The 52,424-nt window shown below is 24.9% G+C and carries 50 protein-coding genes, 7 tRNA genes and 1 pseudogene (1 of these 58 cut by a window edge); 24 read left to right on the forward strand and 34 right to left on the reverse strand.

The genetic code is table 11. The annotated features are described in order from the left end of the window. Positions 1-597, forward strand: the 3' portion of a protein-coding gene (gene hemW, locus IX46_RS02750) for a radical SAM family heme chaperone HemW (protein WP_053940468.1). The gene continues 534 nt to the left of window position 1, outside the view; 597 of the gene's 1,131 nt are visible here — the last part of the coding sequence; its start codon lies off the left edge, out of view; its stop codon occupies positions 595-597. Between the two features lie 7 nt (positions 598-604). Here the strand turns inward: hemW and trmB are convergent, their stop codons facing one another. Beyond that, the gene (gene trmB / locus IX46_RS02755; RefSeq protein ID WP_053940469.1) at positions 605-1,321 is read right to left on the reverse strand and encodes a tRNA (guanosine(46)-N7)-methyltransferase TrmB; all 717 of its coding nucleotides are present in this window, start codon (positions 1,319-1,321) and stop codon (positions 605-607) included. Positions 1,322-1,448: 127 nt separating this feature from the next. Between trmB and mutY the strand changes: the two genes are divergently transcribed. From mutY to murI, 3 genes are all read left to right on the forward strand, one after another. Further along, on the forward strand, positions 1,449-2,489 hold the full coding sequence (mutY, locus tag IX46_RS02760; protein WP_053940470.1) for an A/G-specific adenine glycosylase: 1,041 nt from the start codon (positions 1,449-1,451) through the stop codon (positions 2,487-2,489). A gap of 28 nt (positions 2,490-2,517) precedes the next feature. Further along, positions 2,518-2,757: an oxidative damage protection protein gene (locus IX46_RS02765; RefSeq protein WP_053940471.1), complete on the forward strand. Its 240-nt coding sequence runs from the start codon at positions 2,518-2,520 to the stop codon at positions 2,755-2,757. A 69-nt stretch (positions 2,758-2,826) separates the two neighbouring features. Beyond that, positions 2,827-3,609: a glutamate racemase gene (gene murI, locus IX46_RS02770; protein WP_053940472.1), complete on the forward strand. Its 783-nt coding sequence runs from the start codon at positions 2,827-2,829 to the stop codon at positions 3,607-3,609. On the opposite strand, the gene sbcB is transcribed toward murI, so the two are convergent. Further along, a complete protein-coding gene (gene sbcB / locus IX46_RS02775; RefSeq protein WP_053940473.1) occupies positions 3,596-5,056 on the reverse strand; it encodes an exodeoxyribonuclease I in 1,461 nt (486 codons plus the stop codon). The two genes, murI and sbcB, sit on opposite strands and share 14 nt — an antisense overlap. 86 nt (positions 5,057-5,142) lie before the next feature. On the opposite strand from sbcB, the gene IX46_RS02780 reads away from it, so the two are divergent. Then, on the forward strand, positions 5,143-5,448 hold the full coding sequence (locus IX46_RS02780; RefSeq protein WP_053940474.1) for a DUF496 family protein: 306 nt from the start codon (positions 5,143-5,145) through the stop codon (positions 5,446-5,448). Between the two features lie 34 nt (positions 5,449-5,482). Here the strand turns inward: IX46_RS02780 and IX46_RS02785 are convergent. Next, positions 5,483-5,555: transfer RNA gene (locus IX46_RS02785), tRNA-Asn, on the reverse strand. Between the two features lie 136 nt (positions 5,556-5,691). On the opposite strand from IX46_RS02785, the gene IX46_RS02790 reads away from it, so the two are divergent. Both IX46_RS02790 and pyrE read left to right on the forward strand, forming a co-directional pair. Further along, positions 5,692-5,764: transfer RNA gene (locus IX46_RS02790), tRNA-Ile, on the forward strand. Between the two features lie 79 nt (positions 5,765-5,843). Beyond that, positions 5,844-6,487 (forward strand): annotated as a pseudogene (gene pyrE, locus IX46_RS02795) (orotate phosphoribosyltransferase). Positions 6,488-6,499: 12 nt separating this feature from the next. On the opposite strand, the gene dut reads toward pyrE, so the two are convergent. The 13 genes from dut to pgi form a co-directional block, all read right to left on the reverse strand. After that, entirely contained in the window at positions 6,500-6,961 is a 462-nt protein-coding gene (gene dut / locus IX46_RS02800; protein WP_053940475.1) for a dUTP diphosphatase, read from the reverse strand. Between the two features lie 24 nt (positions 6,962-6,985). Then, positions 6,986-7,738 carry a 3'(2'),5'-bisphosphate nucleotidase CysQ gene (cysQ, locus tag IX46_RS02805; protein WP_053940476.1) on the reverse strand — a complete coding sequence of 251 codons (753 nt, stop codon included), beginning with the start codon at positions 7,736-7,738 and terminating at the stop codon, positions 6,986-6,988. 22 nt (positions 7,739-7,760) lie between these two features. Then, positions 7,761-8,213 carry a 50S ribosomal protein L9 gene (gene rplI, locus IX46_RS02810; RefSeq protein WP_053940477.1) on the reverse strand — a complete coding sequence of 151 codons (453 nt, stop codon included), beginning with the start codon at positions 8,211-8,213 and terminating at the stop codon, positions 7,761-7,763. A 47-nt stretch (positions 8,214-8,260) separates the two neighbouring features. Further along, positions 8,261-8,488, reverse strand: coding sequence for a 30S ribosomal protein S18 (gene rpsR, locus IX46_RS02815; protein ID WP_053940478.1), 228 nt, complete (start codon positions 8,486-8,488; stop codon positions 8,261-8,263). A gap of 103 nt (positions 8,489-8,591) precedes the next feature. Next, positions 8,592-8,933, reverse strand: coding sequence for a 30S ribosomal protein S6 (gene rpsF, locus IX46_RS02820; protein WP_053940479.1), 342 nt, complete (start codon positions 8,931-8,933; stop codon positions 8,592-8,594). A 182-nt stretch (positions 8,934-9,115) separates the two neighbouring features. After that, on the reverse strand, positions 9,116-11,302 hold the full coding sequence (rnr, locus tag IX46_RS02825; RefSeq protein ID WP_053940480.1) for a ribonuclease R: 2,187 nt from the start codon (positions 11,300-11,302) through the stop codon (positions 9,116-9,118). 77 nt (positions 11,303-11,379) lie between these two features. Then, positions 11,380-12,672, reverse strand: a complete 1,293-nt coding sequence (locus IX46_RS02830) for an adenylosuccinate synthase (protein ID WP_053940481.1) — start codon at positions 12,670-12,672, stop codon at positions 11,380-11,382. Between the two features lie 29 nt (positions 12,673-12,701). Continuing rightward, on the reverse strand, positions 12,702-13,625 hold the full coding sequence (gene hflC / locus IX46_RS02835; protein WP_053940482.1) for a protease modulator HflC: 924 nt from the start codon (positions 13,623-13,625) through the stop codon (positions 12,702-12,704). A gap of 4 nt (positions 13,626-13,629) precedes the next feature. Continuing rightward, on the reverse strand, positions 13,630-14,862 hold the full coding sequence (gene hflK / locus IX46_RS02840) for an FtsH protease activity modulator HflK (RefSeq protein ID WP_053940483.1): 1,233 nt from the start codon (positions 14,860-14,862) through the stop codon (positions 13,630-13,632). Positions 14,863-15,031: 169 nt separating this feature from the next. Next, positions 15,032-15,940 (reverse strand): tRNA (adenosine(37)-N6)-dimethylallyltransferase MiaA, encoded by a 909-nt coding sequence (miaA, locus tag IX46_RS02845; RefSeq protein ID WP_053940550.1) that lies wholly within the window; start codon positions 15,938-15,940, stop codon positions 15,032-15,034. A gap of 795 nt (positions 15,941-16,735) precedes the next feature. Continuing rightward, positions 16,736-17,911, reverse strand: coding sequence for a mannitol-1-phosphate 5-dehydrogenase (locus tag IX46_RS02850; RefSeq protein ID WP_053940484.1), 1,176 nt, complete (start codon positions 17,909-17,911; stop codon positions 16,736-16,738). 19 nt (positions 17,912-17,930) lie between these two features. Next, the gene (locus IX46_RS02855; RefSeq protein ID WP_053940485.1) at positions 17,931-19,817 is read right to left on the reverse strand and encodes a PTS mannitol transporter subunit IICBA; all 1,887 of its coding nucleotides are present in this window, start codon (positions 19,815-19,817) and stop codon (positions 17,931-17,933) included. Between the two features lie 110 nt (positions 19,818-19,927). Further along, a complete protein-coding gene (gene pgi, locus IX46_RS02860; protein ID WP_053940486.1) occupies positions 19,928-21,586 on the reverse strand; it encodes a glucose-6-phosphate isomerase in 1,659 nt (552 codons plus the stop codon). A gap of 164 nt (positions 21,587-21,750) precedes the next feature. Between pgi and orn the strand changes: the two genes are divergently transcribed. From orn to IX46_RS02875, 3 genes are all read left to right on the forward strand, one after another. After that, the gene (gene orn, locus IX46_RS02865) at positions 21,751-22,293 is read left to right on the forward strand and encodes an oligoribonuclease (RefSeq protein ID WP_053940487.1); all 543 of its coding nucleotides are present in this window, start codon (positions 21,751-21,753) and stop codon (positions 22,291-22,293) included. 109 nt (positions 22,294-22,402) lie between these two features. Then, positions 22,403-22,475 (forward strand) — tRNA-Gly (locus IX46_RS02870). A 54-nt stretch (positions 22,476-22,529) separates the two neighbouring features. Next, entirely contained in the window at positions 22,530-23,408 is an 879-nt protein-coding gene (locus IX46_RS02875) for an N-acetylmuramoyl-L-alanine amidase (protein WP_082249200.1), read from the forward strand. A 94-nt stretch (positions 23,409-23,502) separates the two neighbouring features. Here IX46_RS02875 and rpmE read toward each other — a convergent pair whose 3' ends face one another. Next, positions 23,503-23,721 carry a 50S ribosomal protein L31 gene (gene rpmE, locus IX46_RS02880; RefSeq protein WP_053940488.1) on the reverse strand — a complete coding sequence of 73 codons (219 nt, stop codon included), beginning with the start codon at positions 23,719-23,721 and terminating at the stop codon, positions 23,503-23,505. Positions 23,722-24,123: 402 nt separating this feature from the next. On the opposite strand from rpmE, the gene hslV reads away from it, so the two are divergent. The 4 genes from hslV (at position 24,124) to IX46_RS02900 (ending at position 27,500) form a co-directional block, all read left to right on the forward strand. Further along, on the forward strand, positions 24,124-24,654 hold the full coding sequence (gene hslV / locus IX46_RS02885) for an ATP-dependent protease subunit HslV (RefSeq protein WP_053940489.1): 531 nt from the start codon (positions 24,124-24,126) through the stop codon (positions 24,652-24,654). Positions 24,655-24,663: 9 nt separating this feature from the next. Continuing rightward, positions 24,664-25,995 (forward strand): HslU--HslV peptidase ATPase subunit, encoded by a 1,332-nt coding sequence (gene hslU / locus IX46_RS02890; protein ID WP_053940490.1) that lies wholly within the window; start codon positions 24,664-24,666, stop codon positions 25,993-25,995. Positions 25,996-26,172: 177 nt separating this feature from the next. After that, positions 26,173-26,646 carry an Hsp20 family protein gene (locus IX46_RS02895; RefSeq protein ID WP_053940552.1) on the forward strand — a complete coding sequence of 158 codons (474 nt, stop codon included), beginning with the start codon at positions 26,173-26,175 and terminating at the stop codon, positions 26,644-26,646. Between the two features lie 101 nt (positions 26,647-26,747). After that, on the forward strand, positions 26,748-27,500 hold the full coding sequence (locus tag IX46_RS02900; protein WP_053940491.1) for a ferredoxin--NADP(+) reductase: 753 nt from the start codon (positions 26,748-26,750) through the stop codon (positions 27,498-27,500). A 6-nt stretch (positions 27,501-27,506) separates the two neighbouring features. Here the strand turns inward: IX46_RS02900 and epmA are convergent, their stop codons facing one another. After that, positions 27,507-28,484 (reverse strand): elongation factor P--(R)-beta-lysine ligase, encoded by a 978-nt coding sequence (gene epmA, locus IX46_RS02905; protein ID WP_053940492.1) that lies wholly within the window; start codon positions 28,482-28,484, stop codon positions 27,507-27,509. A 94-nt stretch (positions 28,485-28,578) separates the two neighbouring features. Here epmA and coaD point away from each other — a divergent pair, with 94 nt between their 5' ends. Then, the gene (gene coaD / locus IX46_RS02910) at positions 28,579-29,070 is read left to right on the forward strand and encodes a pantetheine-phosphate adenylyltransferase (protein ID WP_053940493.1); all 492 of its coding nucleotides are present in this window, start codon (positions 28,579-28,581) and stop codon (positions 29,068-29,070) included. A gap of 68 nt (positions 29,071-29,138) precedes the next feature. On the opposite strand, the gene IX46_RS02915 is transcribed toward coaD, so the two are convergent. Continuing rightward, complete coding sequence (locus IX46_RS02915; RefSeq protein ID WP_053940494.1) at positions 29,139-30,224, reverse strand: hypothetical protein; 1,086 nt, start codon at positions 30,222-30,224, stop codon at positions 29,139-29,141. A 26-nt stretch (positions 30,225-30,250) separates the two neighbouring features. Continuing rightward, positions 30,251-30,664, reverse strand: a complete 414-nt coding sequence (locus IX46_RS02920) for a hypothetical protein (RefSeq protein WP_053940495.1) — start codon at positions 30,662-30,664, stop codon at positions 30,251-30,253. A 225-nt stretch (positions 30,665-30,889) separates the two neighbouring features. Between IX46_RS02920 and IX46_RS02925 the strand changes: the two genes are divergently transcribed. Beyond that, a complete protein-coding gene (locus tag IX46_RS02925; RefSeq protein WP_053940496.1) occupies positions 30,890-31,654 on the forward strand; it encodes a class I SAM-dependent methyltransferase in 765 nt (254 codons plus the stop codon). Between the two features lie 39 nt (positions 31,655-31,693). Here IX46_RS02925 and IX46_RS02930 read toward each other — a convergent pair whose 3' ends face one another. The 3 genes from IX46_RS02930 to dapF all read right to left on the reverse strand — a co-directional run bounded on the left by IX46_RS02930 (position 31,694) and on the right by dapF (position 35,334). Beyond that, on the reverse strand, positions 31,694-33,148 hold the full coding sequence (locus IX46_RS02930) for an inorganic phosphate transporter (RefSeq protein WP_053940497.1): 1,455 nt from the start codon (positions 33,146-33,148) through the stop codon (positions 31,694-31,696). Between the two features lie 96 nt (positions 33,149-33,244). Further along, on the reverse strand, positions 33,245-34,453 hold the full coding sequence (locus IX46_RS02935) for an MFS transporter (RefSeq protein ID WP_082249201.1): 1,209 nt from the start codon (positions 34,451-34,453) through the stop codon (positions 33,245-33,247). Positions 34,454-34,479: 26 nt separating this feature from the next. Next, entirely contained in the window at positions 34,480-35,334 is an 855-nt protein-coding gene (gene dapF / locus IX46_RS02940) for a diaminopimelate epimerase (RefSeq protein WP_053940499.1), read from the reverse strand. A gap of 109 nt (positions 35,335-35,443) precedes the next feature. Here dapF and cyaY point away from each other — a divergent pair, with 109 nt between their 5' ends. From cyaY to IX46_RS02955, 3 genes are all read left to right on the forward strand, one after another. After that, positions 35,444-35,791: an iron donor protein CyaY gene (gene cyaY / locus IX46_RS02945; RefSeq protein ID WP_053940500.1), complete on the forward strand. Its 348-nt coding sequence runs from the start codon at positions 35,444-35,446 to the stop codon at positions 35,789-35,791. 104 nt (positions 35,792-35,895) lie between these two features. Continuing rightward, positions 35,896-36,837 (forward strand): hydroxymethylbilane synthase, encoded by a 942-nt coding sequence (gene hemC / locus IX46_RS02950; RefSeq protein ID WP_053940501.1) that lies wholly within the window; start codon positions 35,896-35,898, stop codon positions 36,835-36,837. Between the two features lies 1 nt (position 36,838). Then, complete coding sequence (locus IX46_RS02955) at positions 36,839-37,585, forward strand: uroporphyrinogen-III synthase (RefSeq protein ID WP_082249202.1); 747 nt, start codon at positions 36,839-36,841, stop codon at positions 37,583-37,585. 7 nt (positions 37,586-37,592) lie between these two features. On the opposite strand, the gene IX46_RS02960 is transcribed toward IX46_RS02955, so the two are convergent. From IX46_RS02960 to IX46_RS03000, 9 genes are all read right to left on the reverse strand, one after another. Continuing rightward, positions 37,593-37,666: transfer RNA gene (locus IX46_RS02960), tRNA-Pro, on the reverse strand. A 17-nt stretch (positions 37,667-37,683) separates the two neighbouring features. Beyond that, positions 37,684-37,756, reverse strand: a tRNA-His gene (locus tag IX46_RS02965). 34 nt (positions 37,757-37,790) lie between these two features. Then, positions 37,791-37,864 (reverse strand) — tRNA-Arg (locus tag IX46_RS02970). Positions 37,865-37,931: 67 nt separating this feature from the next. Next, on the reverse strand, positions 37,932-39,191 hold the full coding sequence (gene rho / locus IX46_RS02975; RefSeq protein ID WP_053940503.1) for a transcription termination factor Rho: 1,260 nt from the start codon (positions 39,189-39,191) through the stop codon (positions 37,932-37,934). 116 nt (positions 39,192-39,307) lie between these two features. Beyond that, on the reverse strand, positions 39,308-39,634 hold the full coding sequence (trxA, locus tag IX46_RS02980) for a thioredoxin TrxA (RefSeq protein ID WP_053940504.1): 327 nt from the start codon (positions 39,632-39,634) through the stop codon (positions 39,308-39,310). A gap of 186 nt (positions 39,635-39,820) precedes the next feature. Further along, the gene (locus IX46_RS02985) at positions 39,821-41,758 is read right to left on the reverse strand and encodes a UvrD-helicase domain-containing protein (protein ID WP_053940505.1); all 1,938 of its coding nucleotides are present in this window, start codon (positions 41,756-41,758) and stop codon (positions 39,821-39,823) included. A gap of 50 nt (positions 41,759-41,808) precedes the next feature. After that, complete coding sequence (gene ilvC / locus IX46_RS02990; protein WP_053940506.1) at positions 41,809-43,281, reverse strand: ketol-acid reductoisomerase; 1,473 nt, start codon at positions 43,279-43,281, stop codon at positions 41,809-41,811. Between the two features lie 49 nt (positions 43,282-43,330). Beyond that, on the reverse strand, positions 43,331-45,184 hold the full coding sequence (ilvD, locus tag IX46_RS02995) for a dihydroxy-acid dehydratase (RefSeq protein WP_053940507.1): 1,854 nt from the start codon (positions 45,182-45,184) through the stop codon (positions 43,331-43,333). Between the two features lie 139 nt (positions 45,185-45,323). Next, positions 45,324-45,399, reverse strand: a tRNA-Trp gene (locus IX46_RS03000). A 179-nt stretch (positions 45,400-45,578) separates the two neighbouring features. On the opposite strand from IX46_RS03000, the gene IX46_RS03005 reads away from it, so the two are divergent. From IX46_RS03005 to fdx, 5 genes are all read left to right on the forward strand, one after another. After that, positions 45,579-46,793 (forward strand): IscS subfamily cysteine desulfurase, encoded by a 1,215-nt coding sequence (locus IX46_RS03005; RefSeq protein ID WP_053940508.1) that lies wholly within the window; start codon positions 45,579-45,581, stop codon positions 46,791-46,793. Positions 46,794-46,823: 30 nt separating this feature from the next. Next, positions 46,824-47,210, forward strand: coding sequence for a Fe-S cluster assembly scaffold IscU (iscU, locus tag IX46_RS03010; RefSeq protein WP_053940509.1), 387 nt, complete (start codon positions 46,824-46,826; stop codon positions 47,208-47,210). Positions 47,211-47,294: 84 nt separating this feature from the next. Beyond that, positions 47,295-47,792 carry a Fe-S protein assembly co-chaperone HscB gene (gene hscB, locus IX46_RS03015; RefSeq protein WP_053940510.1) on the forward strand — a complete coding sequence of 166 codons (498 nt, stop codon included), beginning with the start codon at positions 47,295-47,297 and terminating at the stop codon, positions 47,790-47,792. A 40-nt stretch (positions 47,793-47,832) separates the two neighbouring features. Then, positions 47,833-49,659 (forward strand): Fe-S protein assembly chaperone HscA, encoded by a 1,827-nt coding sequence (gene hscA, locus IX46_RS03020; protein ID WP_053940511.1) that lies wholly within the window; start codon positions 47,833-47,835, stop codon positions 49,657-49,659. Then, positions 49,659-49,994 (forward strand): ISC system 2Fe-2S type ferredoxin, encoded by a 336-nt coding sequence (gene fdx, locus IX46_RS03025; RefSeq protein ID WP_053940512.1) that lies wholly within the window; start codon positions 49,659-49,661, stop codon positions 49,992-49,994. Before hscA ends, fdx begins: the two co-directional genes overlap by 1 nt. Before the next feature lie 7 nt (positions 49,995-50,001). Here fdx and der read toward each other — a convergent pair whose 3' ends face one another. Both der and IX46_RS03035 read right to left on the reverse strand, forming a co-directional pair. Next, positions 50,002-51,360: a ribosome biogenesis GTPase Der gene (gene der / locus IX46_RS03030; RefSeq protein ID WP_053940513.1), complete on the reverse strand. Its 1,359-nt coding sequence runs from the start codon at positions 51,358-51,360 to the stop codon at positions 50,002-50,004. A 25-nt stretch (positions 51,361-51,385) separates the two neighbouring features. Then, complete coding sequence (locus IX46_RS03035) at positions 51,386-51,991, reverse strand: YfgM family protein (protein ID WP_343029817.1); 606 nt, start codon at positions 51,989-51,991, stop codon at positions 51,386-51,388. Positions 51,992-52,424 lie beyond the last annotated feature (433 nt).

Genomic DNA, 52,424 nt, shown 5'->3' on the forward strand with positions numbered 1-52,424 from the left:
TTAAAATACGCTGTTAAATACAATCCAACACATATATCATGGTATCAATTGACAATAGAACCTAACACTTCTTTTTATAAAAAAAATCTATGTTTGCCTGATGAAAAAATAATATTTAAAATGTTTAATCAAGGAGAAAAATTTTTACGTAAATCTGGTTATATAAAATATGAAATATCTTCATATATGAAATCAAGATTTAAATGTCGTCATAATCTTAATTATTGGAACTTTGGGGATTACCTTGGTATAGGATGTGGTGCTCATGGAAAAATTACTAAAATAAATGGAGAAATTATTCGAACTATTAAAAATAAAAATATTAATGATTTTATGAATGGAAAATATTTAGCAACTAAAACTTTAATTCCAGAAAAAGATAAACCTTTTGAATATTTCATGAATACTTTTAGATTATATCAACCTATTTATAAAAAAAATTTTCAAGAACGTACTAATCTGAATATATCGAATATAAAAAATAAAATCAAAAAAGCACTACGCAATAAATATATTATAGAAAATAAAAACTCTTGGGAAACAACAAAAAAAGGAAGAATATTTCTAAATTCATTACTAAAAATTTTTCTGAATTAAAAAATATTTAAAATTTCGACTGAAATATCAAATTAAAAATTTTATTTCCTAATATATTTGCTTTTTTTTCAAATTTTGTTTCTATATAAGTCAAAGAATTTTCAATATAATTATTAGTATCAGACAAATTTAAATATTGATGAATTTTTTGTATCGTATCTGATATATGAGCAGCATATTCTTCTGAATCAGTTTTAATATGTAAAATACCATTAAAAATTAATTTTTTTAGAATTTTTTTTAAAAAATTATATTGTATGATTCTTCTTTTATGGTGTCTTTTTTTAGGCCATGGATCAGGGAAAAAAATTTGTATTTTTGATACAGTATGATTTTTAATCATATTTTCAATTACTTCCACTGCGTCATAACGAATAATTTTTAAATTTTTTACATTAGAAATATACGCAAGACGTAAACAAGAACCTATTCCAGGTGAATACACTTCAATACCTAAAAAATTTTTATCATAGGAACTAATTGCTGTTTGAATTAACGAATCGCCTGATCCAAAACCAATATCTACAATTACTGGATAATTATTTTTGAAAATTAATTCAAAATTTATATTGTTTAATTGATAATCAATACCAAATAAAGGCCAATATTTTTGAATTGATTTTAACTGCGATTGAGTGATTCGATGATTTCGACATACAAAGCTTTGATTCTTTCTTAAGAATATTCCATTTTTATATTGAGGAGTGATAATGTTATTTTTCATATTTTATTAAATTTTTAATTATAAAATGTTTTATAAATGTTATAAATTAAAATATTTATATTTTAACTCTTTTTTTTAAAAAAATACATCTAACTATATTTTAACTAAAAAATAATTAATTATTAAAATGATATTTCATAATTTTTCAAGATTAGTACTGAATTGGTATCATATACATGGAAGAAAAAATCTTCCTTGGCAAAAAGATAAAACATTGTATAAAGTTTGGATATCTGAAATAATGTTACAACAAACTCAAGTAAAAACTGTTATTCCATATTTTAAAAAATTTATATTAAAATTTCCAAATTTAAATATTTTAAATCAAGCTAATTTAAACGATATTTTACATTTATGGAGTGGATTAGGATATTATACAAGAGCAGAAAATATTTATAAAACAGCTAAAATTATAAAACAAAAGTTTAACGGAAAATTTCCAGACAATATTGTAGATTTAGTTCAATTACCAGGTATAGGAAAATCTACTGCTGGAGCTATTCTATCTTTTACATTAAATTATTTTTATTCTATTTTAGATGGTAATGTACAAAGAATTTTAATACGACACTATGGCATTACTAAATGTTCGAAAAATTCTGAAACTCGTAAAAAACTATGGAATCTAATAGAAAATATAACTCCGCTTCATCATGCTGGTGGTTTTAATCAAGGAATAATAGATATAGGAGCATTAATTTGTACACATCGAATTCCTAAATGTGATTTTTGCCCATTAAATTTAACATGCATTGCTTATAAAGAAAAAGAATGGAAAAAATATTCCTTTCAAAGTAGTAAAAAAATAAAATCAACAAAAAAATACTGGTTTATTATAATTTATTTTGAAAATAAAATTTGGATGCAAAAAAATACTATAAAAAGAATTTGGAATAATTTATTTTGTTTCCCGATGTTTAATAATAAAAAACAAGCTATTCAATGGATGAAAGAACATCATATAAATGTTAAAAAGTATAAAAAAATTAACTCTTTTCATCATGAGTTTAGTCATTTTACAATGCAAGCAAATCCCATTTTAATTAAATTATTTTTCCAAAATAATTTTTTTAACATTAACAAACAAGGAATTTGGTATGATTTAAAAAAACCTCAAAAAATAGGAGTACCTACAATAGTAAAAAAAATTTTAAAATTATTAATATAGTTTTTAAATAAAAGGATAATTAAAATCAATGTATCGTAAAATTTTTTGCATATTTTTACAAAAAGAATCCGAAGGTCATGAATTTCCACCATATCCAGGAAAATTAGGAGAAAAAATATATAATAAAATATCTAAAGCAGCTTGGAAACAATGGATGATAGAACAAACTAAATTTATTAATGAAGAAAAATTAAATATGAAAAAAGAGATAGATCGAAAAAAAATAGAAAAATATATGAAATCATTTTTGTTTAAAAACATTATTTAAAATAATAATATATTTATTTTCAATACAAATTTATATTAATTTAATTGTATATCCCAATCGACTAAAAAAGTGCTTATATTTGATTCTGGTATAGGTGGAATTTCTATCTTAGAAAATATTAAAAAGAAACTGCCTAAAAAAAATTATATATATCTATTAGATAATAAAGGATTTCCTTATGGAGAAAAAAAAGAATCTTTTATTATACAAAGAAGTATTAAGATAATTAATACAATTAAAAATCTTTATCCAATTCAAATAGTTGTTATTGCTTGTAATACTGTAAGTACAATATCGCTACACATATTGAAAAAGAAATTTAACATTCCTATTGTAGGGGTACTTCCTTCATTAGATCAAGCGATTAAAATTACAAAAAATAATAACATTGGAATTATAGCAACTAAAGCTACAATAAAAAGTTTATACACTAAAAATCTTATATCTAAATATACTAATTCTATGAATATCAAGGTCATAGCCACAAATGAATTAGCGAGGATTGCTGAAAACAAAATTAGAAAAATATCCGTTTCTAATTTTGAACTAAAAAAAATTTTTTATCCTTGGATAATACTTGCAGTGCAGCCTGATACTATATATCTTGGATGTACTCATTTTTCTTTTTTAAAAAATGAAATTCAAAAAATTTTTCATAAACCAATTAACTTTTTAGATTCTTATACTAATACTACTGAAATAGTTAAAAAATATTTTTTAAATACAAAAAATAATCAAAATATTAAAAAAAATATTTTTTTATATTCTAAATACAGCAAAAATATAAATAAATTATTATATATTTTAGAAAAATATGAATTTAACGATATTTCAAAAGTTAATTTGAATTAATTTTTTGATAAAATAAAGTCTTATATTTTTGGTATACATATTTTAATAACTTATTTAATAAATCTACTTTTTCTATATCAAAAGAAAATTCTTCTAAAAGGTTTTCAACCTTATTGATGTATTGTTTTAAATCAAATCGATTAAAAACTTTTAAACAATGATTTAACCAAATTTTTTTTTCATCAGCATTTAATATAAATGAAAAATTACGAGCTTTATATCGAAAAAATAGTTCTTTCAAACGTATATCTCGAAAATCTAATATAAGATTTTTTAAATCTATCGGTTTAGTATTACTAATTTGTTTAATTAATTTTTTGTCATGTAAACCAAAAAAACTATGATAAATTTGCAAATCTACATTTGAATTTTCTTGAAATGTATTTTTTTGAGAAAAAATTTTTTTTATATTATTTATTATAAAATAATTCAATTTAATTATATTAACTTTTTTATTAATACAAAAACTTTTTATCTGCAATCTTTGAGCATCTTCTAATCGAATCAATTTTATAGGAACTAGTACAGGACAACGGTTAAAATATACTAATATTATTCCTAAATCAAATAAGTTTTTGATCTGAATGTCTTCATGATTGTTATGTTTTAAAAAATTAATTAATTTTTTTACATCTTGAAATAAATCTATTGCAATTAATATATTATTATTGTTTTCATCCCAAAATAAAGGTAATATAAAACTCATATTATTGCGTGCAGAGCTGAAAACACTAGAAATATAAAGTATAGGATCCAAACTTTCTAAGTTAATTAATTCAAACAATTTATTCTTCTTTCGATATTTGAAAAAAAAATTAAATAATTTTGGTTGTTGTTTTTTTATTAGTCGTGCTAATTTAATAGTAGCATAAACATCAGAAGCAGCATCATGTGCATTTTCATGGAATATATTGTTTTCTCGAGTCAAGTTAGATAATTTAAAATTAGGTATTCCAAGATGATCTTTAGGCCATATAATTCCATCAGGCCTTAAAAGATAACACACTCTCATGATATTTAATAAATCCCAACGTGAATTATTATGTTTCCAACTCCATTCATATGGATCTAAAAAATTGCGATAAAATATGTTTCTTGTAATTTCATCATCAAAAAAAATATTATTATAACCTACTATACAACTATTAGGTCGCATTATAATTTTATATATTTTTTTAGCAAATTCATATTCATTCACGCCATGTTTAAGTGTATACTGTGGAGTAATTTTAGTAATTAAAATAGAATACGGTTCTGGTAAATAATCATCTGATGGAAAACAATAAAAACATTTCGGTTTTTCAATAATTTCTAAATTTTTATCGGTTCTAATAGATGCAAATTGCGCTGGTTTATCTAATGACGTATGCGTTCCAAAAGTTTCATAATCATAAAATAAAAAAGTCAACTGATTTTTTTGAGAAGAAAATACTTTATTTTTTTCCATTATATAATCTTAATGATTTAAACAAATTAAATTGAAAAAGATTCTTTTAAATCTTAAAAGAAAATTTTATAAAGGCTTTAAACGCTATGAACACAAAAAAAACATTTAAAAGTGTATTGGAATTTGTACATAAATTTAGAAGAAAAAACAAAATACAACGTGAAATATCTGAAATTGAAAAAAAAATTAGAAATCATGAAACAAGAATATTATTACTTGACAATCTAAATGATTATATTAGACCAGAAATGAGTTATGAAGAAATTAAAAAAATAATTTTTATGATGAAAAATGACTACGAAGATAGAATTGATGATTATATTGTAAAAAATGCAGAACTTTCTAAAGAAAAAAGACATTTATCAAAAGAACTCAAAAGCATTATAGATTAATATTAATATTATTCAAATATTCAATGAACTTTTGCTCCCCTGACTGGGCTCGAACCAGTGACATACGGATTAACAGTCCGCCGTTCTACCAACTGAACTACAGAGGAATATTAATATATATATCAAAAATTTATATATCTGTCAAATATATATATAAAATTAAAAATTAACTATAAAATTTTTAAAAGAAATATAGATTATTATTTAAAATTCATTTATAGTAAAAGGTATAAAAATTATTACGGCCCTTTAGCTCAGTGGTTAGAGCAGGCGACTCATAATCGCTTGGTCGCTGGTTCAAATCCAGCAAGGGCCATAAAAACAAAAAAATTAACAAGTTTTATATATCTAAAAATACTATTTAAATTTTTCATCATTAATTAGGACTCAATTTGATGGAATGGAAAAAAGAATTTATTGAATTTCTTTTAAAAAAAAAGTCTTAAATTTTGGAACATTTATACTGAAATCTGGTCGAAAAAGCCCTTATTTTTTTAATTCTGGATTATTATCTACAGGTAAAGATACGGCTAAAATTGGATTGTTTTATGCACGTGCGATAATGGATTTAAACATCAAATTTGATGTTTTATTTGGACCTTCTTATAAAGGCATTCCTATTGTAGTTTCTACTTCTATCGCATTAAAAAATCAACATAACTTAAACATTTCGTATTCTTTTAATAGAAAAGAAAAAAAAACATATGGCGAGCAAGGACAGTTAATTGGGAGTGATATAAAAAATAAAAAAATTATTATTTTAGACGATGTAATCACCTCAGGTATGTCAATCAATCATTCAATTAAAATAATTGAAAAAGAAAATTCTAAAATATCTTCAATATTCGTTCTGCTTGATCGAAAAGAAAGACGAAAAAATAATCTAAAAAAAATTAATTGTTTAAAGAAACATAAAAATTATCAAATCAACTCTATTATAACAATAGATGATTTAATTATGTATCTTTCTGAAGAAAAAAAATTAAGAAAATATGCTTCTAAATTAGTCAAATACTATACAGAACATGGTGATTTTTAGATACAAAATTGTTTATACTCCAGAATGGCCAAATCCGCTCTGGAAACGAATAGTTTTTTTAAATCTTTTCACTACATGAAATTCAGGTCGAATAATAGGTACAAATACTATTTGCGCAATTCTATTATTAGGGCTGATACAAAAATTTTTTTTACCTCTATTCCACAAGGAAACCATTAATTCACCTTGATAATCTGAATCAATTAAACCTACTAAATTACCTAAAACAATACCATTCTTATGGCCTAATCCAGAACGCGGTAAAATTAAAGCAGTAATATAAGGATTTTCAATATATATAGAAATTCCAGTAGGTATCAATATAACTTCCTTGGCGGGTAAGATTATTTTTTTATTTATACATGCTTTAAGGTCTAGTGCAGAAGATCCAGGAGTAGCATATTCTGGAAAAGAAATATTACTATTTACATTGCTAGAATTTAAGAATTTAATTTGAATTTTATTGGTATTCATAATATTTTAATTTATTATATTAAATCATGATAAAACTAGAAAATCTGGATTGATTAGAGATCTTTTAGAAACTAAGGAATAGTTTAAACTTTTTTTTGTTTGATATGAAACTACACTCCCTCCAGCAGCTTGAACAATGGCATGTCCCGCTGCAGTATCCCAGATATATGTTTTTCCAAATCTCGGGTAAAATTGCGCTTTTCCTTCTGCTACATAACAAAATTTTAAAGACGAACCTAAGTTTTTAATTATATATTTCTTTTTTTCTTTTTTTATAAAATTGTATAATTTTGTATTTGAATGTGATCGACTAACAACATATATCGGGATATTAGATTGAACTACAGAAATTTTTTTTTTATATCCTAATGCATTTATTTTCCAAGCTTGTTTCGCAAAAGCAAAATATAAAATATTGAAGTAAGGGGCGTAAACAACTCCTAATATAGGTATACCATGTTCAATTAAACTAATATTTACTGTAAATTCACCGTTTTTATTTAAAAATTCTTTAGTTCCATCTAATGGATCAACTAACCAATAAGTATTCCAAAATTTATCATATGTAACATTATTTAAATCTTCTTCAGATAATACTAAAATATTAGGAGAAATGGAAAAAAGCCCGTCTTTAATAATTTTATTTGAAACTGTATCTGCATTAGTTACTGGGCTTTCATCTAATTTATAAGAAATATCTAATAGTTTATTAGAATGATAAATGTCCATAATAGCAGCTCCGGCCTCGCGAGCTAGATTGCAAATTTTATTAATCATTTCACACCATTTTAAGAACAAATTATTTTTTTTCGACAATATTTACTATAAAATGTTCACATATTTCGATATGTGGTTGAAACACTACTTGATGCTCTCCTATATAACGTAATACTCCGCGAGGAAGTTTGATTTCTTTTTTATTAATTTTTATTCCGATTTGAGACATTTCTTTAATAATATCTCTTATACCGATAGAACCAAATATTTTGTTTTCTTTTCCAACTTTTGAAAAAATTGTTATAGATTTAATTTGTTTTACTTTTTCGGCTCGAGATTTCGCAATAATTAATTTGCTAATATTTTCTTCTTTTAATTTAACTTGCTGAGCTTTAAAAGATTCAATATTTTTTTTATCAGCTAAAATAGCTTTTCCTTTAGGAATTAAATAATTTCTAGCATAACCTGATTTAACTTTTATAATTTTACCGGATTCACCTAATTTGTTTACTTTGAACAAAAGAATTACTTCCATTATTTATTCTCTTTTAAGTTTTAAAATATAATATAATTCATTTAGTATTAATGATGTTGATCAGTATATGGAAGTAAAGCAAGATATCTTGCTTTTTTAATAGCTCTAGATAACTGACGTTGATATTTAGCTCGAGTTCCAGTAATTCGGCTCGGAACAATTTTACCATTTTCTGTAATATAGTTTTTTAAAATAGAAATATCTTTATAATCTATTTCTTGAATATTTTCCGCAGTAAAGCGGCAAAATTTTCTTCGACGAAAGTAACGTGCCAAAATAAAATACCTTTTCAAATAAAAAATAAAATGATTTTTAAATTTTTTACATTTTAGTAAAAATTATATAAAAATAGCATAAACAAATCGTTTTTAAAAAAAATTATTTTTTTTCTTTTTTATCTTCTTTTGATTTCATTATAGGAGACACTTCATTAATTGATTTTTTCACTGACATAATCATATTTCTAATAATTGCAGTATTATAACGAAAATCTGTTGCAAGCAAATTAATAAATTTAGGATTCACTTCTACATTTATAAGAACATAATGCGCTTTATGTAATTTATTAATAGAATAAGATAATTGTCTTCTTCCCCAATCTTCTAAACGATGTATAATGCCTAAATTATCAAGAATCATTTTTTTATATTTTTCAATTATTGTAGTAATTTTATCACTATAATCAGGATGAACCATAAAAATTATTTCGTAATGACGCACAAATCTGCTCCTTTTGGGTTTTTTATTTTCCTATATTTTAAATAAAAATAAATTTTTTTAAGGAAATAAGGAACTATTATGTAAAAAAACATTTTAAATCTATAATATTTTAATTTGATAATAAAATCAATTAAATTTCATTGTTGTAACCAAAAAAATAAGATGGTTAAAAATAAACTATATTATGTGCACAAAGATAATTCTATTTTTTTTTGATATAAGTTTACAGAAATAACTTTAACTTTTAAAATATCACCAAGACAAAAAGTATTCTTAGTTGTTTTTCCAATAAATTTTAACGAAATAGAGTCAAAATAATAATAATCATCATTTAAATATTCTACACGTACTAATCCGTCAATAAAATATTCATTTAAACGCACAAAAAAACCAAAAGCAGTCACACTTGAAACAACACCAGTAAAAATATCGCCAATTTTTTTTTGCATAAAATCACATTTTAACCAATCCATAACATCTCTAGTCGCTTCATCTGCACGTCTTTCAGACATCGAGCAATGTAATCCAATTTTTTTTATATTATTTTTATTACGCATATTGAAAAACTTATTTTTTTTATTTTTATGTAATTTAAATAATGCATATTTAATTGCTCTATGTAAAAGAATATCAGGATATCTTCTAATAGGCGAAGTAAAATGCACATAACTAGATAAAGATAAACCAAAATGCCCACGATTATCTGGAGAATAAACAGCTTGTTTCATGGATCTTAATAATATAGTTTGAATCATTTCATAATCTGATCGATTTTTAATTTTTTTTAACAAATCTGAATAATGATTAGATTTCGGTATTTCACCACCAGTTAAAGATAGTCCTAATCTATTTAAAATGCGTCGCAAATTTATAACACTATCTTTAGTGGGATAATCATGGTTTCGAAATAGAATTGGATATTGATATTTTTGAATAAATTTAGCTGAAGATATATTTGCTAAAATCATACATGATTCAATAAATTTATGAGCATCATTTCTGACATGTTGATAAATTTTTTTAATTTTCAAATTAGAATCTAAAGTAAATTTAGTTTCAATATTTTCAAAATAAACACCTTGTTCAGACACATTATTTTTTTTTAATATTTTTTGTAACAATAATAAATTTTTAATCTGTTTTAATGATTGATTATATTTTAAACAAAGTTGAACATCATCATTCCAAATTTTAAATATTTCATCATATGTAAAACGACCTTGTGAACATATAACTGCTTCATAATATTTATATGTAATTAATTGTCCTGTATTTGATAAGCTCATTTCACATATTAAACATAGTCGTTCTACATTCGGATTTAAAGAACATAAATCTGTAGATATTTTTTCTGGTAACATAGGCACTACTAATGAAGGAAAATATACAGAATTCCCCCTTTTTAACGCTTCTTGATCTATAGCAGTCCCAGGTTTTATATAGTAACTAACATCTGAAATAGCTACCCATAAATTCCATCCTCCTTCTTTACTATTTTTTTTTTTGCAAAAAATAGCGTCATCAAAGTCACGAGCATCTTCTTCATCAATAGTAAAAAAAGGGAGATTTCTTAAATCTACACGACGTTTTAATTCTTTTTGATCAATTGTATTATTTATATGATGCAATTGATCTTTAACTTTATCAGACCATAGATAAGGAATGGAATAAGTTCGTATTGCAATATCTGTAGCAAGAGCAGTTCCCATCTTTTTATTGCTAAGAATTTCTACTATTGTTCCTTGAACTTTATTTTTTTTATTTAAAAAATTTTTATTTAATTTAACTACAACAATAGATCCTATAGAAAGATGTTTTGTTGAAATCGATGAAACAATAAATATTTTAAAGTTGAATCGGTTATCCTCTGGAATAACAAACTGTATTTTTTTTTCAATGTGATAACGTCCCACAATTAAAACATTGTTTGGTTTTAATATTTTTAATACTTTTGCCGTATTTCTTTTTTTCTTTTCAGGTTGTATAATACGAGCTAAAATAATATCACCATGAATACATAGTTTCATTTGTTCGATGGATAAAAAAAGATCTTCTTTGCACATTTCGCTTCTAAGAAAACCATAACCATCTCTATGACCAATTACTTTTCCTATGACCATATTAATATTTTCTAGCACAACATAATAATGATCGTATGCATATATGATTTGTTTATCTTGTTCCATAGCTTTTAATCTGCGACGAAGTGCTTTTTTATCGTCTTTATTATTAATACTAAATTTTTTTTCTATTTTTTTTCGCTTAATTACATTTTTGCAATTTTTTAAAAAAGATAAAATACGCTCTCGACTAGGAATAGTGTTAATATATTTTTTATAATTATTTTTTTGGTAGGTATCTACTACCATATTTACTTCTCCAATAACATTATTTAAATGCAATATCTATCAAACATTTTATTTCAAATTTATTTTTAAATACACAGTTATAAAAAAGGATGTTTTATTATAATAGTATCATTTCGATCTGGCCCAGTAGAAATTATGTCAATTGGAATTCCAGCGATTTTTTCAATAGATTTTATATAATTTTTAGCAGCAATAGGTAAGTTTTCTATCTTTTTTATGCCTAAAGTTTTTTTCATCCAACCCGGATACTTTTTATATATTGGTTTCATATTTTCTAGTTCATCAAAAGATGCACTAGTATATATTTCCGACGTTTTAATATCTTGATACGCTATACAAATTTTAACTTCTTTTAAATTATCGAACACATCTAATTTTGTTATGCATAACGCAGATAAAGAGTTGATTTTTACAGAATGACGTAAGGCTACAGCGTCTAACCAACCGGTACGTCTTTTCCGACCAGTAGTAGATCCAAATTCATTTCCTTTTTTTGAAAGATACATATCTATATCATCATGAAGTTCAGTAGGAAAAGGACCATTACCTACTCGTGTAGAATAACACTTGGTTACTCCTAAAATATAATCTAAATTTTTTGGACCTATACCTGTTCCAGTAATCACTCCGCCTATAGTACTGTTAGATGAAGTAACATAAGGATAGGTGCCGTGATCAATATCTAATAGACTACCTTGCGCGCCTTCAAAAATAATAATTTTTTTATTTTTAATAGCACTGTTTAATATCATTGTAGTATCTTTAATCATATCATTAATAACATTTTTGGATTTTAACAAATCTTGTAAAATAATCTTATAATCAAATGGTTGAGACTGATAAATAGAAACTAATTGATTATTATAGTAGTCAACTATTTTTTCTAATTTTATAGATAAAGTTTTTTCATTTCTTAAATCACCTACGCGTATAGAACGACGAGCAATTTTATCTTCATATGCAGGTCCAATCCCTCGCCCTGTAGTACCGATTGAATTAGATCCTAATTTTTTTTCACGTGCTATATCTATAGCTATATGAAATGGTAAAATTAAAGAAGCAGAATTAGAAATAAACAGACGTTTTTTAACAAAAAAACGATTTTCTTCTAACATCTTTATTTCTTCAACTAAGTTAGAAAGAGAGATTACAACTCCATTGGAAATTATTCCAATAACATTAGCATGTAATACACCTGATGGCACTAAATGAAGAACAATTTTTTTTTGATTCACTACTAAAGTATGACCAGCATTATGTCCTCCATGATATCTAACTACATAATCACTATTTCTAGATAAATAATCAACTATTTTTCCTTTCCCTTCATCACCCCATTGAGTCCCTAATATTACAATATTTTTTTTCATTTATTTAAAATACCTATTTTGAAATATTTTTAATTAGAAATAATTTGATTCATATATTGAAAAAATTTATTATCAGAACTAATTAAAATTATGTTGTTTTTATTTTTAAAACTGTTTTCATAAGCATGCAGACTACGAATAAATAAATAAAAAGATGAATCTTGTTGAAAATTATCTGAAAATAATTTTGCTACTTTAGCTTCTCCTTCGCCTTTTAATATTAAAGCATTTTTTCTTGCTTCCGATAATATCATAGATACTTTATAATCGGCGGTTGCTCGTAACTTTTCTGCTTTTTCCTGCCCTTGTGAACGTTGACTTCTAGCAACAGCTTCTCGCTCTGCTCGCATTCTGTTATATATAGCTTCAGATACTTCAGCAGGCAAATTAATTTGCTTGATACGAACATCAACAACTTCAATTCCTAAAGCATTCATACTATTAATATTTATTTCAGATATATTTTTTGGATTAACTGTCCCCTTATTTAGAGATTTTAATACATCTAATGTTAGTTTTCCTCTAGAATCAGTGACAATTTCTTTTACATTTAAACATCCTATTTCAGAGCGTAATCGATCGCTAAACTTTCTTTTAAGTAACACTTCAGCTTGAAAAGTATCTCCGTTTCCAGTAGCCAAGTAATAACGACTAAAATCGTTAATACGCCATTTTATATACGAATCTACAATAAGATCTTTTTTTTCTTTTGTGACAAAACGATCTGCTTGATTATCCATAGTATGAATACGAGCATCTAACATTTTAACAGTTTCTAAAAATGGAATTTTAAAATGCAACCCAGGATTGTACACTAATGCTTTTTGATTATTATTTTTTAAAACTTTTCCAAATTGTAATACGATGCCACGTTCCCCTTCCTTAACAATAAACAATGCAGAAGAAAATAAAAGAAGAAAAACGCTTGATAAACAAATTAGTAATTTATTCATACAATCATTCTCTCTCTGTATTTTTGATATCGTTTAGTATTGAACTAGCACGTGGTTGTTTTAAAAAATTACTAGAAGATAATAAAGACAAATCATTAATATCTTGGTCTTTTTTTGAAAAATTATATTTATTTTTTATGGGTTTAGTAGTATTTAAAAATGGTTTATTATTATCTTGTTTATTATTGATAAAATTGTTTAAAGACAGAAACAATGTTGCATCACTACTTTTATCAATGAAAATTTTTTTAGTATGACCTAATATTTTTTCCATAGATTCTATATAAATCCTTTTAAGAGTAATTTCTTTAGCTTTTTTATACTCTGGTAAAATTTTTAAAAATCGAATAATTTCACCCTGAGCTTCTAAAATTATACGTGAAGAATATGCTTTCGCTTCTTCTAAAATACGCTGAGCTTTTCCATGAGCTTTCGGTTGAACTTCGTTTGCATACGATTCAGCTTCACGCACATATTGTTCTCGATTTTCACGAGCTGCAATTGCATCATCAAAAGCAGATTTTACTTCTTCAGGAGGCCTTGCTGTTTGAAAATTAACATCTAATACAGTTAATCCCATGTGATACGGTTGAATAGTTTCTTCAATTTCTTTTTGTGTATCATACCTGACTAAAGTTCGTCCTTCAGTTAAAATACGGTCCATAGTAGAACGTCCGACAACGCCACGTAAAGCACTATCAGTTGCCTGTCTTAAACTATCATCTGGGTATGCAACAGAAAAAAGATAATTCGAAGGGTTAGTAATTTTATATTGCACGTTCATTTCGACACGTACTACATTTTCATCTGAAGTTAACATTGTACCTGACGTAGCTAATTCACGGACTGTTTCGACATTTACTGTTTGTACATTATTAATAAAAACTGGTCTCCAATTTAACCCTGGTTCAACTAAATGACTAAATTTCCCAAAATGAGTCACTACTCCACGTTCAGCTTCTTTAATAGTATAAAATCCACTAGCAAACCAGACAAAAAAAGCTATAAGGATCAATATTAAAACAGGATGAATTTTCTTTTTTAATAAATTTTTAGAATTGTTTGTATGATGAATTATATTATTAAAATTACATAAAAATTTTTTAAAATTGATTGAAATTTTTTTTTCATGAATTTTCTTTTGATCTTTTTTTTCAGAACAATCTCTTTCTGAATTATTTTTTTTTCCCCATGGATCTAGTTTAAGTTGATAATTATTTTTTTTATTCCAGGCCATTTTATGCCTCATTTATTAGTTTTAATACCATATCATATACTTTGAAAAAATTAAAAATAATATATCTTATATTTTAAGATATGAAAACTGTATTTTTTTACAATTTTTTAAGAATTAATTAATATAAAATGCTTTAATAAAGTAGAAAACAAAATTTTACATTTTAAAATTAGATATCTAGCTTATATTTTTTAAAAATTTTTAACATTTGTTTCAAAATAATATCTGGTTGAGAACTAATCAAAAAATAAATATTTTTCCATTTTTTTAGCCAAGTTAATTGATTTTTAGCTAATTTTCTGGTTGAAAAAACAATTTTTGAAAACATTTCTTCATAATTAGTTTTATGTTCAAGATATTCCCACATTTGCCTATATCCTATACATCGTATAGATGGTAACTCTTTATTTAAATCACCTCTAAAAAATAAGCTTTCTACTTCTTTTTGAAAACCCAAAACAAACATTTTTTTTACACGGATCTCAATTTTTTTATACAACCATTCTTTACTTTTAGGTAAGATCGAAAATTGAATTATATTATATGGTAATTTGTTTAATCTGTTATTTTTCAAAGATGTTAGTGTTTTTCCAGAAATATAAAATATCTCTAATGCTCTTAACAATCTTTGATAATCATTTTTATGAATATTATTGGCAGATATAGGATCTATTATATTTAACTGTTCATACAAGAAATATTGATTATATTTTACTTTATTCAATAAATATTTGCGAATTTCAAAATTAGCAGGAGGAAGGTTAGATAAACCATATAGTAATACATGATAATAGAGCATTGTTCCACCAACAAGCAACGGTATTCTTCCTAATCCTAAAATATTTTCAATCTCCTGATAAGCATCTTTTCTAAATTCAGCAACTGAATAAACTTCAGCAGGATCTTTAATGTTTAACAAACGATGTGGATGCATCTGTAAGTCTAAATGATTTGGTTTATCTGTTCCAATATCCATATCACGATAAATTAAAGCAGAATCTACACTAATTATTTCTATTGGCAAATATTTTCTAAGATATATAGCAATTTTACTTTTTCCACATCCAGTCAAACCCATTAAAAACAAAATAATTGGTTTTTTTGGTGTCAAAATTTTTATATTTCTAATACACATAATATTTTATCAATATTTATTCTATCTAATAATTATAAAATAGGTTTTATATTTATAAAAAATTTTATTTGTTTAAATAAAAATTTATATAAAATTTATTTACTCTTATTATTGAGTTGATTTGAAAATTTTTTTAATATCTAATTAATTTAAAAAAATGAATAACATTTAATTTACATGAAAAAAACCTAATTTTAAAACTATAAAAAATTTTTAAATTTAAAAAAAATCATTAAAAAATTAAAAATCTCAATTTAAAAATTATATTGATTTATTAAAAATGGTTTTAAAAGATTAACTTGTCAATATAATTTTTGATTTTTTTAGGCATTATAATTAATTTGTAAAATAAAATATTTAAATTAAAACTAAATTAATGCATTTATTAAATTGTATTGGATTAATATCACAAAACTGGTTGATTTTAAAAATATTCAAAAACAACGATATATTACAAATTAAATATTTTATTATAAATTTAATTTGTATAAAATAAAGCATAAATTGTAGCAATCTTTGCATGTAATTCTTTATTAAGTATCTTCTATGTAATATTTTTAAAAGAGAAATTGCACTTACATTAAAAAACACTTGGTCGTCAAAAATTTTGATATTCAATCACGAAATACTAGTATTGAAAAATGTAAATAAGAAAATCTTTTTCGAATTTTTTTAATAAGAAACAAATAAGATAACTTTTTTATTTGATCACAAAATAATCAAAATGATAAAATTGCATTATATAACTCTTTTCAAAAAGAAATCATGCATTACAACATATTCAGCAGCAATCAAATTCATTTCTGGGCTATCTACTTTTAAATTAGAAATTTGACTTAATGTTTTTTTTATTCCATAATTTCTTATTAAATTACTAATTTGAATTGATTCTACATCATTTTTATTTCTATAATATAAAGCCGATACAATACCTTTGATTAGATTATCATATAAAAAATTGTATTGTTTTGCTAATAAAAAAGGTTTTATTAAACGTTCATCTTGTCGTAATTTTTGTAACGGATTTCTAGCAATACGTTCAATTTTATCTAATAAAAAAGGATTTTGGAAACGAATTAAAATTTTATCAATATAAGAAAAATGACTGTTTCTATTGAAGCTATATTTTTTAATTAACGCTAACCCACTTTCTTTCATTGCGCCTTTTACAATTTTTTGTATATCATTATCTTGAATGCTTTCGTATATAGTTTTATATTTTCTCATCCAACCTAAATATGCTGTTATAACATGTCCTGTATTCAATGTTAATATTTTTCTATCTATAAAAGATTGTAAATCATCACTAACTGTCATGTTAATAATTTTAGGTATAATGCCTTTAAATTGCTTTTTACAAACAATCCATTCTTGAAAATCTTCAGCGATTAAAGATAAGATATTTTTTTCAAAAGAAAATGTTGATGGTATAATCGTATCAATACTGCAGTCAACAAAGCCGACGTATTTATTTAAATATGTATGATATTTGATAGAAATTTTTTTAAAAATAATCGATTTTAAATGAGAGCTCGCTTGAGTTTTATTTTCGCAAGCAATAATGTTTAATGGAATTTTAGATTTTAACTTAATTTTTAGAAGAATTCCTTGAGCTAAAATAATTGCAATATTATCGAGAGAAGATGCTCCAACAGCAGTTGTAATTAAATTCGCATCAGATATAATATTCAATAAATTAGGATGTTTTAAATGAATTGCATGAAAATTATTAATGCTAATTATTTCTTCGTAATTATATCCAACTAATTTAACTGTATATTTTTTATAATGATTTAGTGCGTCTATTATATTCTGATTAATATCAGTAAATGTAAGATGAAAACCAGACTGAAATATTGATTTACCAATAAATCCCCGACCAATGTTACCAGCTCCAATATGTAAAACGTTCATACAAAATCCTAATTGATTTTTAAATATTTAAATACGATAAAACATCTTGAATATTTTTTGTTTTAGATAATTTCATAATAATATTTCGGTCATCTAATGCATTTGTAATTTGACTCACTACCATAATATGTTCATTATTTTTAGCTGCGACTCCAATTACAAGATAAGCTATATCATCAAAATTCTCTCCAAAACGTACGCCATCTGGAAATTGGCAAAAAACTATTCCAGTTTTTAAAATAGTGTCTTTCGCTTCTACAGTCCCATGGGGCAAGGCAACATGTTCGCCTAACCAAGTTGATGTCATTTGTTCTCGTTTTAACATTGAGTTAATATAATCATTTTTTACGTAACCTTGGTCTACTAAATGCTTGCCAACTATTTTAATCGCTTGTTCTTTATTGGAAGCAAATTGATTAAGAAAAATATTTTTCTCATTTAATTGAAATAATTTTTGAGGCTGATCTTGTTTATTCAAAATATTTATTTTATTTATATCTATTTGATGATGAAAATTTTTATTCTTAATCAATTGATGTATTAAAGAATCATAAAAAACATTGTCAAGAAAATTAATTAAAGATATATGTTTAGCATTAGGAGCATATTTTTTAGCGCGAGAAGTTAAATTTTTATGTGTAATAACCATATCAGCATTATTCGGTATACAATGAACAGATGTATTAGATATAGATATGTGCATTAAATTTTTTTCTGTTATTTTTTTTCGAAGTATACTTGCACCTATTGCGCTAGATCCCATACCAGCATCACAAGCCACTACAATAGTCTTAATATTTTGAAAAAAACAATCTGATTTATCACTTCGATTACTTAATACTTTTTCATTAACTGTTTGATTAGATAAATGAACAAATTTTTTCTTTTTATTATCAATAAATTTCAATAATACAATAGAAGTTAAAAAAGAAACAACAAAAGAAGAAAAAACAGAAAACATATTAATAGAATAAAAATTTTTTTTTGTCATTGCTAAAATCGATAAAATAGATCCTGGTGAAACAGCTCCAATTAATCCGCCATGAAAAAAAACAAGTATAAAAATATTCGTCATACTTCCTAAAATAAGAGATAGTAAAAATTTTGGATTAGTCAAAACATAAGGAAAATAAACTTCATGAACACCTCCGAAAAAGTGAATGATAGAGGCTCCTCCAGCTGATTTATAAAACTTTCCTTTTCCAAGAAAAAAGCATGCTAGTAACACTCCTAATCCTGGTCCAGGATTAGTTTCTATTAAAAAAAATATAGAATTTTTGTTTTCGAGTATATCTTGAAAACCCAATGGAGAAAAAACTCCATGATTAATTGCATTATTTAAAAAAAATATTTTAGCGGGTTCAATTATAATAGCTACAAGAGGCAATAAATGGTAACGTATGATAGTTTTTAACAAATAACCTATAGAATTCGACATATATTCTATACAAGGTCCAATAAAAAAAAATGAAACAATTGTTAAAAGTATTCCAATTACTGCAATAGAAAAATTGTTAACTAACATTTCAAATCCATTTTTTATTTTATCTTTTATTAAAATATCAAAATGTTTAACAATCCATCCACTGAATATCCCTGAAACCATTCCACCTAGTAACATAGGTATTTTTGTACTAATAATCATACCAATAATCGCAACACTTCCAACTATACCTCCTCTCTCTCCGCCGATTAATCGGCCTCCTGTATATCCAATAAGAATAGGTAATAAATAAAATATCATAGGTGAAATTAATTCTGCCAAAATTTTATTTGGGCACCAACCTAACGGCATAAAAAAAACATTCATAATACCCCATATAATAAAAACGCTTATATTAGGCATCATGATATTACTCAAAAATTGACCAAAACTTTGAATTTTAAATTTAATTAATTGAAACATATTTATTGCTCGTAATCTAGAAAACACATTAGTGTTAAATAATAATAAAAATCAAATAATGCACTATTATTTAGTCAAAACCTTCAATTCTTTTAAATACTAAAAATATTCTATTTATAAAAAAATTTATAAAAATTTATTAAACCTTTCGTAGAAGAATCGAAACATTTACTGTTTTCTATAGTAGAAAAATTTTTATAAATATTTTTAGCTAAATTTTTTCCTAATTCCACACCCCATTGATCGAAACTAAAAATATTTAACAAATGACCTTGAACAAAAATTTTATGTTCATATAGAGCAATTAAAAAACCTAAATTATAAGGTGTAATTTTGCGTATTAAAATAGAATTTGTTGGTTGATTTCCTACGCATTGCTTGAATAAAGATTTTTTGTCTGTTTTATTTAAATCTTTTTTATTCTCTTTAAAAAAATATGAATCTTGCAAAAAAGATATTTCCGAATTTCCAAAAGCTAGTGCTTTAGTTTGAGCAAGAAAATTAGATATTAATTTAATATGATGTTCTTTTAGATGAGTATGTGAAATAACAGGAGCAATAAAATCACTTGGAATTAATTTAGTACCTTGATGTATTAATTGAAAAAAAGCATGTTGTCCATTAGTTCCTGGCTCCCCCCAAATAATAGGACCTGTCTGATAAGATATTTTTTTACCGTTTTTATCAACTGATTTACCATTAGATTCCATATTAACCTGCTGAAAATAAGCCGCAAATCGATGCATGTATTGGTCATATGAAAATATCGCTTCTGTTTGAGTATTAAAAAAATTTGTATACCAAATACTAATCAGCGCTAATATTATTGGTATGTTTTTTTCATATTCTGCATTATAAAAGTGATTATCCATAGCATAAGCACCATTTAAAAACTTTTCAAAATTACTAAATCCAATAGATAAAATAATAGATAATCCTGCAGAAGACCATAATGAAAAACGACCGCCAACCCAATCCCAAAACTGAAAAATATTTTCAATATTAATACCAAAATCTAATGCATTTTGTATATTAGCTGACAATGCAAAAAAATGCTTATCTAAAGCAGATTTTTTTTTTATGTTTTTTAAAAACCATATTTTTACACTATTTGCATTGGTGATTGTTTCGTCTGTAGTAAATGTTTTAGAAGCTATCAAAAAAATTGTAGTTTCAGGATTAATTTTTTTTAAAACTTCAAATAAATGAGTACCATCTATATTTGAAACATAATGTATCTTTAAATGATTTTTATATGGACGTAAGGCTTCTGTAACCATATAAGGACCCAAATCGGAACCTCCAATTCCTATGTTGACAACATCTGAAATAGATTTTCCAGTATATCCTTTCCATTCTCCAGTAATAACTTGTTCTGAAAAATCTTTCATTTTTTTCAATACGTGATTTATTTCAAGCATAACATTCGTGTTATCTACAAAAATCGGTGAATTACGTCTGTTTCGCAAAGCAACATGTAATACAGGACGATTTTCTGTTTCATTGATTTTTTTTCCGGAAAACATCAATTGAATTGCTTTTTTAATATCCATTTCTTTTGCTAAATTTAATAGATATTTTAAAGTATTTTGAGTAATAAAATTCTTTGAAAAATCAACTAACATTTCGTTTTCAAAAAAAATAGAAAATTTTTTAAATCGATTATTATCTGATAGAAAAAGATCTTTCAAATTTACATTTTTCATTATATGAAAATGATTTTTTAAAATTTTCCAAGATCTAGTTTGAATCGGATTAATATATTTCATTAAACTTTAACCTCTTGATAATTTTATATTAAAATAATTATAAATAATATTTTTAATTTTTAATATCTATTAAAAACAAAAATATTAGATTTTAAAAAAATTCATATTTTCACATTAAAAATATTATATAATATAATATATTAAACACATCAAATAAAAAAATTATGAAATTAAATAATAAAAATTTGATTTGGATTGATTTAGAAATGACAGGTTTAAATTCTAAAATCCATCGCATTATTGAAATAGCAACTCTGATTACAGACATACAACTTAATATCCTTGCACAAGGACCAGTTATTGCTATTAATCAAAAAGAAAAATATATGTCACTTATGAATGAATGGAATAAACAAAATCATATCAACACTGGTTTAGTTGAAAAAGTAAAAAAAAGCACTTATAATGAATCTCAAGCAGAACTCAAAACTATATCTTTTTTAGAGAAATGGGTTTCTTCAAAATCATCTCCGATGTGTGGAAACAGTATTTATCAAGATCGAATATTTTTAAATCAGCACATGCCAAAATTAGAAAAATATTTTCATTATCGCTCTATAGACGTTAGCACTGTTAAGGAATTAGTATCTCGGTGGTACCCTAAAATAAAAAAGTTTAAAAAGAAAAAACATCACAATGCATTAGATGATATAAAAGAATCAGTTTTAGAGTTACGTTTTTATAAAAATATTTGTTTTAACGCTTAAACTAAGTAGTTAAATAAAAAACATATAAATTAATTTTTTAAAAGTAAAGCTTGATTAATAATTTTTATCTATATAAAATATACAGAATATTAAATAATTATTTTACTCTGCGGGAATAGCTCAGTTGGTAGAGCACAACCTTGCCAAGGTTGGGGTCGCGAGTTCAAATCTCGTTTCCCGCTAAAAAACATACAAAAAGTAAAAATAATAAATAGCTAAAGAATTAAGGAAAGTTTATGATTTTTTATTGTTCTTTCAAATGGATAATTTTAGCTTTTTTATTAATTATTTCTCAAATAAAATTCAAAAAAAATATTGAAAAAAAAAATATTAATCAAATAATATTTGCAAAAGAAATAAATCATTATCAAAAAAAAAAAAACGTCAATAAACAAAAAAAAATTGTCATATTAATAGACCCAGGACATGGTGGGCAAGATCCAGGATCAATTGGGCATAAAGGCCTTAAAGAAAAAGAAATCACCTTAAAAATTGCTATCAAGCTCAAAGAGTTATTGGACAGCAATAAATTTTTTCAAGCGGTTTTAACTCGTAATAACGACTCTTATTTGTCTTTAAAAAAACGAAAAAATTTTTTAAAAAATCGAGAAGTAAGTTTATTACTATCTATTCATGTAGATTCTGCACAACAATCATACGTATCAGGAACATCGATTTGGATTGTCTCAAACAACCGAATACATCGTGAAATTAACAGCTTTATAAATAATAAAGAAGAAAACATTTATTTTTCCAAAAATATTGAAAATACCTTTAAGAGCAATCAAAACGATATATATTTAAAAAAAACTATTCTTGATTTACAATGTCATTGTTTTCAATCTATAGGAACTGATTTATCAAAATATATATTTCAAGAATTTAAAAAAATCGTTAAAGTTAAAAAAATACAACCAAACTATGCTAGTCTAGGGATATTAAGCTCTATTAACACACCATCTATTTTAATTGAAACTGGATTCATTACAAATTTCGAAGAAGAAAGAAAATTAAAAACTATTTCCTATCAAAAAAAAGTTGCTAATGCTATTTATATTTCATTAAAAAATTATTTCCAAAATAAATATATATCGAATTTTAAAAATATTGATTAAAATTTTTTCAATTTAATGTTTTTAAGCATCAAAATACCATTTAAGATGCTTAAAATTAAAAATTTTTTTAAATTAAAAATAAAAAATGATCATGTTATGATGTTTCTGATTTAGTCATTTTAAAACGCTTTTTAAATCTTTCAACACGTCCTCCAGTATCGATGATTCTTTGTTTTCCAGTATAAAATGGGTGACATTTAGAGCATATATCTAAATTTAGATTGTGATTAATAGTTGAAAAAAATTCAATTGTATTACCACATGAACAAATAGCTTTTATTTGAGAATAATAAGGATGTATTTTTTTTTTCATAAGAAATTTTCCTTAAATCATTAAAAATGTTTTATTCTATTATACAATTATTATTACATTAATTATCAATTTTTCAGAAAAAAATAAAAATGTATCAAAATCAAAATAAAATTAGTTCAATGTATTTTAAAAAAAAAAAAAATTAAATTTAATAAATATAATTTGTTTACTATCTTATTAATCATAATTATTTTTTTAACTTTATTTAATATATTTTCAAAGAAAAAAAATGAAACACATAAACAAGCGTTCATTCAAAAAAAAGAAGATGAAAACATACTACCTGCTAAACCAAAAGAAAGATGGAAATATATTAAAAAATTAGAGAACTTATAAAATCAATGCTTTTAAAATATATTTATTTATTTTCAAATAAAAACGTTACTTTTAAGAGGCTTTCTTGTGACCACAATATTAAGTGTAAGATTAAAAAATAAGGTAGTAATCGGAGGTGATGGGCAGGCAACTTTAGGCAATACTATTATGAAAAGTAATGTCAAAAAAATTAGAACTCTATATCATGAAAAAGTAATTGCTGGTTTCGCAGGAGGTACCGCAGATGCTTTTACGCTATTTGATATGTTCGAAAAAAAATTATCTATGTATCAAGGTCAATTGCAGCGATCAGCTATTGAATTAGCAAGAGACTGGAGATCTGATAAAATGCTTAGAAAATTAGAAGCATTATTAGCGGTTGCTGATAAAAGTAGTTCATTAATTATTACTGGAAATGGAGATGTAATACAACCTGAAGATGATTTAATTGCCATCGGATCGGGAGGATCTTATGCTCAATCAGCTGCTCGTGCATTAATAGAAAATACTAATCTTAATGCTAAAAAAATTGTAGAAAAGTCACTAAAAATTGCTGCAAATATTTGCATATATACAAATCACATTTTTACTATAAAAGAATTAGTTTCAGAAAAATAAGGACTGTATATGCCTGAAATGACTCCTCTTCAAATTGTTTCTGAACTTGACAAATTTATTATAGGTCAAGAAAAAGCCAAAAAAGCTGTATCTATTGCATTGAGAAATCGTTGGCGCAGAATGCAATTAAGTGATGAACTAAGACAAGAAATCACACCTAAAAACATTTTAATGATCGGACCTACTGGAGTTGGAAAAACAGAAATTGCTAGAAGATTGGCAAAGTTAGCTAATTCTCCATTTATCAAAGTAGAAGCGACTAAATTTACAGAAGTAGGATATGTAGGAAAAGAAGTAGATTCAATTATTCGAGACTTAACAGATGCAGCTATAAAAATAATTAAAATTAAAAATATTGAAAAAAATAAAGCTAAAGTAGAAGAAATCGTCGAAGAAAGAATACTTGACATTTTAGTTCCAAGACCAAAAAGTAATTGGAAAGAAAACGAAAATAATGAAAGTCTCATAAACACTCTACAAATATTTCGAAAAAAATTAAGAGAAGGTGTTCTTGATGATAAAGAAATTGAAATTAATTTATTATCCAGCAATATGGGTGTTGAAATCATGGCCCCCCCGGGCATGGAAGAATTAACAAGTCAATTACAATCTTTATTTCAAAATTTAAGTGGTCATAAAAAAAACACAAGAAGATTAAAAATTAAAGATGCGATTCTATTGTTAAAAGAAGAGGAGGCTTCAAAATTAGTTAATTTAGAAGATATTAAAAAAGAAGCTATTAACGCAGTAGAGCAAAATGGAATAGTATTTATCGATGAAATTGATAAAATATGTAGACGTAGCGATATATCTGGACCAGATGTTTCAAGAGAAGGAGTTCAAAGAGATTTACTTCCATTAATTGAAGGCTGTACTGTATCCACTAAATACGGAATGGTAAAAACAGATCATATTTTGTTTATTACATCTGGCGCTTTTCAAACATCAACACCTTCTGATTTAATACCGGAGCTGCAAGGTAGGCTGCCGATTAAAGTAGAACTAAATGCATTAACAATAGATGATTTTGAAAAAATACTTACTGAACCAACTGCTTCAATTACAACTCAATATAAAGCTTTAATGAAAACAGAAGGAGTATATATAAATTTTACAAAATCAGGTATTAGACATATTGCAGAAGCAGCGTGGCGAGTTAATGAGTCAATGGAAAATATAGGAGCCCGAAGATTACATACTATCTTAGAAAAGTTAATGGAAGATATTTCTTTTAATGCTAATAATATTAGCGGTCAAACAATTGCAATAGATGAAAAATATGTTGGTAAGCACTTAAATAAATTAATATCTAATGAAGATATTAGCCGTTTTATTTTATAAAAAAATTAAAATATTTATCCATTAAACAATTATTTAAAATGGATGAATATTTTTTTTATTGCAATACTGTTGAAAAAGAAAAAAAAGATCATATATAAAAATTAAGAAACTTTTTACATGTTAAAAATATTATTTAAAACCATTAAAATATATTTTATAAATAAAAAGGAGTTTTTTATGTCTTATCGTTCATTTTCTTTCTTACCAAATGTAAACCATAATAGTGTTTTTTCAAATAGATTTAATCAAATTGATAAAATGTTCAGCACTTTAACTGGAGAAAAACCACTATCTGACACTCCACTATACAATCTTATAGAAGTTAACGAAAAAAAATATATATTAACATTAAACATTGCTGGATATGAAGAAAAAGATTTAGATATATCTGTTCATAAAAATCAATTAATAATTCAAGGAAAAAAAGAAAAACAAAATCAAAAAAATGAAAAAATAGAAAAATATTTACATAAAGATATTACATTTAGTAATTTTTCTTTGAATTTTAATTTTTATCATAAAATAAAAGTAAATAAAGCAGATCTATCTTTAGGTTTGCTAGAATTACATTTTGAATGCCAAATTCCGGACGAAGAAAAACCTAAAAAAATATCCATTAACAATAATAGTATTCAAATTCAAAACAAGTAAAATATAAAAATGTTTAAAACATTTTAATAATCATTATACTTTTTTGAAATTCAGTATAATGATTATTAAAAACAATTTTAACTAATCTGTAAGAAAATAAAATGAATCCATGGATTAATGCTCAAGTTTTAGAAATAAAAAAATGGACTAAAAATTTATTTAGTCTGTTTCTAAAAGCGTCGATATCAAATTTTCAAGCCGGTCAATTTACTAAACTAGCTTTATGTGAAACTAATAAAATAAAAAAAATTCAGAGAGCATACTCTTTTGTTAATGCTCCAAGTAATAAAAATTTAGAAATTTATATCACTCGTATTCCAAATGGAAAGTTAAGTAATCTTTTATATAATTTAAAAACTGGCGATAATGTATTCATTAAAAAAAATGCATTTGGATTTTTTGTTTTAAAAGAAATACCCAATTGTGAAACATTATGGATGTTTGCTACTGGAACTGCAATTGGACCTTATTGTTCTATTTTACAAGAAGGTCAAGATATTGAGCGATTTAAAAACATTGTTTTGTTACATGCTGTGAGATATACAAATGAGTTAGTTTATCTTCCTTTAATGAAAAAATTATGTGAAAAATACGATGGAAAATTAAGAATTCAAACTATAATCAGTAGAGAAAAAAATAACAATTCTTTATTAGGAAGAATTCCTTTTTTAATCAAAAACAGAGTAATAGAGAAAAAAATTGGATTAGAAATTAACTGTAAAAATTCACATGTTATGTTATGTGGAAATCCTTCGATGGTAAAAGAAACATATCTTTTACTCAACCAAGAAAGAAATATGACTAAACATTTAAGAAAAAGAAAAGGAAATATCACCATGGAAAATTACTGGTAAATTTATTTAACAACGATCAAATGAAAACGAAATAACTTCATTAATGCTTTTTTTATTTAATGCGATCATTATTAATCGATCTATACCAATTGCTACTCCTGAGCACAAAGGTAATCCATGTTTGATTGCGCTTAAAAAATTATTATCTATTTTTCTTATAGGTAAATTCATTTTTTGTCTATTTTTATTATCATTAATTAAACGTTTTTTGTGTTCTAAATAATCTGTAAGTTCATAAAATCCATTTCCTATTTCTATTCCTTTAAAAAATATCTCAAATCTTTCTGCAATACGATTATCTTTATAATTTTGAGCGGCCAGAGAAGCTTGTTCTATAGGAAAATGATATATAAATATTGGTTGATCTTCTTTTGCTAAAAGAGGTTCTATTACTAGAGTGAATAACATTTCTATTAATATATGTAAATTTTTTTCTAATTCTGTTAAATATTGTAAATTAAACTTCTTTGAAATTTTATGCAATTCAGAAACATTGGTAGAAAAGGGATCTATATTTAAATATTTTATAAATACTTCTTGATAAGAAATTTTTTTTGATTTTTTAGATTTTAATATTTTTTGAAGAAATAAATCTATTTGTTTAATGAATGTTTCCATAGAACATGAAATTTGATACCATTCAAGCATAGTAAATTCTGGGTTATGATGTGTTCCATACTCTTGATTTCTAAAACTATGACATATTTGATATATCGGTCCACTTTTAGCCGCTAACAATCGCTTCATATGATATTCTGGACTAGTTATTAACCATAATTTTAATTTATTTGATGTATTTTCTGAAAAAAAATAATTAGTTTCAAATGGTGTTAAATTTATATCTGTAACTGTTGATTGAGATAATATTGGAGTTTCTACTTCTAAAATTTTTTTTTCTAAAAAAAATAATCGAATATCATTAATAATTTCTGCTCTTTTTATTAAGTTTTTTATAGAAGCGCTCGGTTTCCAATGACGTTCCATATAGATTCCTTGTAAATTTTTATATAAAATAAAATATAATGTTTTTTTTAATTACAACTAAAATACAAACTATTTATAAATAAAAGCAATAAAAATGAAAAAAACAGCAATTTATCCAGGTACATTTGATCCGATTACATATGGACATTTAGATATTATAACTCGTGCAATAAAAATTTTTGATAATATAATTATCGCTGTTTCTTCGAGTAATTTAAACAAAAAAACTATTTTCAGTTTAAAAGAACGTATTCAATTAACTAAGTTAGCTACATTACATTTTGATAATATAAAAAAAATAATTGGTTTTAATGACTTATTAGCTAATTTAGCTAAAAAAGAAAATACTAATATTTTAATTAGAGGAGTTCGTACGATATTTGATTTTGATTATGAAATTAAATTAGCTACAATAAACAAACAGATATACCCCGAACTAGATAGTATTTTTTTTCTTTCATCTAAAGAAACTTCATTCATATCATCATCCTTTGTAAAAGAAATCGCAAAATATAAAGGAGATGTCAAACCATATCTACCAAAAGAAATACATATTGCATTTTTAAAAAAAATTAACAATTTATAATGCAATTATTATAAAAAATAATAGGGCTTATCGCCCTATTATTTTTTAAAGTAAAAATTTTTCAAGAATTAATTGATAAAATATGAATTCTTGATGATTGGTGCATCTGAGTATGAAAAAATTACAGTGGCCTTCACACCAAAAGAATGATGTTCTGTTACATCATTTGCATTGACAAAATAAAAATCAGACAAGTTGGTAGCTACAATTCTAATTGTACCATCTTCTAAATGAGTAATCTCATAATAATTATTTGCACGTACGATATGAGAACCATCTAATGCTGGATTTTCCGAAATTAATTTTAAATAAGATGGTTTTAGTAATGTTGGGTTAGCATATTGAGAAATAAACTTTTGTTCTATATCGTTAGTGATCAATTTTTTAAAACTTTCAATCATTCCCTCTTTTGTTGAAGAAGAAATTAAATGTCCATCGATTAAAAAAACAGCAGAATTAAAATCTATCATGAAATATTCATTAAAATCTTTAGGAATCTCTAAATCTTTAGGTATATCTTTGTAATAAGAAACTGTATTATTTGATTGCGGACGTAATGGGGGCTCTTTAAAAACTGTCCATGTATGTTGGTCTTTTTCAACATGATTATCATGAGCTTGTTTAATACTTCTGTTAATTGCATCTGTCAATGATTGATTAATATTTAAATTTTTTTGTTGTACTATTGTATTAAAATTTTCATCTAAATCATTTGGATACTGTATTTGAAAATTTTCTTCTTTTGGAATTTCAACATCTAAATCAGGAAATGAACTTTCGTATTCAGGATGTTTAGGGTTATGATTTAATTTGTTAACTACCCTCAATCTCCCCTGTTCTCTTATTTTTTCGATCAAAGCATGTATAAATTTTTTTGAAGATTTAATTGTTTTTTTTAATTTTTTAACATATTCAATTAAACTATCAATTTTATCATTTACTTTTTTAGTGGACTCATCCATTGATGATCCCATGATCCATCTATATCCTGCATCAAAAATTTTTTTTAATGTAGTACCATTAAATAAATCAATAAATTCATTTTTAATTGCTCGGTACGCTTCGCATATTTTTTCTTTTAATAAATTAATTATGTTTTTACCTAACTCTACAATATTTATTTTTTCAAGTACATCTTTAATGAGATTTATCAAATAGTTAAAAGAATTTGGAAAAAAATCTAAAATAGATTGAATAATGGATTCAGAAGAGGTTTCAGGAGGGATGTCAACAGCAGTTTTTTTTTCATAGAACTTATATTTTTTAATTTATCAACATTATTATTAACATCAATTTCATTATTTTCTGTTGATTTTTTTCTTATATTTTCTACTTTATCTAATTCAGATAAAAGCCTTTCGTATAAATTTTCTAATTTAATTAGATTTAATTCAGTTTCATTTGAAGATTTTGTAATTTTAACATCTTTAGAAATTGTAGAGTTATTAGAATTTTTATTTAATCTTGTACGATAATCTTCAATTTTTTTACTAATATGTTCAAAATCGTTAGGATTTATTTTAATTTTTAAATTATTATTTTTTTCGAAAGATATTGGATTTAATTTATCAACTAGATTAATATTAGATGACATAATTTTTTTTCCTTGTTTAAACTATTTAAAACTATAAACCTGTTTAATAAATATATTTTTATTTAATTTTTAAATTTTTTTAAAAGTTAATATAAAATAAGTTAGCGCTTTTAGTGTATTAATTTTTATTTTTTAAGCAATATAAAAAATAAAAAGTTTTACTTTATATATTTTAAATCTATTTTTAGAAAAGTCAATTATTAATAAATAAAAAATAAAAATATTATGAATATATATCTAATTATAAAAAATACTAATGTCAGATTACAAAAAATAATCAAAGAACATAATATAAAGCATGACGAAAATTCTTCTTTTGCATTAATAATTAATAATAATGTATTAGAGTTATATGATCGCTCAAAAATATACAAAAAAAGTATTAAAGTTGATTTTATATCTAAACAAAATAATTACAGATGTATAAACTTTAAAAAAAAAAATGAAGCTTTGTATAAAGCATTAGGGATTAAATCAAACTATTTCCCTTCTGTTGTCGATGCCACAGCTGGATTTGGAAGAGACGCATTTTTAATTTCTTTTTGGGGATGCTATGTTATTATGATTGAACGTCATCCAGTAATTGCTGCTTTATTAAAAGATGGTTTGCAAAGAGCATGTAAAAACAAAAATATTGGATATTGGTTAAAAAAAAGACTACATTTTATTTTTTATGATAGTTGCAAAATGCTTGAAATGTCTATTGTTCAACCAGATATTGTTTATTTAGATCCTATGTATCCAATTAACAAAAAAACATCATTACCTAAAAAAAACATGCAGTGTTTACGAAAAATAATAAAAAATAATAATGATTATAAAGAATTATTAAACATTTCTAGAAAATTTGCAAGAAAAAGAATTGTTGTTAAAAGACCTATTCATGCTGAACCTTTGTCTAATGAAAAATTTACATTTTCGATTGGTAATAAAAATCATCGTTTTGATATATATTTACCTTTTAAAAAAAATAGAAGTACAATTAAATAAATATGTACTCCTATCTTACAGAATTATAATTAATATTATTTATGCTATCAAAGATAATGCTATCCAATATAAAATTCCAGAAAGTAGAATCGAAATAGGTAAAGTTAATACCCAAGCAATAATAATATTTTTCATAGTAGTTTTTTGAATTCTATCGCCATCAGCTAACATTGAACCTGCTACTGAAGATGAAAGAATATGTGTTGTGGAAACGGGAATACCTGTATAACTAGCTATTCCGATAGAAAAACTAGCAGTTATTTGAGCAGACATAGCTTGTGCATATGTCATTCTTTTTTTGCCTATTTTTTCACCAATAGTCACAACTATACGTTTCCATCCAAACATTGTACCTATCGACAAAGATAGCGCGATAATTGTTATTATCCAAATTGGTGCATATTCTATAGTTTTCAGTATATCTTGCTTCATCTTATATAAAAAAAATTTTTCATCTTTATTAATATTAAAACTAGTAATTTGATCAATATTATTAGAAATACAAAGTAAAAAATGACGTAATTGAAATCTTTTTTGTACATTTAAAAGATTATAGTTATCAATGTTATTTAGTAAAATATTCGTTTGTTTAACATTTTTTATTATTTCAGAAAAATTAAGATATAATTTTTTATTATCATTTTTATTTATTATATGTACGTGTTTATTTGAATAATACTTATATAAATGATTAAGTGCGCTTTTTGTGTAAGTGATCTCATTTTTTGAAGCATTTAAATTGATTAAAAAGCTAGATGGTACGATACTAATAAGTACGAGCATAATTAATCCTATTCCTTTTTGACCATCATTCGCTCCATGTGCATAACTAACTCCAATAGATGATAAAATTAATGCGATTTTAATTGAAAGTGGAGGATTTTTTTTTCCTTCTTTTTCTTCGTATTCGAATGGAGTCATATGAATTTGATTAAATTTATTATGTTTACTTGTAATATAACGTAATAAAAATATTAAACTTCCAGCAATAACTAATCCTATAATAGGAGATAAAATTAAAGATAGAAAAACATTTAAAATTTTAGATATGTTTAATGCATTAACTAAAGAAGAACCTGTGATAATTGCGTTAGTTAAACCGACGCCAATAATTGCTCCAATAAGAGCATGTGAGCTAGACGCAGGTAAACAAAAATACCAAGTAGATAAATTCCATAATATAGCAGAACATAAAATAGAAAAAACTGTTATAAGTGCATGTTCAGAATTTTTATTTAACAACAAGTCATTAGGTAATAAATGAACAATAGCGTATGCTACTGTTAAACCTCCAAGTAAAACTCCTAAAAAATTAAATATACCAGACATTATAACTGCAAGATTGGCAGGCATGGATCTAGTGTAAATTAAAGTCGATACAGCATTTGCTGTATCATGAAAACCATTAATAGCTTCATAAAATAAAACAAAAAATAAAGCTAAAAAAATAAATAAACTATGATTCAAGTCAGAATAAGAAAATAAATATAGCATAATATTTTAGCCATTTGATGAATTGAACGAAGTTTATTATCCTTGAGAAACTATCTTTTAGGAAAGTAAAATGTCATGTTTTTTAAAAAACATTTTTTAATTAAATTTTTTTAATTTTAAAGATAAAAATATTCCGTAAATTAAAAAAATTATCATAAAAATTGAAATTCCTAACCATTTTGAATAAAACCAAAAAAATCCACTAAACGTTCCAAATATACTTGAACCTAAATAATAAAAAAATAAATATAAAGAAGTAGCTTGTACTTTTGCGGATTTTGCGTATGCGCTAACCCAACTGCTAGCAATGGAATGAGAAGCAAAAAATCCTCCTGAAAAGATTATTAATCCTAAAATAATGATTATAATTTGATTTAACTGAGTAATTAACAAACCTAGAATCATGAATAAAAGAGATATTATTAATATGTTTGTTTTATTGTATTTATTTATTAAAATTCCAGCTTTAGGAGAAGTATATACCCCAGTTAAATAAATAATAGATAATAAACCTATACTTGATGTGTTGAGGTAAAATGGTTTTGATATCAATCGATATCCGATATAATTAAAAATAGTAACAAAACTTCCCATTAATATAAAACCTATCATAAATAGAGTAAATAATATTCGATTTTTTAAATGTAAATAAAAGTTATTTAAAAACATTTTATAATCTACAGGAATTGGATAAAAATTTTTCGAAGATGGTAAAAGAAATAGAAATAAAAAAGATAATATTAATGAAAAGACACCAATGGTAAATAATGAAACATTCCATGAAAAATGTTCGGCTATAATACTACTAAGAATTCTCCCAGAACATCCACCTATAGTATTTCCACTAATATATAATCCAATACAAAATGACAATGAACTAGAATGAATTTCTTCAACTATATATGTAATAGCAATAGCAACAACTCCGCTTAAAGATAATCCTATTAAAGCACGAAGTATAATAATCATGTGCCAGTTATTTATACAAGAACAAATAATTGTTAAAATTGATGCACTTAACAAAGAAGCAGACATAATTAATTTTCGACCAATTATATCTGATATAATACCAGTCAATAATGTACCTACAGCCATAGTTGCAGTTGTTGCAGATAAAGATAAACTACTTTGCGAAGCAGTTAAACAAAACTGCTTCGAAAATATAGGTAAAATTGATTGCACACAATATAAAATAGAAAAACTAGAAAATCCCCCCAAAAAAAGACATAAAATAATTTCATTAAATTTTTTTTTATTTTGTTTAATGCATATTTTTTTTTCAATAATATTTTGATTTTTCAAGATTCTTAAAAACCTCTATAATTGATATATTATATATATATATAACCTTCATAAACATACTTTGCTGGTCCTGTCATATATAAAGAATTTCCAAAACCTTTCCATTTCACTGATAAAATTCCACCTAATAATTCCACTTTAACATGATGACAAAGCATTTTTTTTACAATTCCTACTGCAACTGCAGCGCATGCACCGCTACCGCAGGATTGAGTTTCGCCTTCATTACGTTCATAAACTCTTAATTTAATATGATTTTTATTTAAAATTTGCATAAAACCTACATTTATCCCATCGGGAAAAATAGATTCTTTTTCGATTATTTTACCAATATTTTTGACAGGTGCGTTTTTTATCGATTCTACTTGAAAAACACAATGCGGGTTACCAATAGAAACCAGACTACATAATAAATGATTATTAAATATTTTTACTGAGAAGTTATGTTTCCGAAATTTTTCCGAATTTGTTATTGATTTTACTTCAAAAACAGGTTCATTCATATCGACTTCAATAATATCTTCAGAAATAAAATTAATGATTATGTTTTTTTTATTAGTACTAAGGTTAATGATTTTTTTATTTGTAAAACCTTTTAAAATAAGAAATAATCCAACACATCTAGCTCCATTTCCACATTGTTCTACTTCATTTCCATTTGAGTTAAAAATACGATAATGAAAATCGAATTTAGTATTATTTGATTTTTCAATTAATAATAATTGATCAAACCCTATTCCTGTATTACGATTTGATAATTTTTTTATTTTGGATGAGGATAAAACAAAATCTTGTGTAATTGATTCAATAACCATAAAATCATTACCTAAACCATGCATTTTATAAAAGTTAATTTTTTTTTTATTGTTAATATTTAAATACATTTAACATTCCAATAGTTTTTCATTATTTACATAAGTTTTTATAATTGAGTAAAATTATACAGATTTTGTTTATTTTTTAAATAAGTTAAAAAAATTTTAGGGAATATTAATGAAAAGAAAAATAATTTATAATCAAAAAAACAATTTTCACGAGTTGGTAAATAAACTATTTCTTAAGATTGAAGATAATTTAAATTTATATGTTAATAAAATTGATTTTGATTATGAAATACAAGATTATATGATAAGTATTACTTTTTTAAATAAAAGCATGATCATTATTAATAAACAAGAGTTTTTAAAGCAAATTTGGCTAGCTACTAAATTAAATGGATATCATTTTGATTATAATATAGAGCAATGGATTTGTAATCGTAGTAATAAAAATTTTTGGGAAATATTTCAAGAATCTTTTTCAATACAATCTAATAACAATGTAATATTTTATAATATTTGAAGTATTTTGATAATTTTAAAGAGATTACAACAAATCACATATTTAGTTATGGTTTCATAATGATTGAAAAACATATTTTATATTAAATATAAATAACAAGTAACATGAAAAAAAAAATATTAAGAATTGCTACTAGAAAAAGTCCTTTAGCTTTAGAACAAACCAAGTATGTTAAAAAGAAAATATTATCTTTATATCCTAATTTGAATATAAAATTAGTCCCGATAGTAACACACGGAGATAATATTTTAAATAAGTCGCTTTCTAAAATTGGAGGAAAAGGGCTTTTTATTAAAGAATTAGAATTTGCTCTTCTTGATAATAGAGCTGATATCGCAATACATTCAATGAAAGATCTCCCTGTTCATATTACTAAAGAATTATGTTTAGTTAGTATATGTCAAAGAGGAAATCCATTAGATTCATTGGTGTCTAATCATTATAAATCTATTAATCAATTACCTAAAGGTGCAATAATTGGAACATCAAGTTTAAGAAGACAATGCCAATTAATAACTTATCGTCCTGACTTAATTGTTTCTCCCTTAAGAGGAAATATAGAAACAAGAATCGCTAAATTAGATCAAGGCCAATATGATGCAATAATTCTGGCGACCGAAGGATTAAATAGATTACATTTAAAACATCGAATTACTCAAATTATACCTGCAGAATTATCTCTTCCCTCATGCGGACAAGGAGCTATTGGAATACAATCTAGATTACATGATAAAAAAATATTATTTTTTTTATCTCGCTTAAATCATATCAATACTTTTATTGAAATTAGTACAGAACGTGCATTTTGTCAAAATTTAGAAGCAGGGTGCCAGATTCCCATTGGAAGTTATGCTATTCTCAAACACAATAAAATATGGCTACGAGGGTTAATAGGCTCGCCTGATGGCGCTATTATATTGAAAGGAGAAAGGTTCGGTTGGTATGAAACTGCTCAAGAAATGGCTTGCTCTTTAGCTAATGAATTACTTAGAAATGGCGCTCAGAAAATTCTTGATGATATCTATTTAACTAAAAAATTAAATTAAAATGAAAATACTAGTTATGAGACCTTCTCCTGAAGGTGAAAAATTAGTAAATATACTAAATAAAATAGGAATTCTATCCTGGCATTTTTCTTTATTTAATTTTTCACCTAGCTCCAGTTTAATCAGCATATCAAAAAAAAAACATGAATTATATACTGCAGATATAATGATTATTTTTTCTAAAAGATCTGTTTATTATACAAATTTATATTTAAATAAAAATAATTTAAACTGGCCTCTTAATCCAGATTATTATGCAATTGGAAAAGGTACAGCTATTTTTCTTGAAAAATACATCGAAAAAAAAATTTTATTTCCAAATGATGAAGAAAGTAGCGAAGCTTTATTAGATCTTTTATATGAAAAAAATATTAGTAAAGCTAAAATAATTTTATTAAAAGGAGAAAATGGAAGAAAATTGGTAGAAAAAAAATTATTAAAAAATCACTTTAATATATCTATTATAGAATGTTATAAAAAATCTTTTAAAACAATCGATAGTTTATTAATAGAAAAGTGGCGTTCTTATAAAATTAATACATTAATAATAACTAGCGGTGATATTTTAAATAAATTAAATGACACAATTGATTGTTTTAATAAAAATGAATGGCTATTTAGATGTAAAATATTTGTTGTAGGTAGTAGATTAGGTAATATAGCTAGAAAAATAGGATGGAAAGATATTGTTATATCTAATTATGCGAATAATGAAAATTTATTAAAAATTATACAAAAACATAATTAAACTTTATTCGGCGAAAGAGGATTTGAACCTCTGACCTACTGGTCCCAAACCAGTTGCGCTACCAAGCTGCGCTATTCGCCGTATTTTATAAAATTTTGGGTGGCTAATGGGATTTGAACCCATGACCACTGGAATCACAATCCAGCACTCTACCAACTGAGCTATAGCCACCAAATAAAATATAAAGATATCTTATTTTAATAATTGCGCTCGACAGGATTTGAACCTGGTACCTCTACCTTCGGAAGATAGTGCTCTATCCAAATGAGCTACGAGCGCATTTATAAAATATGAATTAAATTCTATGACTAATTGTTGTTGTTGTCCAGCTTTTTTTATAAAATTTTTAAGAGCGTTTCATCATGTCAAAAAATTCGTCATTAGTTTTAGTCATAGATAATTTATTTAATAAAAACTCCATCGCATCTATTTCACTCATTGGGTGAATAATTTTTCTTAATATCCACATTTTTTGAAGTTCATCTGGTAAAGTTAATAATTCTTCTTTTCTTGTTCCAGATCTATTATAATCAATAGCTGGAAAAACGCGTTTTTCTGCTATTTTTCTGGATAATGGTAATTCCATATTACCTGTTCCTTTGAACTCTTCATAAATAACTTCATCCATTTTTGAACCTGTATCAACTAATGCGGTGGCAATTATCGTTAAACTCCCACCTTCTTCTACATTACGAGCAGCACCAAAAAATCTTTTAGGTCTATGTAATGCATTAGCATCCACTCCTCCTGTTAAAACTTTTCCTGAAGCTGGTACAACAGTATTATAAGCACGTGCTAGACGAGTAATAGAGTCGAGTAATATAATTACATCTTTTTTATGCTCTACTAATCTTTTAGCCTTTTCAATGACCATTTCTGCTACTTGTACATGTCTTGATGCAGGTTCATCAAAAGTAGAAGCAACAACTTCTCCTTTTACTAATCTTTGCATTTCAGTAACTTCTTCTGGTCTTTCATCAATTAATAATACCATTAAAACACAATCTGGATGATTATAAGCTATGCTTTGTGCAATATTTTGAAGTAATATTGTTTTACCTGCTTTCGGAGGTGCTACAATTAAACCTCTTTGACCTCTTCCTATGGGTGAAGCTAAATCTAAAACTCTTGCAGTTAAATCTTCTGTTGAACCATTTCCTCTTTCCATTCTCAAGCGAGAATTAGCATGCAAAGGTGTTAAGTTTTCAAATAAAATTTTACTTCTTGCATTTTCCGGTTTATCATAATTAACTTCATTAACTTTTAATAAAGCAAAATATCTCTCACCCTCTTTAGGTGGTCGTATTTTCCCAGAAATAGTATCACCAGTTCTTAAATTAAACCTACGAATTTGACTAGGTGATACATATATATCATCAGGACCAGCTAAATAAGAACTATCAGAGGAACGAAGAAATCCAAATCCATCTTGTAATATTTCTAAAACTCCATCTCCAAATATATCTTCTCCACTTTTTGCGTGTTGTTTAAGGATTGCAAAAATAATATCTTGTTTACGCATACGCGCTAAATTTTCCAACCCCATTTTTTCACCAAGAATAATTAATTCGGAAACTGGCATATTTTTAAGTGCGGTAAGATTCATAATGGTGGGTTCTTAGTAAAATCGGGGTAAATCTTGAAATGATAATTTTGACATAATGTATATTGTATTAATAAATTTTATATAAAATTTAATTTATAAATAAAAAATTAGTAAATTTATTTAATATTCTCATCTAAAAATTTTTGGAGTTGCAACTTAGAAATTGCTCCAATTTTAGTAGCAAGAACCTGACTGTTGTGAAATAATAATAATGCAGGAATCCCTCGAATAGAATACATTGGTGCTGTTTTTGGATTGATTTCTATATTTAATTTTCCAACTTCTATTTTATTGACGTATTCATTAGCTATTTCCTCTAAGATAGGTGCTAATATTTTACATGGATTGCACCATTCAGCCCAAAAATCAACTAATATAAAACCTGTTTTTTTTAAAACTTTTTCTTCAAAATTTTGATCTGTTAATTCGATAATATTGTTCATTTTTTACTTTTCTCTATTTTTATTTAATTTGTAAAGAAAAATTGGAAATAAATTTAATTTTTTAATTAAAGTTATATATGATGTTATCATTTTTGAAAGTTGATTTAAACTAAAATTATAGAATTTTTACATTTTAATATTTTTTAAGTTATTTATTTTTATTGACGTTTTAATTTTCATGTTGACCTAAAAAAAATTTTTGTCCCAATGTAAATCTTCTTCAGGTAATTCGAATAAAAATCTACTAGGTATTGTATACAATTTTTGCCCATACTGCATTCGTGTTTGACAATACGTTAAAAATAATTGTTTTTTTGCTCGAGTAATTCCTACATAAGCTAATCTTCTCTCTTCTTCTATATTATTTTCATTGATACTTTTTGAATTCGGTAGAATACCTTCACTCATACCAACAATAAAAACGTAAGAAAATTCTAATCCTTTAGATGAGTGTAGTGTCATTAACTGGACTTGGTTTAAATCTTTAGATTTTTTTTCACTATTAATTATATCACGCAGTGTCATTTTTGTGATAATATCTAACAAATTCATAGGTTTTTCAATGTTATTTCCTTTTATTAAGCTTTTTATCCACTTAGATAAGGTATATATGTTATTTATACTTTGATTTATTTTATCAGGTTCCTTTAATTTTTTTGATAACCATGATTCATATTGAATATCGTGAATAATGATATCTAAAATATCATGAGGTTTCGCAATAGATAGTGAATAAATTCTATCTATCCAAGAAACAAATTTTTTTATTTTTTCTAATGTTGATTTATTTAAAAAATTTTTTATTTCTGGATCACTACTGGCTTGAAAAAAACTTATATTTTTTTTGATAGAAAATGTTTCTATTTTATTAAGTGTAGAATTTCCTATTCGACGACATGGAAGATTTAAAACTTTTGAAAAAGCGTAATTATCATTTCGATTGATTATTAATCTTAGATAACTTAATAAATTTTTAATTTCAGGACGCGAAAAAAATGATGAATTATTAGAAATTCTGTAAGGAATGTTTCTTTTTAGAAAAATTTTTTCAAGAATTTGAGATTGATGATTTCCTCTATATAATATTGCATAATCTTTGTATTGTATTTTATTTTTAGAATATGCGCAAAGTATTTTTTGTGCTATTTTTTCTGCTTCAATTTCCTCGTTTTGACCAATTAAAATGTTTATTTTACTTCCATATTTTAACTTAGAAAATAATTTTTTTTTAAAATAATTTGGATTATATGATATAAGTTTATTTGCAGCTTTTAATATTCTTCCATAAGAACGATAGTTTTGTTCCATTTTTATAATTTTTAAAGTGGGAAAATCTTTTTTTAGTAAAAAAATATTTTGAGTAGTAGCACCTCTCCATGAATATATTGATTGGTCGTCATCTCCAACTAAAGTAAAATTAGAATTTATTCTAGTTAACATTTTAATTAATTCATATTGACTGTGACTAGTATCTTGATATTCATCTACTAATAAATAAGTGATTTTTTTTTGCCAACGATGTTTTATGTTCTTATTTTTCCTAAACATTAATGTTGGCAGGCAAATTAAATCATCAAAATCTAATATATTTGATTCGCGTAAATAAATAGTATATTTCTCATAAAAATATGCGAAATTTTTTTCTTGAATAGATTGTGATAATAATTTTGCATCTGAAGGTGTATAAAACTTATTTTTCCAATAAGATATCGTAAAAATCAAATTTTTTAGTAATTTTGTATCGTTTTTAATATTTTTATTAGTAATTTTTTTTAACAATGAAACTTGATCTTTTTCATCCAATAAAGAAAAATTAGAATTTAATTCTAGAAAATCTGTTTCTTCTTGAATAATTTTTAGTCCAAATGAATGAAATGTAGAAATAGTGATTTGTTTTATTTCAAATATATTTAAACATTTTAGAAGGCGAAGTTTTATTTCATGAGCGGCTTTATTAGTAAATGTTAAAGCAATAATATTTTTCGGTTCATATTGACAATTTTTTATCAAATAGATAATTTTATTGATAATAACTTTTGTTTTGCCAGAACCAGCCCCTGCTAATATTAGACAGGGACCATTTATAAATTCTACAGCATTTTTTTGAATATAATTAAGAGACATAATAAAATATTAATCAGTGAAGTTTTTAAAAAAATTGTATAACATATATATTATTCACCTACTGTAATTTTTTTCATTTTTTTCATATAATTTCTTAGTTTTAATCCAACAATTTCAATTGGATGATTTCGTATTTTTTCGTTGATTTGATATAATTCAATATTATCTATTGTAGTTGTATTTAATGATTGTTCCCAATCAGATTTTTTGAGATTCATTATAAACTTGTTTAAAATAGGGTAAGCTGATTCAGCAAATAGATAACTACCATATTCAGCAGTATCTGAAATTACCATATTCATTTCATATAATTTTTTTCTTGCAATTGTATTTGCAATTAATGGTAGTTCATGCAAAGATTCATAGTAAGCTGATTCATTTTTAATACCTGATTGTAACATTGTTTCAAAAGCTAATTCAATACCTGCTTTGATTATTGCAACCATTATTATACCATGATCATAGTATTCTTGTTCAGATATTTTTTGTGAACAAATAGGAGCTTGTTCAAAATTTGTTTTTTTTGTATTATTACGCCAATTTAATAATTTTTCATCGTTGTTTTTCCAATCATTCATCATGTTACGAGAAAATTCACCTGAAATAATATTATCCATATGTTTTTCGAACAATGGTTTTAGTATTTTTTTTATTTTTTGAGATAATTTAAAAGCTTTTATTTTAGATTGATTTTCAAGTCGATCCATCATCAATGTAATACCTCCATGTTTTAATGATTCAGTAATTGTTTCCCATCCATATTGTATCAGTTTGCCTGAATAATCAGCTTGATAACCATTTTCAATTAATTTTTCATAACATATTAATGATGCTGTTTGCAACATTCCACATAAAATTGTTTGTTCTCCCATTAAATCTGATTTTACTTCAGCTACAAATGATGATTCTAAAACTCCAGCACGATGACCACCTGTTGAAAAAGCCCATGCTTTAGCAATATCTAAACCAATATTTTTAGGATCGTTATCAGAATGGACGGCAATTAATGTAGGAACTCCAAATCCCCTTTTAAATTCTTCTCGAACTTCTGTTCCAGGGCATTTCGGTGCCACCATAACAACTGTGATATCTTTTCTTACTTTTTCATTGCACTCTACAATATTAAAACCATGTGAATAACCTAAACATGAATATGGTTTCATTAATTTCTGAACTTCTTGAACTACATTTTGATGTTGTTTATCAGGTGTTAAATTAATTACAAGATCAGCGTTGGGAATTAATTTTTCATAATTATTTACTTGAAAATTATTTTTTTTAGCGTTCAACCAAGATTTATTTTTTTTTAAAATACTATCACTTTTTAATGCAAAAGATATATTTAATCCTGAGTCTCTCATATTTAAACCTTGGTTTAAACCTTGAGATCCACAACCTATAATAACGATATTTTTATCTTTTAAAATATTGTTTTTGTTTTCGAACTCTTTTCTTTTCATAAAACGACATTTTTTAATTTCTTTGATTTTTTCACGAAAAGATAGTGTATTAAAATAATTCATTTGATTATTTCCGAATGTAAAATTAATCTATTATTAAATATCTGATTTCTTAAAGATTAAATAATTTTTTTTTATCTCTTATTGCGCCAGTATCGGCACTAGTTGCGCAAGAAGCATAATATTGCAATGCTAATGAAATTTTTCTGTTTCTATTTAATGGTTTAAATGCTTTATCACCTTTTAATTCCTCTTTTTTCATTCGATTTTCAATTTCTTTTTCAGTAACATTTAAATGAATTTTTTTTTCATAAATATTGATTTGAATATTATCTCCATTCTGAACCAACGCTATCACTCCTTTGTTTGCAGCTTCAGGAGAAATATGTCCTATTGATAATCCCGATGTTCCTCCAGAAAATCTACCATCAGTAATTAACGCACATGTTTTATCTAATTTCATAGATTTTAAATATGTTGTTGGGTACAACATTTCTTGCATTCCAGGACCTCCCTTGGGTCCTTCATATCTAATAACTATTACATCTCCCGAATGAACTTGATTTTCTAGTATTGATTTAACTGCTTCTTCTTGACTTTCATATACTTTTGCAATGCCAGAAAAAATATAATTTTCTTTTTCTACGCTAGCGGTTTTTATTATACAGCCATTTTTTGCCAAATTACCATATAAAACAGATAAACCACCCTCTTTACTATAGGCGTTTTCACAAGATCGAATACAACCCGTGACACGATTCATATCTAATGTATTCCATCTGAAATTTTGTGAAAATGGTTTAACTGTTCGTTCACCACCAGGTCCTGCATGAAACATTTTTATTACATCGCTTTTTTTTGTAGATAAAATATCATAATTTTCTATTGTTTCTTTTAAATTTAATCCTAATATGTTTTTAGTTTTGTTATTTAATAAATGAAAACGATTTAATTCTCCTAATATACCTATAACACCACCTGCTCGGTGCACATCTTCCACATGATATAATTTCGTGCTGGGAGAAACTTTACAAATATGTGGAGTATTTTTTGAAAGTTTATCGATATTAGATATTTTAAAATTAATATTCCCTTCATTCGATGCAGCTAATAAATGCAATATGGTATTAGTAGATCCACCCATAGCAATATCTAACATCATTGCGTTTTCAAAAGAGTCTTTATTTGCAATATTTCTAGGTAAAAATTGTGTTTTATCGTTTTCATAATAATCTTTTGTAATTTTTACTATTATTTGAGCTGATTTTTGAAATAATTTTTTTCTATCAACGTGAGTAGCTAACAATGTTCCGTTTCCAGGTAATGATAAACCTATTGCTTCCATTAAACAATTCATAGAATTTGCAGTAAACATACCTGAACAAGATCCACATGTAGGACAGGAAGACAATTCAATATTTTTTATAAAATCATCTGAATTATTAGGATCACCTCCGTGAATAATTGCGTCAACTAAATCAATTTTTTCTATTTTCTCTTTAATCTTTGTTTTACCTGCTTCCATTGGACCACCTGAGACAAAAACTGAAGGTATATTTAAACGCATTGCCGCCATAAACATTCCAGGTGTGATTTTATCGCAATTAGAAACGCATATCATCGCATCTACACAATGTGCATTAATAACATATTCTATAGAATCTGCGATTAATTCGCGAGAAGGTAAAGAATATAACATTCCAGAGTGACCCATTGCTATTCCATCATCTATAGCAATAGTGTTAAATTCTTTAGGAACACCACCTGATTTTGAAATTTCTTTCGAAATAATTTGAGCTACTTCGTGTAAATGAATATGACCTGGAACAAATTGAGAAAAAGAATTAACTATTGCTATAATTGGTTTTTTAAAATCTTCATCATTCATTCCGGTAGCTCGCCATAAAGATCTAGCTCCGGACATATTTCTTCCTTGCGTTGTTGTAAAAGAACGGTATTTAGGCATTTGAAGATAACCTCATAAGAATATTATTTGATTTAATATTTTTTTGAAAATATATATATTTATTTGTTTAGTAGGAATAATCATTTCATATGATTTGATTTTAAAGGAAATTATTATATAGATTTGATGAGTGAAATTTTGGCAGGGGTGGAAGGATTTGAACCTACAACTTTCGGTTTTGGAGACCGATGCTCTACCAATTGAACTACACCCCTAGTGATATTTAGGATTTTAATTATATCTTTAAAAAATTAATTATATTCTCAATTAATAAAAAAGTCTAGTTTGTATTTGATAAAATTTGATTGTAAAAGCGCATTAATTTTAGATCTAATTTTTTTTTTAAATGATAGAATATTAATGTTTCTCAAAATTTAAATAAGGTAATGATTTTATGAAAACTCCAATTTATTTAGATTATGCAGCTACTACTCCAGTAGATTATCAAGTTGCTAAAAAAATGATGAATTATTTAACGATTGATGGAATGTTTGGAAATCCGGCTTCTCGATCACATAAATTCGGTTGGGAAGCTGAAGAGGTGGTTGATATTGCTCGTAATCAAATATCTGATTTGATTGGAGCAGATTCACGTGAAATTATATTTACTTCTGGTGCTACTGAAGCAAATAATTTAGCTATTAAAGGGATTGCTTTATTTCACAAAAATAGAGGAAATCATATTATTACAAGTAAAACAGAACATAAATCAGTATTAGATACATGTAGGTATCTAGAAAGAGAAGGTTTTTCTGTGACTTATTTAACTCCTAAAAACAATGGGGTTATTGATTTAAATGATCTAAAAAAAAATATAAAAAAAGATACTATACTAGTTTCTATTATGCATGTAAATAATGAAATTGGAATTATACAAGATATAAAAAGTATATCTGAAATTTGTAGATCTCACGATGTTTTTTTTCATGTAGACGCAACTCAAAGTATAGGAAAAATTGATATTAATATGAAAAATTTGTTTATAGACTTGATGTCTTTTTCATCGCATAAATTATATGGTCCAAAGGGTATTGGAGGGTTATATGTTCGTCGCAAACCTCGAGTGCGTTTATTAGCATCTTTACACGGTGGCGGTCATGAAAGAGGAATAAGAGCGGGAACCTTACCAGTTCATCAAATTGTTGGAATGGGAGAAGCTTTTGAATTAGCAAGAAAAAAAATAAAAGATGATTTTGAACATTTAAATAATTTAAGAAATGATTTGTGGAATGGGATTAAAAATATTGAAGAAGTTTATTTAAATAGTGATTTAAAACAAGGAGCTCCTCATATATTAAATGTTAGCTTTAATTATGTTGAGGGTGAATCATTGATTATGTCGTTAAAAGACTTAGCTATTTCTTCTGGTTCAGCGTGTACTTCATCTAGTTTAGAACCTTCTTATGTACTAAGAGCTTTAGGAATAAAAGATGAATTAGCGCATAGCTCAATTCGTTTTTCTATTGGAAGATTTACAACAAAAGAAGAAATTCAATATACAATACAATTGGTTCACAAATCTATCTCTAAACTTCGCGAACTTTCGCCGTTATGGGAAATGTTTAAATCAGGAGTTGATTTAAATAGTATAGAATGGGATCATAGTTAGAAAAAATATTTTAAATTAAAGGTGTTAGAAATGGCATATAGTAAAAAAGTTATGGATCATTATGAAAATCCTCGCAATGTTGGTTCTTTTTCTAATGCAGATATTAATGTTGGGAGTGGTTTGGTAGGGGCGCCTGCTTGTGGTGATGTTATGAAATTACAAATTAAAGTTAATTCGAAAGGTATCATTGAAGATGCTTGTTTTAAAACATATGGTTGTGGTTCCGCAATTGCTTCTAGTTCACTTGTAACAGAATGGATCAAAGGAAAATCAATAAAAGAAGCGGAATCTATTAAAAATACAAGTATAGTCGAAGAATTAGAACTACCTCCAGTTAAAATTCATTGTTCAATTTTAGCAGAAGATGCTATTAAGGCAGCAATTGCAGATTATAAAAATAAAAAAAACAAAGATTGATTTTTTTATATTTAATGTTGAAAAATTTTTTTCAACATTAAATTTCAATTTAATGTTTTAACATTAGTGTAATTTAGGTGTTTTATGAATTATTTTACATTATTTAAATTGCCAAAAAAATTTCAGATTAACAAAGATTTGTTAAATCAAAATTTTCATAAATTACAATTGAAATTTCATCCTGATTTATTTTTAAATGACTCTGATTCTAAAAAAAAATGGGTTTTAAAAAAATCCATTCAAATTAATAAAGGATACACAATTTTAAAAGATTCATTCAATCGATCAATGTATTTACTTTTATTACATGGTATTAAAGTAGATCAGGAAAAATTATTGTCTGATAATCCATGTGTTTTAAAAAAATATTTTTTTTTGCATGAAGAGTTGGAAACTTTAAAAAAAAAGAATAATTTAGATACAATGTGTTTTAATGATTTTTTAAGAAGAATCGAATATGAAATAACAGATTGTGAAAATATAATTAATAACGAATTTCGAAATAAAAATTGGAACGAAATTATCAATTCGACATCTCAATTATTGTTTTTAAAGAAAATAAAAAGAAAATTAAAAAAATAAAAATTTTTTTACTTAAATGACATAAATTAGGATGTTTTATATGATTTTTTTAAAAGACAAATTTAATCAAAAATTAATTTTAGGAATTGATTTTGGTACTACTTACTCTCTTATATCTACCATAGAAAATAATCATGCTGTGTTGTTATCCGATGACAAAAAACGTTATTTGTTGCCATCTATTGTACATTGTGGACAAGATAATTTTACTATAGGTTGGGATGCGACTAATCAAGTTCTTAAAGATCCAAAAAATACAGTTGTTTCAGTGAAACGCTTAATTGGTCGATCTATTGATTTTATTAAAAAAGAATTTCCAATTCTACCTTATGTGATAGAACAGAACAAAAAAGGAGATCTTGTTTTTTATACTGATGCAGGACAAGTTTCTTCTACTCAAGTCGTGAGTAAAATATTGAGGCACTTAAAGAAAAGAGCTTGCGCTTTCTATAAAAAAAAAATAGATACTACAGTTATAACTGTGCCGGCATATTTTGATAATGTTCAACGTTCTTTAATAAAAGAGGCAGCTATAACTGGAGGTATTAATTTAATTAGATTATTAAATGAACCAACATCTGCAGCAGTTGCATATGGTTTAGAGAAGAATAAAAAAGGAATTGTTATTGTATATGATCTTGGTGGAGGTACTTTTGATATTTCTGTATTAAATTTAAATAAAGGATTATTCGAAGTATTAGCTACAAGTGGTGATTCTCATTTAGGTGGTGATGATTTTGATGTAATTTTAGCAAATTATATATATAAGAAAGCTAATTTATCAAATCATCAATACAATGATTCCTTCCACGCTTTATTATTAGAAGTTGCAAAAGCAACTAAAATAAAATTAACCTATCACGAAACTGTATCAGTTAGAGTGTTAAATTGGCATGGAATTATTACTCGTAATGAGTTTGATTTAATTATTAAACATTTAGTTAAAAAGACTTTATTAATTTGTATGAAAATATTTAAAGAAATAAATTTAAACATTAAAAAAATTAAAGAAGTTATTATGGTAGGAGGTTCTACGCGTGTTCCATTAGTTTATAATGAAGTTAAAAAATTTTTTTTAATAAATCCATTAATTTCAATCAATCCAGATCAAGTTGTTGCAATCGGTGCCGCATTGCAATGTAATATGCTCGTATCAAGAAGCAAAAAAAATCAAACAATATTGTTAGATGTTGTTCCTCTTTCATTAGGAATTGAAGTGATGGGAGGGTTTGTAGAAAAAATTATTTTTCGTAATAGTCATATACCTATTTCTCAAACAAAAGAATTTACAACTTCTAAAGATAATCAAACAGGGATTATTGTTCATATCTTACAAGGAGAAAGTGAATTGGTAAAAAATTGTTCTTCACTTTCTCGTTTTGTTTTAAAAGATATTTCACCTAGAAAAGCTGGAACAATTAGGATTTTGGTTACGTTTCAAATTGATACTGATGGTTTGATTAGTATAATAGCTCATGAAAAAAGTACTAATACACAAAAAATAGTTAAAATTGATCGTGTTTTATTAGATTATAAAAACGATTTTAAAAACATTAAAAATAATTTTAATTATTTTAAAAATGATTATTATTTCAGGGTTCAAGAAGAAAAGAAAATTGAATCTAAAAATGTTTTAGATTTATTAGAATCAGCTTTAAGACAAGATAGGTTTTTAATCAGCTCAAAAGAATTGAAAAAAATAAAATTAAATCAAGAAAAATTACAAAGATCAATCGATGAAGATGATTTTTATTCCATTAAATTAAATTTAAAAAAATTAGATGAAGTGACTAAAAATTTTTTTTCATTGCGACTAAAGAATGCAATTAATAATTCAATAAATAAAAAAATAGATGAGACTAAATAATGCCTAAAATTTTTTTCCTACCGCATAAATTTATATTACCTAAAGGTGCTATTTGTATTTGTAAAAAAGGCGAAACTATCTTAAATGTTGCATTATTAAACAATATTAAGTTAGAACATGCATGTGAAAAATCATGTGCTTGTAGTACTTGCCATTGTATTATACGAAAAGGTTTTCTTTCTCTTTCGGGATGGACTGAAAAAGAAGAAGATGTCCTAGATAAAGCATGGGGACTCGAATCCACAAGTCGATTAAGTTGTCAAGCTATCATCGGAGATAGCGACATAGAAGTAGAAATTCCTTTATATAATGCTAATCATGTTTCTGATAACTAAACAATAATTAAATGTATGGATTTTTTATATCTTTGAACTTAATCCTCATTGGTATTCCATCTATTTTAAGAGAGTTATAAATAAAATTTTTTAAATATTTTTTGTAAGTTAATGATAATTGTTTTGTTTGATTTCCATGTATAATAATTTGAATTGGATTAGAACTTCCTAGATGTATATATTTTAATTTTATTCGACGACCTTTTATTATTGGAGGTTGATGTTTTTTTGTTGCATCTTGCATAGTTTTCATAAGTTTTGAAGTATTTATTTTTGTTTCATAAGATTTACAAATTTTTTCAATTAATTGAAATATTTCAAAAACTTTTCTAGCTTTAAGTGCTGATACAAAATGTATTTTAAAAAAAAATAAGTTTTTTAATTTATAATTTATTAATTTTTTAAATTTATTTTGTTCTGACAAATTTAATAGATCCCATTTGTTAACTATTATAATAAGTGGTTTTCCAAATTTTTCAGTAATATTTGTTAGTAGTAAATTTTGATTACATATTTTTTTTTGTTCTTGTTTTGCATCTATAATTAATAATATTATATTTGTTTTTTCAATAGCTTCTAAAGTTTTAATCATGGATATTTTTTCAATTTTATTTTTTTTTCTTTTCTTTTTTGATGTTCCTGCGGTATCAATTAAAATATAATTTTTATCATTATATTTCATAGATACAGATATAGTATCTAATGTTGTGCCTGGTATATTAGAAGTAATAATTCTATTTTGCATTGTAAGTCTGTTAATTAATGTTGATTTGCCAACATTAGGTTTGCCTATAAATGTAATTTTTATCGGGATATTTTCTAATTTTATTTCTTTATTTGTGATTTTTTTTGATTCTTGTTTAAATGTAAGTTCTATCCAAGGAATTAAATGTTTATTGATAAAGCTATTAATTCCTTGTTTATGACTTGCTGAAATTTTTATAGTTTTTTTACATCCTAAAGAATAAAATTCATTAATTTTTTCTATTTCCTTTATTCCGTCTATTTTATTAATAAGTAAAAATAATTTTTTTTGATTTTTTCTTATTATTTTTAATATTTCATATTCTTCTGGTAGTATTCCTTCTCGAGCATTTACCATAAATAAGATTAGATCAGCTTCTTTAATAGCTATTAATGTTTGCGTATAAGCTTTTGTTTTTATTGGTTTCCATTCAAAATTAAAACCAGCAGTATCTACTAAGATAAATTTTTTATTTTTTTCTTGATAATAAAAGTCATAGTTTCTATCTCGAGTCAGTCCTGAGTGATTGGAAACTAATGCGTTTCTTTTTTTAGTTAGAACATTGAATAAAGTAGATTTTCCTACATTTGTACGGCCAATTAATGCAATAATAGGTAACATTTTAGTATGAGCTCTGTTGTATTTTTTATTTGATTTGAACTTCGTTTATTTTCATATTAATGATTTTTTTTAATGTTTGGGATTCTTCAAGAAATTTACTCTTTTCCCAACATTTGATTGCTAGTTTTTTATTTCCATCATTCATAAAAATATCTCCTTTTATATTTTCTACTATACTGCTCCAAGAATCGTCTTTAATTTCTTCGATAATTTGTATTGCATCTTTGTTTTTATTTTGTTGCATTTTTATTTTTGACATTCTTAATCGTAAAATGTTTTTCAAGTTTTCTTCTGTTGTATATTTTAGACTGTTTTTTAATTGAATGAATGCTTTTTCTAGATGGTTTTTTAAAATATATTTTTTCGCTAATGATAAAGAAATCAAAGTACCATAAACATTTTTATTATCTATGATAAATTTTTCTGCATTGAAAAAATTTTCATTTGTATTTGCATTTATCTCTTCTATTATTTCTTCGTAGGTTGGTTGATTTAAACTTTTTTTTTGTTTTTTAGATTTTATAATTGAAAAAAACATAAAAAACACCAGAATAAAGAAAAATATAATTAAAAAAATTTTTTTTTTGAAATTTTTTGATTTTTTAATTAAATTGCTTTGCATTAATTGCATTTTTTCTCCTTATCGTTTTTAAACATAAATAAAATTTTTAAATAAATTGTTACAAGTTTAATCTTTTTCAGAATAAAAAGATATTTTTTAAAAAATTTTTTTCATGAATGCAATACTAATTCTCGATTTTTCTTCTTTTTTTATTTTTATTCAAAAAAATAACTTGATAAAAGAGTTATTCCCATAAAATACACTGATTATACACAGCTAATTAACATCAGAAGTTCCTTTATTATCAATGCGAAACGTGACTTATCCACAGATTTTGTATTTACTAATAATAATAATATAATATTATTGTTTTTTTTTTTTTTTAAATAATTTAAAGATAATCTTTAATATTAAAGTTTTATTTTAGATGTTTATATGTGTTATCTTGATTTAAATATTAATACTGTATAAAATAATTCTTAACATTTTAAAGGGTTTTTAT

The sequence above is a fragment of the Buchnera aphidicola (Aphis glycines) genome (assembly GCF_001280225.1).
GTDB lineage: Bacteria > Pseudomonadota > Gammaproteobacteria > Enterobacterales > Enterobacteriaceae > Buchnera > Buchnera aphidicola_E.

Excerpts from the sequence above, each read along its gene's own strand:
- trmB (WP_053940469.1), bottom strand. The coding sequence starts at position 1,321 with ATGAAAAATAACATTATCACTCCTCAATATAAAAATGGAATATTCTTA.
- mutY (WP_053940470.1), top strand. The coding sequence starts at position 1,449 with ATGATATTTCATAATTTTTCAAGATTAGTACTGAATTGGTATCATATA.
- IX46_RS02765 (WP_053940471.1), top strand. The coding sequence starts at position 2,518 with ATGTATCGTAAAATTTTTTGCATATTTTTACAAAAAGAATCCGAAGGT.
- sbcB (WP_053940473.1), bottom strand. The coding sequence starts at position 5,056 with ATGGAAAAAAATAAAGTATTTTCTTCTCAAAAAAATCAGTTGACTTTT.
- IX46_RS02780 (WP_053940474.1), top strand. The coding sequence starts at position 5,143 with ATGAACACAAAAAAAACATTTAAAAGTGTATTGGAATTTGTACATAAA.
- dut (WP_053940475.1), bottom strand. The coding sequence starts at position 6,961 with ATGAATACCAATAAAATTCAAATTAAATTCTTAAATTCTAGCAATGTA.
- cysQ (WP_053940476.1), bottom strand. The coding sequence starts at position 7,738 with ATGATTAATAAAATTTGCAATCTAGCTCGCGAGGCCGGAGCTGCTATT.
- rplI (WP_053940477.1), bottom strand. The coding sequence starts at position 8,213 with ATGGAAGTAATTCTTTTGTTCAAAGTAAACAAATTAGGTGAATCCGGT.
- rnr (WP_053940480.1), bottom strand. The coding sequence starts at position 11,302 with ATGGTAGTAGATACCTACCAAAAAAATAATTATAAAAAATATATTAAC.
- IX46_RS02830 (WP_053940481.1), bottom strand. The coding sequence starts at position 12,672 with ATGAAAAAAAATATTGTAATATTAGGGACTCAATGGGGTGATGAAGGG.
- hflC (WP_053940482.1), bottom strand. The coding sequence starts at position 13,625 with ATGAATAAATTACTAATTTGTTTATCAAGCGTTTTTCTTCTTTTATTT.
- hflK (WP_053940483.1), bottom strand. The coding sequence starts at position 14,862 with ATGGCCTGGAATAAAAAAAATAATTATCAACTTAAACTAGATCCATGG.
- miaA (WP_053940550.1), bottom strand. The coding sequence starts at position 15,940 with ATGGGTTTGACTGGATGTGGAAAAAGTAAAATTGCTATATATCTTAGA.
- IX46_RS02850 (WP_053940484.1), bottom strand. The coding sequence starts at position 17,911 with ATGAACGTTTTACATATTGGAGCTGGTAACATTGGTCGGGGATTTATT.
- IX46_RS02855 (WP_053940485.1), bottom strand. The coding sequence starts at position 19,817 with ATGTTTCAATTAATTAAATTTAAAATTCAAAGTTTTGGTCAATTTTTG.
- pgi (WP_053940486.1), bottom strand. The coding sequence starts at position 21,586 with ATGAAATATATTAATCCGATTCAAACTAGATCTTGGAAAATTTTAAAA.
- orn (WP_053940487.1), top strand. The coding sequence starts at position 21,751 with ATGAAATTAAATAATAAAAATTTGATTTGGATTGATTTAGAAATGACA.
- IX46_RS02875 (WP_082249200.1), top strand. The coding sequence starts at position 22,530 with ATGATTTTTTATTGTTCTTTCAAATGGATAATTTTAGCTTTTTTATTA.
- rpmE (WP_053940488.1), bottom strand. The coding sequence starts at position 23,721 with ATGAAAAAAAAAATACATCCTTATTATTCTCAAATAAAAGCTATTTGT.
- hslU (WP_053940490.1), top strand. The coding sequence starts at position 24,664 with ATGCCTGAAATGACTCCTCTTCAAATTGTTTCTGAACTTGACAAATTT.
- IX46_RS02895 (WP_053940552.1), top strand. The coding sequence starts at position 26,173 with ATGTCTTATCGTTCATTTTCTTTCTTACCAAATGTAAACCATAATAGT.
- IX46_RS02900 (WP_053940491.1), top strand. The coding sequence starts at position 26,748 with ATGAATCCATGGATTAATGCTCAAGTTTTAGAAATAAAAAAATGGACT.
- epmA (WP_053940492.1), bottom strand. The coding sequence starts at position 28,484 with ATGGAACGTCATTGGAAACCGAGCGCTTCTATAAAAAACTTAATAAAA.
- coaD (WP_053940493.1), top strand. The coding sequence starts at position 28,579 with ATGAAAAAAACAGCAATTTATCCAGGTACATTTGATCCGATTACATAT.
- IX46_RS02920 (WP_053940495.1), bottom strand. The coding sequence starts at position 30,664 with ATGTCATCTAATATTAATCTAGTTGATAAATTAAATCCAATATCTTTC.
- IX46_RS02925 (WP_053940496.1), top strand. The coding sequence starts at position 30,890 with ATGAATATATATCTAATTATAAAAAATACTAATGTCAGATTACAAAAA.
- IX46_RS02930 (WP_053940497.1), bottom strand. The coding sequence starts at position 33,148 with ATGCTATATTTATTTTCTTATTCTGACTTGAATCATAGTTTATTTATT.
- dapF (WP_053940499.1), bottom strand. The coding sequence starts at position 35,334 with ATGTATTTAAATATTAACAATAAAAAAAAAATTAACTTTTATAAAATG.
- cyaY (WP_053940500.1), top strand. The coding sequence starts at position 35,444 with ATGAAAAGAAAAATAATTTATAATCAAAAAAACAATTTTCACGAGTTG.
- hemC (WP_053940501.1), top strand. The coding sequence starts at position 35,896 with ATGAAAAAAAAAATATTAAGAATTGCTACTAGAAAAAGTCCTTTAGCT.
- IX46_RS02955 (WP_082249202.1), top strand. The coding sequence starts at position 36,839 with ATGAAAATACTAGTTATGAGACCTTCTCCTGAAGGTGAAAAATTAGTA.
- rho (WP_053940503.1), bottom strand. The coding sequence starts at position 39,191 with ATGAATCTTACCGCACTTAAAAATATGCCAGTTTCCGAATTAATTATT.
- trxA (WP_053940504.1), bottom strand. The coding sequence starts at position 39,634 with ATGAACAATATTATCGAATTAACAGATCAAAATTTTGAAGAAAAAGTT.
- IX46_RS02985 (WP_053940505.1), bottom strand. The coding sequence starts at position 41,758 with ATGTCTCTTAATTATATTCAAAAAAATGCTGTAGAATTTATAAATGGT.
- ilvC (WP_053940506.1), bottom strand. The coding sequence starts at position 43,281 with ATGAATTATTTTAATACACTATCTTTTCGTGAAAAAATCAAAGAAATT.
- ilvD (WP_053940507.1), bottom strand. The coding sequence starts at position 45,184 with ATGCCTAAATACCGTTCTTTTACAACAACGCAAGGAAGAAATATGTCC.
- IX46_RS03005 (WP_053940508.1), top strand. The coding sequence starts at position 45,579 with ATGAAAACTCCAATTTATTTAGATTATGCAGCTACTACTCCAGTAGAT.
- iscU (WP_053940509.1), top strand. The coding sequence starts at position 46,824 with ATGGCATATAGTAAAAAAGTTATGGATCATTATGAAAATCCTCGCAAT.
- hscB (WP_053940510.1), top strand. The coding sequence starts at position 47,295 with ATGAATTATTTTACATTATTTAAATTGCCAAAAAAATTTCAGATTAAC.
- hscA (WP_053940511.1), top strand. The coding sequence starts at position 47,833 with ATGATTTTTTTAAAAGACAAATTTAATCAAAAATTAATTTTAGGAATT.
- fdx (WP_053940512.1), top strand. The coding sequence starts at position 49,659 with ATGCCTAAAATTTTTTTCCTACCGCATAAATTTATATTACCTAAAGGT.
- der (WP_053940513.1), bottom strand. The coding sequence starts at position 51,360 with ATGTTACCTATTATTGCATTAATTGGCCGTACAAATGTAGGAAAATCT.
- IX46_RS03035 (WP_343029817.1), bottom strand. The coding sequence starts at position 51,991 with ATGCAATTAATGCAAAGCAATTTAATTAAAAAATCAAAAAATTTCAAA.